The sequence below is a fragment of the Pseudomonadota bacterium genome (genome assembly GCA_039714795.1).
Taxonomy (GTDB): Bacteria; Pseudomonadota; Alphaproteobacteria; order JAGOMX01; family JAGOMX01; genus JBDLIP01.
Window position 1 is genome coordinate 1 of record JBDLIP010000002.1, and the last position, 47061, is coordinate 47061.

The 47061-nt window shown below is 43.5% G+C and carries 42 protein-coding genes and 1 tRNA gene; 20 read left to right on the forward strand and 23 right to left on the reverse strand.

The features are described from left to right. Positions 1-537 precede the first annotated feature (537 nt). The 7 genes from ABFQ95_00225 to ABFQ95_00255 all read right to left on the reverse strand — a co-directional run bounded on the left by ABFQ95_00225 (position 538) and on the right by ABFQ95_00255 (position 7450). Positions 538-894: a hypothetical protein gene (locus ABFQ95_00225; protein MEN8235967.1), complete on the reverse strand. Its 357-nt coding sequence runs from the start codon at positions 892-894 to the stop codon at positions 538-540. A 129-nt stretch (positions 895-1023) separates the two neighbouring features. Then, the gene (locus tag ABFQ95_00230) at positions 1024-1272 is read right to left on the reverse strand and encodes a hypothetical protein (GenBank protein ID MEN8235968.1); all 249 of its coding nucleotides are present in this window, start codon (positions 1270-1272) and stop codon (positions 1024-1026) included. 60 nt (positions 1273-1332) lie between these two features. Continuing rightward, positions 1333-2802, reverse strand: a complete 1470-nt coding sequence (gene nuoN, locus ABFQ95_00235) for an NADH-quinone oxidoreductase subunit NuoN (protein MEN8235969.1) — start codon at positions 2800-2802, stop codon at positions 1333-1335. Then, positions 2795-4315, reverse strand: coding sequence for an NADH-quinone oxidoreductase subunit M (locus ABFQ95_00240; GenBank protein ID MEN8235970.1), 1521 nt, complete (start codon positions 4313-4315; stop codon positions 2795-2797). The genes nuoN and ABFQ95_00240 overlap by 8 nt, the downstream gene beginning before the upstream one ends. Positions 4316-4326: 11 nt before the next feature. Beyond that, positions 4327-6237, reverse strand: a complete 1911-nt coding sequence (gene nuoL / locus ABFQ95_00245; GenBank protein ID MEN8235971.1) for an NADH-quinone oxidoreductase subunit L — start codon at positions 6235-6237, stop codon at positions 4327-4329. Between the two features lie 8 nt (positions 6238-6245). Then, a complete protein-coding gene (nuoK, locus tag ABFQ95_00250) occupies positions 6246-6557 on the reverse strand; it encodes an NADH-quinone oxidoreductase subunit NuoK (protein ID MEN8235972.1) in 312 nt (103 codons plus the stop codon). Further along, on the reverse strand, positions 6551-7450 hold the full coding sequence (locus tag ABFQ95_00255; GenBank protein ID MEN8235973.1) for an NADH-quinone oxidoreductase subunit J: 900 nt from the start codon (positions 7448-7450) through the stop codon (positions 6551-6553). The genes nuoK and ABFQ95_00255 overlap by 7 nt, the downstream gene beginning before the upstream one ends. Positions 7451-7963: 513 nt before the next feature. Here ABFQ95_00255 and ABFQ95_00260 point away from each other — a divergent pair. Next, positions 7964-8485 carry a hypothetical protein gene (locus tag ABFQ95_00260; GenBank protein ID MEN8235974.1) on the forward strand — a complete coding sequence of 174 codons (522 nt, stop codon included), beginning with the start codon at positions 7964-7966 and terminating at the stop codon, positions 8483-8485. Here ABFQ95_00260 and ABFQ95_00265 read toward each other — a convergent pair. From ABFQ95_00265 to ABFQ95_00290, 6 genes are all read right to left on the reverse strand, one after another. Continuing rightward, positions 8480-9148, reverse strand: a complete 669-nt coding sequence (locus tag ABFQ95_00265; GenBank protein ID MEN8235975.1) for a DnaA/Hda family protein — start codon at positions 9146-9148, stop codon at positions 8480-8482. The genes ABFQ95_00260 and ABFQ95_00265 overlap by 6 nt on opposite strands. Positions 9149-9159: 11 nt before the next feature. Further along, positions 9160-9765, reverse strand: coding sequence for a CDP-alcohol phosphatidyltransferase family protein (locus ABFQ95_00270; GenBank protein ID MEN8235976.1), 606 nt, complete (start codon positions 9763-9765; stop codon positions 9160-9162). Next, positions 9720-10853, reverse strand: a complete 1134-nt coding sequence (locus ABFQ95_00275; GenBank protein ID MEN8235977.1) for a DUF2066 domain-containing protein — start codon at positions 10851-10853, stop codon at positions 9720-9722. The genes ABFQ95_00270 and ABFQ95_00275 overlap by 46 nt, the downstream gene beginning before the upstream one ends. Positions 10854-10858: 5 nt before the next feature. Further along, positions 10859-11281: a nucleoside-diphosphate kinase gene (gene ndk / locus ABFQ95_00280; GenBank protein ID MEN8235978.1), complete on the reverse strand. Its 423-nt coding sequence runs from the start codon at positions 11279-11281 to the stop codon at positions 10859-10861. A gap of 27 nt (positions 11282-11308) precedes the next feature. Next, on the reverse strand, positions 11309-11761 hold the full coding sequence (locus ABFQ95_00285) for a DNA polymerase III subunit chi (GenBank protein MEN8235979.1): 453 nt from the start codon (positions 11759-11761) through the stop codon (positions 11309-11311). A gap of 115 nt (positions 11762-11876) precedes the next feature. Further along, positions 11877-13373: a leucyl aminopeptidase gene (locus ABFQ95_00290; GenBank protein MEN8235980.1), complete on the reverse strand. Its 1497-nt coding sequence runs from the start codon at positions 13371-13373 to the stop codon at positions 11877-11879. 281 nt (positions 13374-13654) lie between these two features. Here ABFQ95_00290 and ABFQ95_00295 point away from each other — a divergent pair, with 281 nt between their 5' ends. Beyond that, positions 13655-14452: a DUF1849 family protein gene (locus ABFQ95_00295; protein ID MEN8235981.1), complete on the forward strand. Its 798-nt coding sequence runs from the start codon at positions 13655-13657 to the stop codon at positions 14450-14452. Positions 14453-14518: 66 nt separating this feature from the next. Beyond that, a complete protein-coding gene (gene rpmG, locus ABFQ95_00300; GenBank protein MEN8235982.1) occupies positions 14519-14686 on the forward strand; it encodes a 50S ribosomal protein L33 in 168 nt (55 codons plus the stop codon). A 27-nt stretch (positions 14687-14713) separates the two neighbouring features. Here the strand turns inward: rpmG and ABFQ95_00305 are convergent, their stop codons facing one another. Beyond that, positions 14714-15790, reverse strand: coding sequence for a MoxR family ATPase (locus ABFQ95_00305; protein MEN8235983.1), 1077 nt, complete (start codon positions 15788-15790; stop codon positions 14714-14716). A gap of 282 nt (positions 15791-16072) precedes the next feature. Between ABFQ95_00305 and ABFQ95_00310 the strand changes: the two genes are divergently transcribed. After that, on the forward strand, positions 16073-16603 hold the full coding sequence (locus ABFQ95_00310; protein MEN8235984.1) for a hypothetical protein: 531 nt from the start codon (positions 16073-16075) through the stop codon (positions 16601-16603). 334 nt (positions 16604-16937) lie between these two features. Here the strand turns inward: ABFQ95_00310 and ABFQ95_00315 are convergent, their stop codons facing one another. Beyond that, on the reverse strand, positions 16938-18089 hold the full coding sequence (locus ABFQ95_00315; GenBank protein ID MEN8235985.1) for a diguanylate cyclase: 1152 nt from the start codon (positions 18087-18089) through the stop codon (positions 16938-16940). A 445-nt stretch (positions 18090-18534) separates the two neighbouring features. Between ABFQ95_00315 and ABFQ95_00320 the strand changes: the two genes are divergently transcribed. Genes ABFQ95_00320 through ABFQ95_00340 form a run of 5 tightly spaced genes read left to right on the forward strand, consistent with a single transcriptional unit; the run spans position 18535 to position 23588 of the window. Further along, the gene (locus tag ABFQ95_00320) at positions 18535-20250 is read left to right on the forward strand and encodes a GspE/PulE family protein (protein ID MEN8235986.1); all 1716 of its coding nucleotides are present in this window, start codon (positions 18535-18537) and stop codon (positions 20248-20250) included. Further along, positions 20237-21448, forward strand: coding sequence for a type II secretion system F family protein (locus tag ABFQ95_00325; GenBank protein MEN8235987.1), 1212 nt, complete (start codon positions 20237-20239; stop codon positions 21446-21448). Before ABFQ95_00320 ends, ABFQ95_00325 begins: the two co-directional genes overlap by 14 nt. Before the next feature lie 3 nt (positions 21449-21451). Beyond that, positions 21452-22708 carry a hypothetical protein gene (locus ABFQ95_00330; GenBank protein MEN8235988.1) on the forward strand — a complete coding sequence of 419 codons (1257 nt, stop codon included), beginning with the start codon at positions 21452-21454 and terminating at the stop codon, positions 22706-22708. After that, positions 22708-23157: a hypothetical protein gene (locus ABFQ95_00335; GenBank protein ID MEN8235989.1), complete on the forward strand. Its 450-nt coding sequence runs from the start codon at positions 22708-22710 to the stop codon at positions 23155-23157. Before ABFQ95_00330 ends, ABFQ95_00335 begins: the two co-directional genes overlap by 1 nt. A gap of 8 nt (positions 23158-23165) precedes the next feature. Continuing rightward, positions 23166-23588 (forward strand): hypothetical protein, encoded by a 423-nt coding sequence (locus ABFQ95_00340; protein MEN8235990.1) that lies wholly within the window; start codon positions 23166-23168, stop codon positions 23586-23588. A gap of 331 nt (positions 23589-23919) precedes the next feature. Here ABFQ95_00340 and ABFQ95_00345 read toward each other — a convergent pair whose 3' ends face one another. From ABFQ95_00345 to ABFQ95_00360, 4 genes are all read right to left on the reverse strand, one after another. Continuing rightward, positions 23920-25053 carry a folylpolyglutamate synthase/dihydrofolate synthase family protein gene (locus ABFQ95_00345; GenBank protein MEN8235991.1) on the reverse strand — a complete coding sequence of 378 codons (1134 nt, stop codon included), beginning with the start codon at positions 25051-25053 and terminating at the stop codon, positions 23920-23922. Between the two features lie 93 nt (positions 25054-25146). Continuing rightward, positions 25147-25992, reverse strand: a complete 846-nt coding sequence (gene accD / locus ABFQ95_00350; protein MEN8235992.1) for an acetyl-CoA carboxylase, carboxyltransferase subunit beta — start codon at positions 25990-25992, stop codon at positions 25147-25149. A 228-nt stretch (positions 25993-26220) separates the two neighbouring features. Beyond that, positions 26221-27432: a multidrug effflux MFS transporter gene (locus ABFQ95_00355; protein ID MEN8235993.1), complete on the reverse strand. Its 1212-nt coding sequence runs from the start codon at positions 27430-27432 to the stop codon at positions 26221-26223. A gap of 211 nt (positions 27433-27643) precedes the next feature. Next, positions 27644-28450, reverse strand: a complete 807-nt coding sequence (locus ABFQ95_00360) for an undecaprenyl-diphosphate phosphatase (GenBank protein MEN8235994.1) — start codon at positions 28448-28450, stop codon at positions 27644-27646. Positions 28451-28522: 72 nt separating this feature from the next. On the opposite strand from ABFQ95_00360, the gene ABFQ95_00365 reads away from it, so the two are divergent. Continuing rightward, on the forward strand, positions 28523-29194 hold the full coding sequence (locus tag ABFQ95_00365; protein MEN8235995.1) for a glutathione S-transferase family protein: 672 nt from the start codon (positions 28523-28525) through the stop codon (positions 29192-29194). A gap of 378 nt (positions 29195-29572) precedes the next feature. Here ABFQ95_00365 and hemA read toward each other — a convergent pair whose 3' ends face one another. Continuing rightward, positions 29573-30784: a 5-aminolevulinate synthase gene (gene hemA, locus ABFQ95_00370; protein ID MEN8235996.1), complete on the reverse strand. Its 1212-nt coding sequence runs from the start codon at positions 30782-30784 to the stop codon at positions 29573-29575. Between the two features lie 78 nt (positions 30785-30862). Between hemA and xseA the strand changes: the two genes are divergently transcribed. The 10 genes from xseA to creD all read left to right on the forward strand — a co-directional run bounded on the left by xseA (position 30863) and on the right by creD (position 45197). Beyond that, the gene (xseA, locus tag ABFQ95_00375) at positions 30863-32161 is read left to right on the forward strand and encodes an exodeoxyribonuclease VII large subunit (protein ID MEN8235997.1); all 1299 of its coding nucleotides are present in this window, start codon (positions 30863-30865) and stop codon (positions 32159-32161) included. Between the two features lie 174 nt (positions 32162-32335). Further along, positions 32336-33466 carry an MlaE family lipid ABC transporter permease subunit gene (locus ABFQ95_00380; protein ID MEN8235998.1) on the forward strand — a complete coding sequence of 377 codons (1131 nt, stop codon included), beginning with the start codon at positions 32336-32338 and terminating at the stop codon, positions 33464-33466. Between the two features lie 3 nt (positions 33467-33469). Further along, complete coding sequence (locus tag ABFQ95_00385; GenBank protein MEN8235999.1) at positions 33470-34225, forward strand: ATP-binding cassette domain-containing protein; 756 nt, start codon at positions 33470-33472, stop codon at positions 34223-34225. 6 nt (positions 34226-34231) lie between these two features. Beyond that, positions 34232-35068, forward strand: coding sequence for an MlaD family protein (locus ABFQ95_00390; protein ID MEN8236000.1), 837 nt, complete (start codon positions 34232-34234; stop codon positions 35066-35068). Between the two features lie 3 nt (positions 35069-35071). After that, a complete protein-coding gene (locus ABFQ95_00395) occupies positions 35072-35722 on the forward strand; it encodes an ABC-type transport auxiliary lipoprotein family protein (protein MEN8236001.1) in 651 nt (216 codons plus the stop codon). Between the two features lie 157 nt (positions 35723-35879). Beyond that, positions 35880-36767, forward strand: coding sequence for a DotU family type IV/VI secretion system protein (locus tag ABFQ95_00400; protein MEN8236002.1), 888 nt, complete (start codon positions 35880-35882; stop codon positions 36765-36767). Further along, positions 36764-40987, forward strand: coding sequence for a type VI secretion system protein (locus ABFQ95_00405; GenBank protein ID MEN8236003.1), 4224 nt, complete (start codon positions 36764-36766; stop codon positions 40985-40987). Before ABFQ95_00400 ends, ABFQ95_00405 begins: the two co-directional genes overlap by 4 nt. A 4-nt stretch (positions 40988-40991) precedes the next feature. After that, positions 40992-42107: a type VI secretion system protein TssA gene (tssA, locus tag ABFQ95_00410; GenBank protein ID MEN8236004.1), complete on the forward strand. Its 1116-nt coding sequence runs from the start codon at positions 40992-40994 to the stop codon at positions 42105-42107. Between the two features lie 309 nt (positions 42108-42416). Then, positions 42417-43625, forward strand: a complete 1209-nt coding sequence (locus ABFQ95_00415) for a D-alanyl-D-alanine carboxypeptidase (GenBank protein MEN8236005.1) — start codon at positions 42417-42419, stop codon at positions 43623-43625. 213 nt (positions 43626-43838) lie between these two features. Further along, positions 43839-45197 (forward strand): cell envelope integrity protein CreD, encoded by a 1359-nt coding sequence (creD, locus tag ABFQ95_00420; protein ID MEN8236006.1) that lies wholly within the window; start codon positions 43839-43841, stop codon positions 45195-45197. Between the two features lie 20 nt (positions 45198-45217). Here the strand turns inward: creD and pssA are convergent, their stop codons facing one another. From pssA to ABFQ95_00435, 3 genes are all read right to left on the reverse strand, one after another. Next, entirely contained in the window at positions 45218-46036 is an 819-nt protein-coding gene (gene pssA, locus ABFQ95_00425) for a CDP-diacylglycerol--serine O-phosphatidyltransferase (GenBank protein MEN8236007.1), read from the reverse strand. Between the two features lie 4 nt (positions 46037-46040). Beyond that, complete coding sequence (locus ABFQ95_00430; protein ID MEN8236008.1) at positions 46041-46745, reverse strand: phosphatidylserine decarboxylase; 705 nt, start codon at positions 46743-46745, stop codon at positions 46041-46043. Positions 46746-46836: 91 nt separating this feature from the next. Beyond that, positions 46837-46911, reverse strand: a tRNA-Gln gene (locus tag ABFQ95_00435). Positions 46912-47061: the final 150 nt, after the last annotated feature.

Consider the following 47061-nt stretch of genomic DNA (forward strand, 5'->3'; position numbering starts at 1 on the left):
ATTAAAAATGAGTGCATTCTGTCAGAAAATCTGATACCAAGAAGGTAGGACTTGATCGATGAGATTGGGCCTTTGTAGTATCTAAGAAACGAAGGTCATTTGTCCGATTCCCGCTGAACCAACACAGTTTCATCCCTCCGGTTTCTTGCATTATTTTAAAGGACAGTTGGGTATTTAAAAGGAGTTGCGCAAGCCAAGGTTCCCAAGTGAGAATTTGGGTAAAATCAAATTGTGTTACGACTGGGTTACCGTCTTCATTGAACTTTATTATCAAAGTTTCATTGTTTAGTTTTTCTAAATTCTTGTTGACTATATTTATTTGAAATGCGGTTATTTTACTACTGAGATTTTCGCTTTCTTCGGACTTAGCCTTGTTAGCAAACCTGAAAGTAACTCAGCATCACGCATACACGTGCCGCAGATATCAAAAACTAACTGCAATCGTGACTCAAAAACCCTTATTTTTCAAGGGGTGCAGCGCATTCTACCTTGAAAAACGCGGATAGCAAGCGTGTTTTTTCAAGCTGGACTAAACCTTTAAGATTGCTTTTTCATTTCAAGATCACGTAGATCTTCATATTTTTTGCGCAACTCTGCCATGGGATCTACGAGACTTTTAAAATCACTGATAACTGTATGTAATAAATCAAGCTTTTCTTTGGCGCACTGCTTCTTTGCATCAGCCACTGCATCTCGTAATTTTTTGGCGGCTATTTCTTCAGGTGTTGGTGGTTTAGTAGGTGGGGTAATTACTTGCTGTATTTTTTTAGTTATTATATCTGTTGCAGTAACTTCAGTACTAGCTTGAGGTTGGGCCACTTCTCTTGCAACAGCAGAATCGACCATAGCAATCCATAAATATGCACAGGTTAAAAACACAGCTGCTTTAAACATACCAATTGTCTCCCTTTGTGTCTTTCTATTTGTGTCTTTCTAAAGGTGCTTTTCTGCTGCCTTTACCTTATACAAGAAAGGTAAATGAATTGTTCACAACCTGCAAGTATGTTCTAAATGATCAAAAATTTAGGATAAATCATCAAGAGATTTCTCAACCTTACTGAGCATTTTTCTGAGGTCTTCGCGTACAGCTCTTAAAATTTTGCGTTTTTCAGCTTGACACTTGGTGTCACCTTTCTTGGTTTTGGTGCCAGTCCCACCTAAAAACCCTCGCAGAAATCTTTCTGCCTGTGATGGATCTTTTTGGGGATCAGCACTGAGGGGAGTAACCGCTGATATACTGAGTATAATCCCTAATATAAAATAGTTTGTCATGTTATTTTTCCTTTTGCGATGAGTTAATGCAAGAATAGCAAACAAGGATTAAAAATTTATCTACTCTTGCTCAAATAAAATAGTAGCAGCTTGCTCAGACTGAGACACTAGAGGCTCAGGAAACAGGAAATAAAATAAATTTAAGCCTGCACTTACAGCAATCACCAGGGCTGTTTCCCGGGCCAAGGGTCGATCATATGGGAGAGTTGCATCCCCGCCTACGGGCCCATCAAAATACATTACCTTTATAATCCGCAAGTAGTAAGTTGCTCCTATGACCGTTGTCAACACACCAAGGATTGCCAGTGGGTATAGTCCTGCATCAACAGCCGCCAGAAAAACCGTAAACTTTGCAAAAAAACCGGCAAGTGGGGGAATTCCTGCCAGAGAAAACATCAAAATTGCCAGCGCTAAAGCCATGTGTGGATTTAGCTTTGAAAGCCCTTTTAGATCATTGATATGCACCGGTGTTTCTCCATGACGGCGCAAATGCATGAGACATGAAAATGCCCCTAAGGCCATCAGCGCATACAATACGATATAGATGAGCACACTATGGACTCCCTCTAAGCTAGCACAAGAAACACCAATGAGGGCATAACCAACGTGAGCAATAGCACTGTAGGCTAGCAAACGTTTGAGGTTGGTTTGAAACAGAGCCGCAAAGACTCCCAACAGCATCGAAAGAATAGCCAAACCTTGAACCAGAGGTTGCCAGATATCTACGTAGTCAGCAAAGGGTCCAAACAAAAATCGGATCATAAAGACCATTGCTGCAACCTTTGGGGCTGTTGCAATGAAGAGTGTGACAGGTGTTGGTGCTCCTTCATAGACATCAGGTGTCCACATATGAAACGGCACGGCCGAAATCTTGAAGGCCATGCCTGCAAGAATCAGCACCAATGCCCATACAACTGAATAAGGAATCTGAGGCTCGCTTTCTAAAGCAGCTTTGATTCCATAAAATTCTGTTGTGCCAGTATAACCGTAGATAAAGCTTGCTCCATAAAGGATTAAAATAGTTGCTAAACCCCCTAGAATAAAATATTTCACTGCTGCTTCAATGGTAACCGATTTGTTGCGCAACATTGCCACCAGAATATAGACAGGAAGACTTTGTAGTTCGAGCCCCACAAAAAAGAGCAAAAGATCATTGGCGGCAATGAGCATAATCATTCCCAAGGCGGAAATCATAATAAGAATTGGATACTCAAAACGCCCCACTTTCTCTCGAATCAGATAGCGATAGGAAGAGAGCAAGCCCCCAAAAGTCAATAGCAAAACCACCGCTTGGGCAAAGCGAATATACCCGTCACTGATCAAAAGCGATCGGTTTTCAATTCCCATGGTGATGTTATCAGGCTCCAGGAAGGTCACTAGCAATGCACCCAACAAGGCACCGCCAGTTCCTCCAACCACAAGTGGGAGGCTTTTATCACCTTTGAATACACCAATCAGTAACAGAGCGCAGGTTGAAATCGCAAGGACCAACTCCGGCATAACTGTCATTAAAACATCTAGGTTATCCACTGATTTCTCCCTGTTCTGGCTTATCACCTTCTTCTGGTGGTTGATAAACAGTTACAATTTTTTTAACTGAAGAGGAGGTAAGGTTTAGTGCAGGCATCGGATAAATCCCCAAAGCAAGGGTTAACACCACAAGTGGTGCAAAAACTAAGCATTCTCGAATACTCAAGTCCTTTAAGGTCTGTAGAGATTCTTTTTCAAGGGGCCCTAACATCACACGGCGGTACAACCACAACATGTAGGTGACTGTTAATATCATTCCTGTTGCTGCACAGGCTGCCCACCACCACTCTATTTGAAAAACAGCCAAGATCACAAAAATCTCACCGATGAAGCCACTAGTACCTGGCAGAGCAAGAGCAGCTAGTGAAAAAATCATATAGCCTACAGCAAAAATAGGCATACGATTTACAACCCCGCCATAGTCTTCAATCAACCTTGAGTGTTTTCGGTCATACAAGACCCCAACGCACAAAAATAAGGCAGCAGAGACAAGGCCGTGACTAAACATCTGAAACAAAGCCCCTTGTAAGCCTATTTCTGAGAAACTAAAGACACCAAATGTTACAAAGCCCATATGGGCAACAGAGGAATAGGCAACCAATTTTTTCATATCTTTTTGCACCAATGCTACCAAGGAAGTGTAGATGATGGCTGTAATGCTCAGCACATAGACAAAATTTGCAAAATATTGACTGGCCTCAGGAAACATGGGAAGAGAAAAACGCACAAAGCCATAACCGCCCATTTTCAGTAAAATTCCAGCTAAAATCACAGAACCTGCGGTTGGTGCTTCTACATGTGCATCCGGTAACCAAGTATGTACGGGCCACATCGGTAACTTGACGGCAAAGGAAGCAAAGAAGGCGAGCCACAACCATTTTTGTAAATCAGAATCAAAGCAATACTGCATAGCTTCAGGAATTCCCATGGATCCAACTTTTAAGTATATTGCTAAAATTGCGACCAACATTAAAACTGATCCCAGCAGAGTAAACAAAAAGAACTTATAAGCTGCATAAACTCGGCGTTCACCTCCCCAAATGCCAATGATCAAAAACATCGGGATTAAAACGCCCTCAAAGAAAAAGTAGAACACAATAAAATCAAGCGAACAAAACATACCCAGTAGCATGGTTTCCAGAACCAGAAAAACTATCATATATTCCTTAACGCGGAATTGAATAGCTTGCCAGCTGGATAGCAAGGCAATCGGCATCAATATAGTTGTTAAAAGGATAAACAGCATCGAAATGCCATCGATCCCCACATGGTAAAAAATATTAAAGGAGGCGATCCACGACACTTTTTCCTGTAACTGAAATTCAGGGTTATTGAAGTCTACCTGCAATGCAACTACAACAGCAACAACTAAAGTTGCCAGACTCGCCAAAAGGGCTACTCCTCGAGCATTTGCAGCTTGTGCTTCACCTTGGCCGTGGATCATAAGAATAAACAGACAGCCGATCAAGGGCAGAAAAATCAGTAAAGAGACAAAAGGCAAGTCGTAGGTCATTATTCTCGCTTTTAAGTTAACATCAAAAAATACCAAATAACGAAGGTCGCAACTCCAAACATCATTCCAAAAGCATAATGGTATACATAACCTGTTTGAATTTGGCTGGTACGATTGGCCACTTGCAATGCGAGCTGGGATAGCCCATCAGGCCCAAATCCATCGATGATTTTACGATCACCCGTCTGCCAAAACGTTATACCTAAAAGTAATCCAGGTCGTACAAACAACAAGTCATATAATTCGTCGAAATACCATTTGTGTAGAAGAAACTGATAGCCCCAGCGGATCCGGGCTGCCAGCTGACGAGGAATTTCAGACCATAGACCATAGAATAGAATCGCGATACCAATTCCGCTAACAGCTAATGCTTCAGATAAAATATGAGCCCATTGCGGGCCAGTGTGGCCGTCTACAATGGGTACACTGCCGGCCCAAAAATCTTGTGCATGGGTGGTAAACCATCCCCAGGTGTTACACAGAGTACCTGAAAAAATGGCACCCAGCGCAAGTATAAACATTGCAATCGTCATACTGGTGGGCGCTTCGTGCAAATAGCCCATAACTTGCTCGCTAGCTCGTGGAGTGCCGTGAAAGGTCAACCATAGAAGGCGCCAAGAATAAAAAGCCGTGAGAAATACGGTTACAATGGCTAAACTAAATGCAATAAAGGTTAAATCTGTCGGGTGCGCCCAAGTTGCATCCAATATCAGGGATTTCGAGTAAAATCCAGCAAAGAACGGAATACCGGCAAGGGCCAAGTTGCCAATCCACATCATGGTATAGGTCAAGGGGATTCGTTTCCAAACTCCACCCATTTTCTGCATATCATGTTCATCAGAAAGCGCATGGATTACTGAGCCTGCTCCTAAAAACAACAAAGCCTTAAAGAAAGCATGCGTCGTTAAATGAAACATTGCGGCAGAATAAGCCGAAAGACCGATAGCAAAAAACATATACCCCAATTGACTGCATGTTGAATACGCAATTACCCGTTTGATATCATTTTGCGTTAAGGCAACAGTTCCTGCAAAAAAAGCTGTCATAGCGCCGACTATCATCACGATATCTCGAGTCACTGGAGCAAGCTCATAAAGGGGAGACATTCTCACCAGCAGAAAAACCCCCGCAGTCACCATCGTTGCTGCATGAATCAGAGCTGACACTGGCGTTGGGCCCTCCATGGCATCAGGCAGCCATGTGTGCAGTCCTAATTGTGCTGATTTTCCCATAGCACCAACAAATAGTAAAACTGCAATGAGCTCGAGTGTAGGAACAGAGTGTCCCCACACGATCAATGTTCCCTCATGTGCAGAGGGCAAAGCAGTGAGAACTTCAGGAATGCTTAAGGTGTTGAAGGTCATAAATAGTGCAGCAAGTCCTAAGACCAAGCCAAAATCACCCACGCGATTGACAAGGAAGGCTTTGATCGCTGCAGCATTTGCCGCAGGCTTTTTGTACCAATATCCAATCAAAAGATATGAAGTGAGCCCCACGCCCTCCCAGCCAAAGAAGAGTTGCACAAGATTTTCAGCTGTGACCAGCATCAACATCATAAAGGTAAACAGGCTTAAGTAGGCCATAAAGCGGGGAATTGACTGATCTTTGGCCATGTAGCCTACAGAATAGATGTGCACCACAAATGAAACTGTTGTAACGACCGCAAGCATCAAGCTGCTGAGGCTATCAAAAACCAAACTCCATTGCACACTTAATGTCCCCACTTCAAACCATGTAAATATGGGCAGAGTCACTGGATGATGTAACAAATTGACATCAAAAAAGATAGTCCAGGACGCAAGAGATGAAAAAGCTAACAACGTACATGTAATAAATTGGCTAAAACGGTCGCCCATTCTGGGACCTAAAATTCCTGACAGCAAAAAACCGAGCAGGGGGGCAAAGACAGCGAAATAATACATCCTTGAATCTATCCCTTCATCACACTTAGATCTTGTAGATCAACTGTTGCCCGATTTCTAAAGTACAGCATGACAATGGCAAGACCAATGGCGACTTCAGCAGCTGCCACAGTTAAAATAAAAAGCACAAAAACCTGGCCGACCAAATCTCCCAGATGAGATGAAAACGCCACAAAATTGATATTAATTGCCAGCAACATCAACTCAAAGGACATTAAAATGGTAATCACATTTTTGCGCGCCAAAATCACACCGGCCAAACCAATGGTAAACAAGCAAGCTGCAAGAGTTAGGTAGTGGCTTAAACCGATTGTTAACATGCTTTTCCAATCATCGAATCAATTCCTTGGCCAGATTCAACGGTTTTAATCTCTACAGCTTCTTTTGGGCTACGATAAATCTGTGTTCGCACATCCTGGCGCTTGACGTCCGGGCGCCGCCTGAGCGTCAAGACAATGGCTCCGATCATTGCCACCAAAAGGACAAGTCCTACGGTTTGAAAGACATAAACATAATCGGTGTAGATAAGCTGTCCTAGTGCATGGGTATTCGATAAAACGGTATCGGGAGGGGTGGGTGCCATTAAAACTTCTTCGGACCCTGCCCCGCGCAACCATACTCTGGTAACTACCAAGGCTTCCGCCAATAACAAGCTCAACACCAAAACTCCCATTGGCATTTTCCGACAAAAGGCATCAAAAATTTTTCTCCATGATCTATGGCACACTCGGGTGAAGAAAAGTTCAGTTAGTACTCCACCCAATACGAGCGAGCAAAAGACAATGACAGCTGTGATGGAGTCTGGACGGGAAAAGTCAAATTTTTGAGCGGTTAATTGTTGGGTCAAAAGAGTAATTAGTACCACAGTTGCAGCAATGAAGATGGCTGCAACAAGCACATAGGCTAAAAACCAGGAAAAGGAAAGAGCAAAGGCCCGCATTTTTGGAATCAGCGGTTTTCTTGTCGTTGGTTGTTTGATCTCCAGCATCATTACCACAAAAAGAAATAAAACGGCAATGGCTCCTACATAAACCACCACAAGCATCATGGCCAGAAATTCTGCCCGCATCAAAACAAAAAGGCCAGCAGCATTGAAAAAAGCTAGAATGAGAAAGAAAACAGAGTGTACGGGATTACGGGCGGTGATCACCATCACTGCCGAGCCCAAGATGACAGCTGAAAACAGATAAAAGGCAAGTGCGTCCATCAACACTCTTTCGTGTTTTGAAATTTGACTCAGTATAGCAACGTTTTTACTCGGTGCAAATGGGGAATTAAGAGATTCAGCCACTCCAGCTGTATGGTTGGAGCAATTCGCCACAGTTATACACTTCATGGACTCAATCAGACAAACATAAAATTAAGGTGTGACGAAGCACTAGTTACATTTCTCAAGAGTCGAGGATTTTATGGAATTTTGTCAGCAATGCCTTCCATCTTCTTTTCCAAACCTGCTATACTGAAGTGGAATTAAAACCTCTGTTTCCTGATACGCTCGAAGTGCTCATTTACCCAAGTAAACTGCGCGCTTCTCGCTATCATTAAACTAGAGGTTTTGAGTTCACGATATACCCGTGCTGAATCAAAATGTTGAATTTTATGGCAGTGAAAAGCGCGCAGTTTACTTGGGTAAATGAGCACTTTGAGTGCACCAGAAAATCAACAGTTTGATTCAGCTTCAGTATAGTATAGAATTAAAATAATAAAAGCAAAATAGGGAGCAGATATGGTAAAGCAGATATTAATTTTTCTGTGGTTTGCAATTGTGTCACTGGTAACTGCACCGATAATGGCTAACTCGACTAAACAAGAGAAGATTGAGAAAAAAGAAGAGAAAAAAGGTGGTCAAGCAGACCCAGAAAAAAATGAAGAGAAGGGTCAAACTGAAGTTGAGGAGAAAGCTGGAGAAAAACCAGAATCAACAGCAGAATTGACGTATCGCAGTCTGCATTTGCCGCAATTTGTTGAAATGCCCGAGGAACCTCCCGAGTCAAATCCGGCACAGTTGGGGAAATTGCGTGAAGAAAAAGAGCAACTTGAGATTCTGATTAAGGATGATTTACAAAATCTTCAGGCAATCAAGCAGGGATTTGAAGATCAGCAATCGGCTTTGCCTCAGCATGAATGGAAAGAAGCGCTTGTTACCAGCAAAGATAAAGAAACTGAGATTCAGCAAAGGATTTCACGAAATATGGAGGCCCTTGAGAAAGTAAAAAATGAGCTGACGTATCTAACGGGGATTTTATGAATCTTTCATTTCAGCCAAAACTTCCCGCACCAATGGGATCGTAATTTTGCGCTGTTTTGCCAGGGCAAGTTCATTCATTTTCTGCACCACATGTTTAACGCTTGCAAAAGAGCGGTCGATGCGGGGCAGGATATAATCCACCACGTTGGTTGAGATCATAATTTGCTGGTCGGCAAACAGTTTAATCATGATGGCTTTGAGCAGTGCATCATCGGGTTGGCAAATGGCAACTGCGGGTGTTGCGTTAAGACGTGAGCTAAGATCAGCAAGTGTGAGCTCCCACATTTTAGGATGAGTTTCAGTGTTGATCAGCAAAAATTGCTGCTGTTCTTTGGCAAGATTATATAGATGCAGCAGGGCTTTTTGATTTACCGGTTGGTTAATCTGATCTAGAGCAATTGAGCAGGGTTTTTCATGCCAGCGGCCTAAATCAAAATCGTCCCACTGTTGACCAGACAACAGTTGTGCTCCTGATTTTTCAGCCCAGATGTGAGCTAGATGGGTTTTACCGCAGCCTAAGGGGCCGTAGAGAGTCAGAGCGTGTGCAGGCCACTGCGGCCATTGGTTAATCCACTGCCAGGCTGCTTCATTGCTGCTTGATGCGACAAAGTCACCGGCATGGTAGGTAGGGGCCAGATGTAAATTTAGGGCTGATTGTACCACGGACATGACACCTATGATGTAGACGGCTGGGAATTGCTTGGCTCAGCCAAATGATTCAACCCGATGAAGACGTAGGCACCACCGGAGTAGATGGTTGTGAGTGCAACAGAGTACAGCATAGTTAGGTTGATCCAGGGGATCGTGATACCAAAAGCAGCATCTCCTAAAATCCACGCGACAAAAACAATTTGTAAAAAAGTATTGAGCTTGCTGCTCATGATGGGGCGTACAGGAAACGTTTTTCCAAGAACCGTTAACAGCAATACGCCACCCAAAATAAAAAGGTCCCGGAAAACAATAAGAATTACTAACCAGACCGGAATCATTGTCTTATAACCAAGGGTAAGATAGAGCCCTATCAACAGCACTTTGTCGGCTAAAGGATCTAAGTAGGCCCCAACGGTTGTCGATGCCTTGAGCGCGCGCGCCATAAATCCATCGACGATATCGGAGAGCCCTGCAATGGTTGCAGTGATGAATGCGGCCTGCATATAATTCATCAGGATTAGCCAGACTAATAATGGCACCGACAGCAGCCGCATAAGGCTCACTAAATTAGGCCAGCTTGAAATTACCAGGCGGAGGTGTTTGGATTTGTTCCCGTGGAGAGGATCCATCTGTTATCGGCTCCTTGACTAAGTTGCAATCCACGAGCACCCAATGCTGACTCCAACGCTGGGAGAGATCCTGAATATTTCATTTGGATATTAGCTGTTTTACTAGACATAGATTTTAGCTGCACTTTGTTGACTGGTGCTACATCTTGGAGCACTCGTTGGACATGCATCCATGTGTTTAAGTTGGCAAGAGGGATGGTGATGCTAAGGGGCTGTTGCTGGGTATCTTTTACAGGAGAAGCTTCTGTGGTTGTTTGGCCTTCCCCAACCATAGCACGGCTAGATCCAGATTGTCCCGTGTGATCTAGTGCTTTCAGCGCCGAGATGGTTTGTGCAACTGCCTGGGACCATGGAGTAGATTCTTTTAGCGAAATTGTTTGGCTCTGTAATGTGCCGTCCAGGGTCGTCAAAGTGATAGCGATGGTGATATTGCCATTTTTTTGTTGATGGGCAATGGCTAATAGAGCGCCACCAGCTCCATATCGGCGCGCCAGTTGGTGCAGGGCATTGATGTCTTGTGAGACCGCTTGCTCGGGGCTGACTTCTGAAATATCTGTCAAATCTCCCATCGGGATAATGATCGGGTGAGCTGTGCGAAAATGATTTTCCCGCAACCAGGATGTAAACCATGGATTATCTCGTTCCCAAAGTTTGCGTTGTGTCGCCGTTTCCAAGACAGGTATGACAACCAGAGAGTCTTTTCGTCCTCCTTGGACTTTCACATTCGTTTGCTGCATAAATTTTTTGACAGCGGCTTCATCAAAACGAAAATCGAGGGTGGCCACATAGCGGATAGCGGAATTCTTCTGCTTTTTGACTTCATAGTCTAATACCAAGTCCTCAAGTTTTTCTGGGGTAAGTCCTTCAAAATCAGGTGTTCCATCGTATCCTTGCAAGCGAGAAATAAGAATTTGAAAAGCCTTCATCCGACCATCTGCAAGAGCTTGCTCTTGTGCAGCCACAGCTGAGTCAGCTGTGGCATGGACTTGAATGTTACGCACAACGTATGTATCTACAAACGCATGCACAGGTGACAAAACGGTGAAGCTAAGCCCTAAAAGCAAAATTAGAAGGCTTCGTACCAGCATCAATATTATCCTACAAGCTCGGTTGTGCTAAAGAAAAAGGGAATCTCAAAGCCAGCAGTTTCAGGTGAGTCGGATCCGTGTACAGAATTACGCTCGATGGATTCACCAAAGTCTTTACGGATGGTCCCTTCATCTGCATTTTCAGGATTGGTTGCCCCCATGATGTCTCTATTTTTTTGAATGGCATCTTCACCTTCAAGGACTTGAACCACAACTGGTCCTGAAATCATGAAGGTGCACAGCTCATCAAAAAAGGGACGTTCTGAGTGTACAGCATAGAATTGTTCAGCTTGAATCCGGGTCATCCACAAGCGCCTTTGCGCGATAATTTTAAGACCCGACTTTTCAAAGCGCGCGTTAATAGCGCCTGTAAGGTTCCTTTTGGTTGCATCCGGTTTAATAATCGATAACGTACGTTCTGTAGCCATGCGTTGCTCCTTAGTGTTACAAATATTTTAAAGTGATTTGGCTTCCCACTTACCTGCGGGCGTCTGACACCAATAGCTTAATGTATGGCCTTTTTGGACATATTTTTCAATACGTGATTGCGCTTTTTGCAAAGCAATCTCGTTATTTCCATCAAATATATCTAAACAACGCTCGAAGGATTCAAGGTCGCTTGACTCCATACCATCGGTCAGCACAAGGATAGAGGCCTGATTAGGGTTTTCCCATTCAGATGTTAGCCAGATTTCTTGTTCTTCAGGAAATCCATCTTTTTTTGTGCCATGTGGCAGAAAAGTATTACTGGAATAGGTCCACAAGACATGGTTAAGTTCTTCCACGCGATCTGTCGATGCAGCAAGAACCACTGCACGTTTTCCGGTATCCACCACTCGCTCCATCAGTTTGGGGAGCGTTTTTTCTAAAGGTGTTGCGGTTAAATGATAAATACTTACGTCAGTCATAACACACTTTCTTAAGATTGCAGCTGAATCAAACTGTTGGTTTTCTGGTATACTCAAGGTGCTCATTTGTCTTCAAATATAAAATTGAACATTTTGATTCAGCACAAGTACAGCTTCAAGACTCGTAATTATCCTTGATCATACGATCCAACAAACGAACCCCAAAAGCAGTAGCACCTTTTTTCACGATAGGCAAATCTTTATCGGCCCAAGCAACTCCGGCAATATCCAAGTGTGCCCAAGGGGTGTCGTCTTCAACAAACCGTTGCAGGAATTGCGCAGCTGTAATACTCCCAGCTCCTCTCTTGCTCGTGATGTTTTGCACATCTGCTGACGGTGAGTCGAGAAGCCTATCGTAGTTTTTGTGTAAGGGGAACCGCCAAAGTTTCTCACCTACCTTGGCTCCAGCTTGTTCCAAACGCGTGGAGAGCTGATCATCATTAGAAAACAATCCGGCATACTCATCACCCAAACTGACCACAATTGCGCCAGTAAGAGTTGCAAGATCAACAATGAACTGAGGCTTGAACTCTTTTTGTGCATAGTACAGTGCATCAGCGAGCACCAAGCGTCCTTCAGCATCAGTATTGATGACCTCAATAGTTTGGCCTGACATTGAGGTGACAATGTCTCCGGGTCTTTGTGCTCCACCACCGGGCATATTTTCCACAAGTCCTACAACCCCCACAGCATTGACTTTGGCTTTGCGACTGGCTAGCGCTTGCATGAGGCCAACAACCACACCAGCACCGCCCATATCGTATTTCATTTCCTCCATCCCCGCAGATGGTTTGATGCTGATTCCACCTGTGTCAAAGGTGACACCCTTGCCAACAAAGGCCAACGGCGGCGTGGATTTATCTGTGCCATTCCACTGGATGACAGCAAGGTAGGATGGCTGGGTACTTCCCTGGCCAACGCCTAGCAGTGCGCCCATTCCAAGGGACTTCATTTTCTTTTCATTGAGGGTGTCAATTTTAAGCCCCGACGACTTTAAAGATTTAATGCGCTCAGCAAATGAGTCAGGATGGAGGACATTAGGGGGCTCAGATACCAATTCTCGGGTTAGGTAAATACCTGATAAAACATGCTTTTCGTATTCAAAAGCCCGTCTGGCAGCTTTTGGATTGGGCGTAATAAAAGTTATTTGTTGTAGCTTGGGTTTTTCATCTTCTTTTTTTTGGGTGTGATACTTATCAAAGCTCCACGAACGCAGGCAAGCACCCAATCCGACCAGTGTTGAGATTTTTTCTGAAGAAAATACAGGAAGGTCTAAATCACCAAGGCGAACTTCGGCAACCCGGTCTGGAGTTTGGGCGATCGATGCATAGATTCGCCCTCCCAAATCGGTGAGTTGGCATTCATCAATCTCGTCTTTTTCGCCCAATCCCACAGCAATAATCCGATCGAGATTTAGGCCATGAGGTGCGTTGAGGACAAGTATATCCTGTACATTTCCCTTAAAACGGCTTGCATCAAGAGCTTGCTGAAGACGTCCATGAATTTGCATATCTACATCTTTAGCGACTTTGGTCAAGGTATTGTTACTAAAAACGCCAACTACAAGGGCGTTTGTGTGCGACGCTGGTTGTGATGTAAACAGAATATCCATTAGCATTTCCTTTTTTAGTTACGCAAAATTTCCCCCATTGTTGCACGACTGCTAACTAATTCCAAGGAGTTATACCCGTGCCGAATCAAAATGTTGAATTTTATGGCAATTAAAAGCGTGCAATTTACATGGGTAAATGAGCACTTCGAGTTCCCTATGATCGTGTCAGGAAACAGAGGTTTTGATTTCACTTCGATATATGAACGGAATTTTAAGATTTCCTGTGGGATAATATACTCATTCAACCTACTTCAAATCCCTGAGCTTAAAAAGGAGCCCAAATGAAATCCGCAATGACTATTGCTATATTAGGGCTCATGCTGAACACACCAGCTCTTAGCCTAACGCCTCTTAGCCTAACGCCTCATCGGGCCTATTACCGTGTGAAGTTGTTTTCAGTCAAGCAAGACAGTGATATTGCCGATGCTCAAGGGTTAATGGTCCTTGAGATGGAAGATGTGTGTAACGGTTGGACTATCGAGCAAAATTCCATGACCCGGGTTCAATACAAATCGCGCCCTGCTGAGATTCTAAGGGCCAACTATGCAGCCTGGGAATCAAAAACTGGAGACAAGCTGAGATTTAATGCAACGCGAACTTATAACAATCGTTTCAAAGAAGGGGTGCAGGGGCAGGCTCATTTTTCTAACAGGAACGGTCGAATAAATTTTAACCAACCTGAGCGTAAGACCCTTCCCATTCAAGGGGGGACAATGCCGCCCGTTCAGCACATCCAAAGCTTACTTGCTGCTGCCCACGAAGGTGAGACAATGGTTTCAAAGCATGTTTTCGATGGTAGCTTTTATGGTAAGCCCGTCACCATCAATGCTGCTATCATTCCAAAGAAAAGCGTTTGTGGGGTAGCGTCCATCAAGGGAGTAGATAAAATGGCATGGCCACTCAGACTTGCTGTTTTTAGTAGTGATGGAGAAAGTAGCCTGCCCAGTTTTGAAATTCAGCAGATGATGACCGATCAGGGGATTATGTGTACTTACAGGGTTGATTTTGGTGAGTACATCCTGGAGGGAACCTTGGAGAAGGTTGAGTTTATGCCCGAAAGCGCGTGTCAAAATCCTTGACACTTTAGGCGTTTTGTTTTAACTTTTTGTACAAGAGCGAGATTCATTGATCAGAGATTTAAGGTTATGGCCAAAGCAAATTCGATTACAATCAAGTTAGTGAGTACAGAAGGTACTGGTTACTATTATGTAACCAAAAAAAATCCTCGCACCATGACTGAGAAAATGCAGTTGCGTAAATACGACCCCAAATTGCGCAAGCATGTGATGTTTAAAGAAGCTAAAATTAAGTAGGGGTTTTCATTACGATCACAAGTGCGTTCAAATATTGGCGAGCTCTGGAATAGCCTCTCTAAGATTTGACACAAACCATTCAGGCAAAGGTTTGTGACGTCCATCTGCAACCAGTAACCCACGTGCAATTTCTGGATCCACCTTTACTAGATCAAGAAATATCTTTTTGCCTTGGCGAATAATTTGTGAATGTGATTCCATAATACCCATTTCATTATCGGGTAATTCCTGTACTAAAAACTCACGGAACGTATGTGCCAAATAAATGAGCAAACCTCTGTCTTTATCCTTGTTTGGCCACTGGGCTTCACCCGCCATGATTGCAGCTATAGTGGGTTGATCGATGGCTTGCTCTAGTACTTCTACCTTAAACTGCCTGGCGTGTGGTAAAGACAAACAACCATAAGCAAGGGCTTCAACTTTAACCCTGTTTGCCTCACTCCCCATACGCTTTAACGCATTACTTAAAATGTGCCATGCACGGGGGGTCGAATAAGGTGTCTGGTCTTTTGTTGGTTCTTCCCATAACTGCTCCGGGTGCTCTCTAATATATTGGAGGATCAAAAAATGCAAATTGTTAGCTTCAGCCCATTCCATCCATTCATCAACTCGGGTTTCCATGTGCACATGGACAAGACGGTTAATCAAAGCTGAAGAGAGAGGGCGTGTAATAGAAACATCCTTGGGTCGGTTACCTGCACAAATAATGGCAGAACCCGCAGGTAGTGTATAATCAGCAATACGTCTATCGTGAATAATACTGTAGAACGATTTTTGTACATCGGGCGAGCAAACATTGAACTCATCCAAAAACAAGCAATAGGCGTTGTCTCTGGCGATAATTTTTGGCGGACAGAACTGCGAACGACCATCTGAAATTTGGGGAATACCCATCACATCTTCAGGCGCGAGTTGACTTCCCAAAAGTGAGACACATTCCAGTCCCATCTGCTCAGCAACACTTTCCACAATCGCTGATTTACCAATGCCTGGAGGTCCCCAAATAAAAACAGGGGAAGTTAACGTTACATCAAGAAGAAATTCTCTTAATTCTAGTGGTTTTAAAACAGGAAAGTCCTGATTTTCATAAAGTTCTTGAGCCATTGCGTATCCTCTTCGGAAAAATTCGTCCCTAAACAACAATGTACGCAAAGAGTGTGAAAAAAATATTAAATAAAAAAAGACACTCCCACGAATACATGAGAGTGGCAAGAATTTTCTGCTTAAGTTAGTGCCATTGAACTACAAATCGACTTTTGACCTGGAATCCGCACAAATATTAAGTTGTTAAACCTTTTTCAGGGTTGTTTTAAGAAAATATTCGGATCTCTAATTGTATAATTCATGAAAATCAAATATCGTAAACATATTATACAGGAGAAACTAATGAAAAATAAAAAAATTATTGTTATTGTAGCCACAATGGTTGCTTTAACTATATTTGGAAACGGATATGCAAAGTTTGAAAAAACTCCTTTCCCAAACATGCCACCAGAAATACAAAGCAATTTGTACTATTTCTTGAGTGTTGTAGAGTATAAAGTAGAGCAAGTCAACCCAACTCAAAAAAATGATGAGAAAAAAGCAAAGATCACTGTGAAATTAACTGGAAACCAAGCTAGTGTCATGACAGATCGCCCTTATCGAAAAACTGTGTCTACAACTGTTGAAAACTTCATTCATTACATTCAACGGCAAGAGAAAAAAGATCTCAATCTCACACTGATGATCCACGGGAAGGACGATACTTACACTCCCATGTCTTTTGAACAAAATGGTGTCACCTACAATGCTCAGGATAAAACCATGACCTTTCAAGCAACACTTGTAGATTCAACAGCAACACAACAATGGATCAAGCACCCGGAAATGACAACAATCCAGGGGCGGTATACAACCTTAATGGCAGAGGGATAAGCCGTATACCATATAACTGAAGTGAAATCGTAACCATTCAGCTCCTGCCGGCCGGCATCCAATTTTTTAAGGCCAGAACAAAGGAATAATTGGATACCGGATAGCTGGATTTTGCATGCCAGATTGGCAATGCGCCAATTCTAATTGTCGCCGAACATCCGCATCTGTGATAAAAATCATGAAAATAGGCTAATGTCTGAAATTTCTCGGCTCTAAAAGCCGCATAAAATAAGGATTTTGTTTTTTCATAAATTTGCCAAAAAGGAAACTTTTTACAGATGCGACAGAACCACGTTACTTGATCATTTTGGTGCGTTTGCCCTGAGTACTTTCCTCATTTCAAACTCATCACATCCGATTCTTGAAAAAATCGATATTGTGCCTTGCCGCTGCGTTTGGCCTTATACATCGCCAAATCTGCATAGCGCAAACAAGACATTGAATCTACAGCTAGGTCTGGGCAAATAATGATGCCAACACTAACCCCTATTGATAATGTCCTTCCATCATAGGTAAACCCTTGAGAGAAAATACGGATAATTCTTCGTGCCACTTCCTCAACATCCTTTTTCGAATCAAAACTGGGCAATAAAATGGCAAATTCATCGCCTCCAATTCGAGCGACTGTATCACCATCTCTGAGAACTTGCTGCAAATGCTGTGCAGTTACTTTTAACAGTACATCTCCAAAATCATGCCCCCACCGATCGTTCACCTGTTTAAATTCATCCAAATCCAAATACAGTACCGCAAATTGGCGTTTGTTACGTGGATATGTAGAGAAAATAGCTTCGAGCTTAGCCTCAAAGAGAGCTCTATTGACAAGGCCCGTTAGAGGATCGTGCCACGCCATGTACTCAAGATGTTGCTCCGCATTCTTATTGGACGTAACATCTTTATGTAAAGTCACGATCCCGCCATCAGCTGTGGCATTATTGATAACTTCAATCCAACGACCATCCCGAAAACGTTCAACGTAAGATTTAGACTTATTATATTGATGCAGCCTTAAATCTATCCAACGCGTCAATCCATTTGAATTCTCCATCAAGCTCTGTTCGTTCTTACGCCGAGTAGAATTTTGCACACACTTTTCGTAATTCGAATACAGGAATGAATTGAGAGTCAAACCTTGTCCATCGACATTTTCGTCTAGCTCATATAAAGCTCTAAATTTTGAATTAGAGAACAACAATTCATGATTAGAGTCAAAAAGTGCAAATCCGGGTTCAAGACCTTCAATGGCTAATTTAAAGTATCTACGTGTTTCGCTTAATGCAGACAAAAGCTCATGCTCATAAGCCACGTATCTTGTGCTCCTCATATAAAGTTGCAATCGTTTTTTAAGACATTCTTTGTGGAATGGTGGAGCAATATAATCCAAAACCAACTCCTGAAAAGAAGCAAGAGTTGCCGGATGAGTTTCTGAATCAATGACAAGAACAATCGGACTGATATGATCCTGGATTGTTTGAATTACTGACAACCCCTGCGATATCCTTCCTCTTATATCGAGAAACAAAAGATCTAAAGGATTTTCTTGAACCATATGCAGTAGAGCATCCACATTATTTGTAAAATCTACCGCACAATTTTGTGTCTGCAAACAGTTCAATAAATCTACGTTATTGTTTCCACCTAGCTCAAGTATTGCAGACCTACATGTGTCCAAATCTAAGATTGGGGGAAGGTTTACAGGGAGAATTGTAGACCGAAAGGATTGTTTTTCATCGCCATGACACTTCATTGAATTCACACAAATTCTGCTGTTTATCTATCAATATTTGCATAACCACTATGCAAGTATTGGTATTGTTTTTCCCAAAATTTTATATTAGAAAATAAAAATCAAAAAACAAAAGAGGAACACAAACAATGCAAAGATCTCATTCTAAGAATATTCTAAAGTATGGATCATTAAAGGACCTTTAATGAACACCTACCACACGCAAAACCTTACACCAGATTTTGATTTTATTCAGACCCTCGTTGATGAGTGTCTGATTTCAAAGGCACAACTTGCCATTGCAAAAAAGGAGCACCGTGCCACTGGCAACACGATTGAATCGTGCCTGTTAAAACTTGGCTTCATCACCGAGCATGCGCTTGCAACTTACATTGCTAAACACTCTGGGCATGAGAAAATCTCGCTAGAGAACATTGTCCTAGACCCTGACCTAGTTGCAAAGATCCCAAAGAATATTGCTCAACAGCACCAAGTAGTTCCTGTGGCCTTAAATGAAAACCGCCTAACCCTTGCAATGGCTGATGTTTACGACGTGGTTGCCATGGATGCGGTACGCAATCATTTCTACCAGAGCATCAAAATACACCCCCTCGTTGCCAACCAAGGCGAGATGAAGATAACTCTAAATGCATACTACAACCACGATATGAATCTTGAGCAGATCTTCCAGGAGCTTGAAAAACAAAGGGACGATTCTCTTTCTCGAGATACAAGCCTGAAAAACCCAATCACTCGTATGGTCAATATCATCCTGCTTGAGGCGGTTAGCAAAAATGCATCTGATATTCATTTTCAACCCTCCAAATCATTTGTCTGCCTTAAGTTTCGGATCGATGGTGTCTTAGAACAAAGAACCGTCTTTCATAGCGATTACTGGCCTAAAATCTGTGTCCGACTCAAAATCATGGCCAAGATGAACATCGCTGAGTCACGTAAGCCGCAAAATGGAAGATTTACGTATAACGCAGGACTTCGAGCAGTTGATTTTCGAGTTTCCGTTCATCCCACACTGCAAGGAGAAAATATTGTCCTGCGTGTTCTTGATAAAGAAAACTCACTGTTACCCCTCAACCAACTCGGATTTTCAACCGCAAATATGGATCGCCTGAAAAATCTAGCCAATCAACCCCAAGGACTCGTTATCTTGACAGGACCTACGGGCACGGGCAAGACAACCACATTATATTCTATCCTCGCGTACCTAAACACAGCTCGCCGCAACATTATGACACTGGAAGATCCTATCGAATATCAAATCCCCTCAATTCGCCAATCAGCTATTAACCAAATGGGTGGAACAACCTTTGCTCAAGGAGTCCGCTCACTCTTAAGGCAAGATCCGGATATCATTTTCGTTGGGGAAATACGCGATGAGGACACGGCAACCATGGCGCTGAGAGCAGTAATGACCGGCCACCAAGTCCTGACCACACTCCACACCCAAGACTCTTTTGGTGTTATCCCTCGTCTGGCTGATTTAGGAATTTCCCCGAAAAACTTGGCTGGCTATCTAACAGGTGTTGTCTCTCAGCGCCTGATACGATTGCTGTGCCAGACTTGCAAATCCCAACGTGCCATAACCAGATCTGAACAAAAAATATTAAAGCTTCATCTTGAGCAAAAGCTTTTTGCGGCCCAGGGGTGCGATGAGTGCAGGCACACTGGATTTAAAGGACGGACTGCAATTACAGAAGTCCTCCACTTTACAGAAGAGCTCAATGAGCTCCTCATTAACAATGCTCCTCTACCCAAATTGCGCAAAAAAGCCAAGCTGACTGGATTTAAAAACTTAAAACAACAGGGATTACAAAAAATCTTGGAAGGGAAAACAACCCTAAACGAATTAAAACGTGTCATCAGCATTATTGAACCAAGTGAGGCAGACAATGCCAAGGTTTAAATTCCGTTTTGTTACGACCTCTGGGGCCATTGATAATGCAATCCTTGAGGCAGCCTCTTATCAAGATCTCTTGGTATCACTACAACGTGAAAATGTACAACTAATTTATGCCAGGCGCCTTGTCTTGGATGTGTCTCCCTTCTGGCACAAATATTGGACTGACTTCAAACCCGAGCTTATTGATTTTTGTCAATTTGCCGCAGCTATGGATAGAGCTGGTGTTGCCTTGCTGGATATCCTAAGTGATGCGCGCCATGTGGTCCAAAACAAAAGACTTGCTCAAGTCCTGCTTGAAATTCGCGCTCGTATCCAGGAAGGAGCTGCGTTATCGCAAGCGCTTGCACTTTTCCCCTACATCTTTGACTCCCCCTTCATTCAAATGATTCGCATCAGCGAACAAACCGGGCAATTGCACCAGGCTTTTGAGCATCTTGTTGAACATCTTGAGTGGGAAGTCAGTATAAAATCCAATCTGCATGCAACCCTTCGGTACCCTCTGCTTGTCATGCTAACGCTCGGAGTCACTTTTGTAGCATTATCCAATTTTCTCCTGCCAGAGTTGCAAGCTTTTCTCATTGCTACCCAAATCCAAACAGCATGGCACACTCAGCTTCTTTTCTATATTTTTGAACACACCGCAGATTTATTGCTTGTACTCTTTGCACCCTTGATTCTCACAACAATTCTGTGCGCCTTCCTGAGATACACATCTCAGCAATTTAGCTTATTTTCCGACCGACTGGTCCTTCGTATCCCCTTCCTGGGCGCATATCTCACCCACATTGCCCTGGCCCGTTTCTTCCACTATTTTTTCAGTACATTTGCTGCTGGAATTGATGTTTTGCAATGCCTAGAAGTTGCAATACATTTTCTCTCGAATCACTTTTTAGCCCATGAATTGAGTAGAGTTCGCCTTGCAATCGAATCAGGTGGCTCACTTGCTGAATCATTTGCAAAAAGCTCCATCTGTTGTATCAGTACACAACGCTTACTCTATGCTGGAGAAACAACTGGTCAGTTGCAAGTATTTCTTGCCCGCATTCGAAACCTGCATGAAGCACAGTCCAAACGAAAGGTAAAATTTCTGATCTACAGTCTTGGACCCTGCTTACTGTTATTATCCGGTACTTTTCTGATGTGGATCGTCATGGCTATTTTTCAGCCCCTTTATACCTCATTCATTCTTCTGGAGCCTTAAAAAATGTTGCGTCCTAAATCAGGAATCATTCTCATTCTTCGTGAATACAATTGCACGATGCTACAATTTTCTCCCAATAATCCAGTTCACATTCGGCATGCAAATGAGCCTGAGTCTCTCTCAGATTATCTCAACCAACATCCCAATCTACCTCTCTATGTGCTGTTGGATCCTGTATATCAATCAATCGAACATTTTCCCTTGCCACCTCTAAAACCCTGGGATCGATACCTCTATTTACGTCAACTGCTTACAAATCGTCAAACAGCAAACCAGTTGTGTGGCAATTTACCTGTTTGCAAACCCTACACAACAGCAGGATTCGTCACGTGTGAGAGGACTCAAGCGCTTACAGCATGGCTAAAGTTGTTGGAAAAAACCTTGCACCCAATTATCGGTATCTCTTTCAAATGCATTGAAGCTCTCCATTGGCTCAAACGCGTTATACCCACGTGGAATCAAAATTGGCATATCTTAATCTGTCCAGAGTATAGTCAGGGCCTTACACAACTTGCGTTTTATCAAGGGCAACTATGGGTAGTACGTCAAACAAGCAACCACGACGCCCAAGAAGAACTACAAGCGACACTCAACTATATTCGAAAACTCAAGCATACTTCAGCGCAACGAATCTCAGTCCACATCATGGACCAGGCAACGGCTGCTACTTCACTTTCTAAAATCTTAGGCCCACAAACAACGTGCGACTATATAGATTGCCCAAAATACCTTGAAAGCGATATAGGTAATTTACCAGAGCAAAAATTCATACTAGATACAGCTATTAGCACCAGTCTGTGGCATGCTAGAGGTCCAAATACCCACGTAAAAGTTACTGAACTTGCAAGCAAAAAACGACTTTATACGCTACCACGATATATGCTGTCGATGGGATCCAGCCTGATGATATTATTTTTACTCGGCCTTGGTTGGATGCAACAAAGTCAAGAAATAGTAACACCAACAGCTTCCTCACATGTATCAATTTCTGCTACCTGCAGGAAGTTTAATCTGAGTCAAATTACGCCTATGCGACAACTCAAGGCAATTGCACCCGTTTTGAACTCCACGGGCTTGATAAAAATTCAGTGGGAAAATACCGCAGGTGGCAGCCACATTAAATTGCTGATGGATGTAAGCGATAAAAACACCCTGCGCAATTTGAAGAAAATCCAAAAACAGCTTGACCAAAAAGTACCAGAAGCGACGTTACAACTAAGACCAGTAAAAAATCTTAAGCTTATGGATACACAAATCTGATGTGGAGACAATATTGGTTAGCCTGCCTCATATGCTTTGGCGCCCTGCCCACAGCCGGTTACTACTTCTGCTTGATCGCATGGGGTAGTCAGCACAAAAAGGAAGTTCTAAACACATTGCCTGAGACTCCAAATTCCCAACTCATCGTTGAAACACTGAAATCAATGCTGAAAGATTTTGAACTCACAGAAAAATCTATCCATGTCGACACTATACCAAAATATCAATTGACAGTTTTTAAGATTGATATCTCTTTTACTGCAATCTATGACAATGATGTCTATAGATTTCTCCACCAACTTTTTGGGCGGTTTCCCGAAACAGTTACCGCTAAAACCCTCAAACTCAAACGCACTTCACTTGGAAAACAAATTGAAAAGGCACCATTGTCTGATCACGTTGCTGGTTATCTCCAGTTGTATTGGATACAGCCACCACTTGTTCAATGAAGTTTTCAATGAAGTTAACGCAGCAACTCGTTGTGCTTATCTTAGCCACTCTTTCCTCATTTCCCACTGAAGCAACTGTCTTCTTAGGAAAAGCCCTTGATTTTACTGATAAAGATGATTTTTCTCTCCTGTTTACCCCGGAAGAGCAATACCAAATCAAAAGTACAAACCGCAGGGCACACATTCGTGCAAAAACACCAATTCACCAAGCCAAACAGCTGCACCTCAATGCTGTTTTATATGTGGATGAAAACAACTGGACCATTTGGATCAATGGACATAAAATCACTCCCAATTCTCCAAATGTTCACCTGATCATTCACAAAGTATCATCCGAACACATCCTGTGTACTTGGAAGCATACAACACAAAATTACGAGGTAGAGTTACGAACAAACCAAATGTTTAAGGTTAATGCAGTACATCAGTGATGGTCAGATCTATCCCCATTCTTAATCCCACTTGAAACGTCGAAGAGCTAAAAATATTCGGTGTTTCTCGATCTCTGACATATCGTTGGATACGTGACGAGGCTGAAGTCTCTGGTGATATTACCGAAGTAGAATTTGATGAGATGTGGCGTTTTGTTGGTTCAAAAAAAAACAAAAAATGGATTATCAAAGCGGTAGATAGTGGCACAGGGCGAACTTTGGCCTGGGTTGTCGGGCAGCCTTGATGCTGCAACTTTCAGGCGACCCTACAACAAAGTGAAGCATTCAGAAAACTGCACTTTTTGGGATAGTTCAAACGCCATGCCGAGGCTTAAGCTGAATGATGGAACCCTTCCTGCAGCACCCGAAGGGCCTGTCCCACAAGCATCAATGAACCACAGATCAAAATAGTTTGTGTGTTTGACTTGGTGTTCTGCGCTTGTGTAAGTGCAGCTTGGAAATCACCAAACACATGAGCCTTCAGTCCGATTTTCTTTGCTATATCCCTTATTTTGTGCGGTGGCCACGTGGGTTGGAAAGTGTTTAAAGGCACACAGTAGATATACCGAATCACATCTTTGAGTGCCAACAAAAATTCTTTTGGATCTTTTGTTTGGGTCATTGCAAGAATCAGAGTAAGGTTATCAATACCCGAATTTTTAAAATGTTTTGTGATAGCTTTAGCAGCTCCTACATTATGGGCTCCATCGAGCCAGAGTTTATCTGTAATTTTTTGCAGACGGCCTGGCCATTGTGCATGTTTGAGGCCATGAGCTTGCATCTCAGGGGTAAGCGTCACCTGGGGGATATTTTCAAGAACATGGACGGCCAGTGCGGCATTTTCTCGTTGAAACTGGCCTTTAAGGCCAATGAGTGCGCCTTTATTCAATGGTGGGGCAACAGATAAAAGTCCTCCAGATTCTCGCTGCAGAATATTCATTATGTTCTTTCGTTGGGGATAGGTAAAAGCAGGTGTGTTATTTCGGAAAATACCTGCTTTTTCTTGGGCGATTTTGGTAAGCGTATCGCCCAATATGTGGGTATGGTCATAATCAACTTGTGTAATAACAGAAGCGACTGTATGTTTAATGATATTGGTAGGATCACACCGTCCTCCAAGGCCAACTTCAGCCAAGCAAAAATCCGCTGGGGTGTTTGCAAAAGCGACAAATGCAGCAGCTGTTATAACTTCAAAAAAGGTATAGGGCTGATCTGGATTTACTTTGAGAATCTCTGCAAGAATGTTGCATAACTCTTGGGTGTTGATGGGACCATCCGGCATAGCAATACGTTCGTTGATATCGATTAAATGCGGAGAGGTATAGCTGTGCACGCGGTAATTGCTGGCCTCAAGCATGGCTCTCATAAACGCAACGACTGATCCTTTTCCGTTGGTTCCAGCCACATGAATGACTGGTGGGACGTGGTTTTGAGGATTACCAAGCTGATTTAAAAGAGCTCTCATGCGGACGAGATCTTTGGACTGTTTTAAAGCAGCGCAATGCCGTTCAAGTATTTTTCCAACGAGAGACTGCAAATCTGAAGAATCGTTCACAACTTACGATTGGCGCAAAAGTTTTAAGAGCACACCAAGGGTGTTTTTAAGGTCCGCGCGAGCGACCACGCGGTCAACCATGCCATGTTCAAGCAAATACTCTGCCGTTTGAAAGTTGGGTGGTAGTTGGGTGCCGATGGTTTCTTTGATGACACGGGGACCTGCAAAGCCAATCATTGCTCCCGGTTCGGCAAGTGTTATATCTCCAAGCATAGCAAAGGAAGCAGCCACTCCACCACTGGTGGGGTCAGCAAGCACTGTGATATAGGGCAGCCCTTTTTCTTTGACCTGAGAGATAGCAATGGTTGTTCTGGCCATTTGCATCAAAGAAAGGATCCCTTCGTGCATACGAGCACCGCCTGATGCGGGGATGACCACTAGGGCAGCTTTGCTGGCTTGTGCTGCTTCAGCAGCAGTGACAATAGCTTCACCGACAGCCGTGCCCATAGAGCCTCCTATAAAAGCAAAGTTGAAAGCAGCAATGATGACCTTTTGACCACTTATTTTACCACGCCCTACTTGGATGGCATCTTTGGTATTTGTTTTGTTTTTGGCTTGCTTGAGTCTATCTGAATATTTCTTTTGATCCTTGAAATGTAAAGGATCAGTAATTACAGCTGGTAGTTTGAGGACTGTGTACTGGCTATCATCAAACAAGCTTTGTAAGCGGTCTTTGCTATCCATTCGAAAATGATGGTTACAAAGTTTACAAACTTGCAGATTATCATTGAGCTCTCTGTGGAACAGCATCTGCTCGCATCCAGAACAACGAGTCCAAAGATTGTCAGGGATGTCTGCTTTAACTAGGGCCCTTAACTTTGGGCGCACAATATTGGTCAGCCAACTCATATCCAAAACCTACTTAAAATACTGGTGAATACGTCACTCTACCAACATACCTATTGGTGATCAAGCGAACAGCTATACATCACAGGGCTGATGCATCAAAATTCAACCCCGACTGCCGTCAGCCCGTACGTTAGCTTTGAAACTCAACATTTTGATTCAGCACGGGTATATGGCTTTCACTGCACCTGTAGCCAGCATTTGCGGTCAACCCTGCAGATGCGGTTTTTTTTAACCAGTCAAAACCTCACTGCTCTTTTGCAGTGGGGAGCGGCGCTCGGTAAGATAATATAGTGTGACACAAATGGCAGTAATACTTGTTAGAAAAAGTGCTATCGGCCACAAAGTAGCATTATAGACCTGACTTCCCAAAGAAATACATCCTGCAATGATCAGTCCCCTCATAAAGCTAATGGCTGAGGATACCGTTCCGGCTTTGTGCCGGAAAAGCTCTATAGATTGTGCTGTCATGGTGTTAAATGTAAGTCCAAGACCAGCTGCATAGAGAGAAACAGTAATAATTATGGCTATGGTTTGCTCAGGAATCCAGAGTGTTGCGCTTAAAAATGAGAGGCTACCAATGCTGAAAAGGGTTACCCCCAAAAGAGTTGATTTATTCAGACCAAACCGCTGAATTAGGTGTGCAGAAAGGTAACTGGCCATGGTATTGCAAAGCATGATAATACCCTGGAACGTTCCATAAAGTGCAGTTGGAACTCCCAGTTCATTGATAAAATAGAAAGCGCCAGTTGCCATAAAGACCACGATGCCGCCGATCAGCAGCGATGGAATCGTTGCCATAACCATAAAACGCAGGTGCGACATCATTGACCAGTAAGAACCTAGTGTTTTGCAAATTGAAAAGGGAGCTGATTGCTGGAGAGTTTCAGGAAAACTCCGGTACAAAATCAGGCTTGAAAGAGCCGCCAAAGTTGTAAGAAATACAAAAGCTGCTTGCCAGGGCAAGTAGGCAGCAAATGCCCCACCAAAGAGAGGAGCTACAACCAACGAAAGGGTGATTGTTGTGGTAAGGTAGGAAAGATAAATAGCAGCTCGAGTGCCTTGATAGAGATCAGTAACGGTCGCAAAACTAACTGCAAAAGCAGCCGCTCCACCAATTCCCTGGAGAAAGCGACAGAAAATAAACGTCTCAATATTAATGGCAAAGATGGTGGCCAGACACCCAAGCATGTAAAGTATTTGTGAATACAGCAAAATTTTTCGGCGACCAATAGCATCGGAAAGGGGACCGATGATAGGTGTGGCAATACTTGTGCCAATCATGCCAGCACTAATACTAAATTGCATCATTTCTTGTGAGCTGCCAAAGGCTTCAGCCATCATGGGCATGCTGGGAATGTAGATATCAACCGAAAAGACACAAGCGACAATGGCCAACATCAACGGAAGCGGGCTAAATTTTATTGACGATTGGGTAGACATGACACAACATTTCCTTGAAAAAACAATAGCTATACTGAAGCTGAATCAAACTGTTGGTTTTCTGGTGCACTCAAAGTGCTCATTTACCCAAGTAAACTGCGCGCTTTTCACTGCCATAAAACTCAACATTTTGATTCAGCACGGGTATAACTAATACCTATTGAACAGATAGCAACTAAGCAACAGGATTGCTACTTTCATTGTCCATTTGTTATCCGGTGGTATATACCCAAGCCAATAGCCCAACACCCAATAAAACGCGGTAGACAACGAAAATACCGTAGCTGGCTCGTTTGACCCACATCATCATGAAACCAATACTGCCCAGGCTGATTACGAATGAAATCCCGGCAGCAATCATAGCCTCTTTGTACATGTGGTGATTGCCATTTTTTGCAAGTTTATAAAGAGTTTCGCAAGCAGCGGCAATAATAAGGGGTATTGACATTAGGCAAGCAAAATGTGCAGCCTCAACGCGGTTAAATCCTAACATGCGAGCAGCCATAATGGTTGATCCTGAACGGCTGGTACCAGGAATAAACGCTAATACTTGTATCAGGCCAATGATAAATGAGCGTGTGAAATTCATGTGTTTGAGGGAAAATTTAGTTGGGGCAAATCGATCAAACAGATAAAGAATGATCCCAAAACCAATACTAGCCCAGGCAATGACCGTAACATTTCGCAGAAATGAGTCGGTATAATAACTGATAATTGCGCCAACAACGACCGCTGGGATTGTGGCAACAACCAGCTTCATAAATAACTCACCGCCAGGTGTCACTTTGCCGCGCAGTAGATTGAGGCTGCCGGTGGTCATCGACCAACAATCGCGCCAAAAATAAACCATAACGGCTCCAAGGGTTCCGAAATGTACAGCCACATCCAGAACTAGTCCTTGATCTTGCCAGCCAAAAACTTTGGGAAAAAAGATCAGATGAGCAGAGCTGCTGATCGGTAGAAATTCAGTAATACCCTGGATTAGAGAGAGAATGATGATTTGGTAGAGAGGAACCACGAGATACCTTAGGCTTTGCCATTTGCTAATGAATTGCTTAGAGTACAGTAAATTGCACAACGAGAGAAGACCATGCGTACTCTTTTTCACCACCCGCTTTCGCCGACATGCCGCAAAGTGCGGATTTTGTTGGGAGAGAAAAAACTGGACTTTAATCTTGAGCTCGAGCGTATTTGGAAAAAGCGCCCCGAATTTCTAGAGCTCAACCCTTCAGGTGACATTCCTGTGTTACGAGATTTAAACAGCACAGTCATCTGTGAAAGCTATCCGATTTGTGAATACTTGGAAGAGGCCTACCCCAACCAACCTGCTTTTATTGGTGATAATTTGCTGGAAAAGGCAGAAATTCGCCGGCTAGTCGTGTGGTTTGACCACAAGTTCGAGCAAGAAGTAACCCGCAAAATTGTCTTTGAAAAAGTATTTAGAAGTCACTTTGACCTTGGCCATCCCGATGGACGTGTGATTCGCGAAGGAGCAACAGCAATTGACGATCATCTAACCTATATCGAATGGCTACTTGATCACCGAGTCTGGCTTGGCGGACAACATTTTTCCTTGGCGGACATCAGTGCAGCCTCTCACCTTTCAGCCATTGATTTTTTAGGAGATGTGCCCTGGGATCAGTATCTCGAGGCCAAAGATTGGTACGCCCGTATCAAATCTAGGCCCAGTTTCCGCCCACTGTTGCAAGATCAAGTACCTGGAATAATGCCACCTAGATACTATGAAGATTTGGATTTTTGAAAAAAACCAAATTCTTTATTAACAAAATCCATACCCATGGAGCCGTCTGCGGATCTGAAATCCGCAATTTTGGTGATGAGGCATTTTGACACAAATGCAGAGAAAGCTGGAAGTGCGTTCTGTGTCAAGGCAGCACGAGCTTGCGAGTGCCGCGCCTGGCTCTGCCAGGTTGACTTGATTCAGAACGCACTTCCAGCTAAAAATGCACCGCCAAAATGCAAAATTTAAATCCTTCCGTAATTCGCTACAATAATGAACGCCTTAATTTCATGGCTCTGATGGCGTAGTGCGTCCAGAGGAAGTTCGTTTTTAGAAATTTCACAGACCTCCAACAGGTACGACAGAAGGGGTTGTAATCCCAAATTGAACCACACCCAGCTATGCCGCCTTTTTCAAAAACAACTCGATCCAGATTTCTGAAAGAGCCCCGACCAAATGATCAATCATCTCAGGTGTGTGTAGTGGCGTAGGTGCCAGGCGGAGTCGCTCCGTGCCCTTTGGAACAGTTGGGTAGTTAATAGGTTGAACGTAGATCGCGTATTTCTCCATTAAAATATCACAGACCTGCTTACACAAAACCGCATCTCCAACAATGACGGGAACAAGGTGGCTGCCACCATCGTAGAAAGGGATCTGGGCCTGCTTTAATTTTACCTTGAGCAGTTGAACACGATCTTGGTGTTGTTTGCGCAGTAGATCACCTTCTTTAAGTATACGAATGCTTTCAATAACTCCTGCCACGATGACTGGTGGCATCGATGTTGTGAAAATAAATCCGGGAGAAAAGCTGCGAATAAAGTCGACCAAGGTGGCATTTGCTGCTATATACCCACCAATCAAACCAATGGCCTTCCCAAAGGTTCCCTGAATGATGGAAATGCGATCGCACAATTCTCTTTGTTGGGCAATGCCCCCGCCTTTATATCCATAAAGACCAACGCCGTGCACTTCATCTAGATAAGTCAAAGCTCCGTACTGCTCTGCAACATCGCATAATTCGGCAATTGGGGCAATGTCTCCATCCATGGAGTAGACGGACTCGAAAGCGGCGATTTTGGGCTGATTTTTATCGTACTTGGAGAGAAGATTTGCAAGATCGTTGGCGTCATTGTGTTTGAAAATGTGTTTCGTCACCCGAGCGCGTCTGATTCCCTCGATCATAGATGCATGATTTTTTTCGTCTGAAAACACAACGCAATCAGGAAGAGCTTTAGCTAGGGTGCTGAGTACAGCATCGTTGGCAACGTATCCAGACGTAAACATGAGTGCTGCTTCTTTGTCATGCAAATCTGCCAGCTCACGTTCTAGAGTAACGTGAAGAGGACTGGTACCAGAAATATTGCGGGTACCACCAGCTCCAGCTCCATATTTCGCCAGGGTTCCTTCCATTGCTTGGATGACTTTGGGATGCTGTCCCATGCCCAAATAATCGTTACTGCACCAAACAGTTGTCCCCTGCCGGCTTTGATGTCCATGGTTTGTTGCTTTTGGGAAAGCGCCTTGGCGCCGCGCAATTTGTGCAAAGACGCGATAGCTGCCCTCCTGCTTGAGATTTGCCAGCTTCGACGAAAAAAATGAGTTGTAATTCATGCTTGTGATGAGAACCTAGAACCGATACAAATGCGATAGTTGATATAATCTTGCCACTGTAGAGCATTGCACATGGACATGTCCAGACAACAAATATCTATTTCATCATCGAGTGAGTTAACGGTTTCACAAATTTCACAACAGCTTAAACGTCTGGTAGACCAGAATTTTTCGCATGTGCGTATTCGCGGTGAAATTTCAGGACTCAAACAGCATACCTCTGGACATGTCTACTTTACTCTCAAGGACTCAGGTGCTGTTCTTGATGCTGTGTGTTGGCGTGGAACATATGCGAAATTGACAAATCATCCGCAGGACGGCATGGAGGTGGTGTGTGTCGGACGTTTAACCACCTATGCTGGCCGCTCAAAATACCAAATCGTAGTTGAGGCCATGGAATTTGCTGGAGTGGGAGCATTGCTCAAGCTTTTGGAAGAGCGAAAACAAAAACTCCACGCAGAGGGGCTTTTTGCCCAAGAACGCAAACGACCCATCCCATTTTTACCGCAAAGCATTGGAGTGATCACGTCTCCCACGGGTGCTGTTTTGCGAGATATTCGCCATCGTCTGGAAGACCGATTTCCCCGTCCAGTTTTGCTTTGGCCGGTATTGGTGCAAGGCAATGGGGCGGCAGAGCAAATTGCTCAAGCAATTCAAGGGTTTAATTATCTGTCAACGGACGGGCCCACTTCGCGGCCTGATGTTTTGATTTTAGCGCGTGGTGGCGGCAGTGTTGAGGACCTTTGGGCCTTTAATGAAGAAATTGTTGTGCGTGCGATTGCCGCTAGCGAAATTCCCGTCATTTCTGGAGTCGGACACGAGACCGATACCACACTTGTTGATTATGTGGCAGATCGGCGTGCACCGACCCCTACAGCAGCTGCAGAAATGGCTGTGCCAGTTTATCAAGACCTTGTTTTGTCTTTAAGGCGATATACGCAAAGGCTTGAAACGGGGGTACGACGAACACTTGAGTATAACCTTCAGCGTGTGGACGACTGGGGTGGGCGCCTGATTCAAGCATCTAGAAAACGTCTTGAATTTCAACGTATGACTTTGGTGCATTTACAATCTCGTTTGCGTCCTTCTCGTGATGTCTTGGCAACAAGAGAGATGCGGCTGAACACTTTGCTAGCACGCCTTAATGCCGCAGCTGGCATCACTTTACAACAGAAAAAAACAAGGCTTGAGACGTTGGGGTTGTTGCTAGAGAGCTATTCATACACAGCGGTATTAAAACGCGGATTTGCTCTTGTAAAGGACGACAAAGGTCAGGTGGTAACGCGTGCTCAAAACCTAAAGTCGGAAATGCCTATCCAGGTTACTTTTCATGATGGAGACGTGAAGGCGAGGGTTGAGTATACCCACGAGAAATGAAAACCCCTAGTCTAATGATGGCGAAAAGCGCACCGTTTGCACTGATAAATGAGCACAGTAGGTGATTCGATAATTACTCTTCACATTACAAAACGTTTTATGCTCTAATTGCTGTAGAATCCACATTTTAAAATTTGATGGGTATGAAAACAACAAATAATACAGGTGACTATAATGTCGACTCAAGCATGGGTCACTTTTGAACGAAAGAAAAATGTATTGGAAGTTCGAGCTGGAGGTGATTGGCACACCACTGGAGTCGAAGAGTCATATCGTAAACTTGAGCAACACCAGTTGCAAGGAGAGGCGACTTATATCATTGACCTGTCAGGCATTAAATCCATTGATACAACGGGTAGCTGGATTCTTAAGGCTTTTATTCAAAGATTGGAGGCAAGTAACATTGCTGTCTCCTTAACTGGAGTCGGAGAAACAGTCCAAAGCATTTTGCAACAGCTCGACAAGCTTAAGTTTTCCATTCCCAAGCCTCCTTCCCAACCTAGCTTATACCTTAAATGGTTGATTGTTCTTGGTATTGCGGCAATTAAGGGGGGGATAAATGCCTTTAATATGCTCTCTTTTCTAGGACAGATTGTCATCACACTGGGGCGAACGATCTGTTCCCCACACCGGTTTCGCTTGATTTCATTTGTGGCAATGCTTGAGCAAGTTGGGTTGCGTGCTATGCCTATTGTAGGGCTCATCTCGTTCTTACTCGGCATCGTTATTATCTATCAAGGACAATATCAGCTGCGTCGTTTCGGAGCCGAGATTTTTGCAGTTGACCTCTTAGCCATCTCTATGCTGCGTGAGATTGGTATTTTAATTACCGCTATTGTTATCGCTGGTCGCTCTGGAAGTGCTTTTACAGCCCAGATCGGCACTATGAAGCTGAATCAAGAAATTGATGCTCTGCAAACATTTGGCGTCGATCCCATTGAAGCCCTTGTGGTTCCTCGATTGTTGGCCTTGATGATAGCTCTGCCGCTTCTAGCATTTTATGCAAACATAATGGGCTTGCTGGGTGGTGCTCTTATGGCCAACTTGGTTATTGAGATCTCTTATAGTCAGTTTTGGATTCAGCTCAAGCAAGCAATCAAATTGTGGACTTTTGGAGTTGGTATGATAAAAGCCCCCATGTTCGCCTTTATCATTGCCATGGTTGGTTGTTTTGAAGGCATGCAAGTGGCAGGAGGGGCCAAAAGTATTGGAACGAAAACAACAAAATCGGTTGTTGAAGGTATATTTCTAGTCATCGTTTTTAATGCAGTATTCTCCATCATCTTTACCTTGCTGGGAATATGAATAGTGGCACGAGAAATCATTCTAAGCATTAAGAATTTGGTTAATCGATTTGGTGCTCAAGTTGTTCACGACAATCTATGTCTTGATGTATACCGCGGGGAGATATTAGGCGTCGTTGGGGGATCTGGAACCGGAAAATCTGTTTTACTCAATACTATTCTTGGGCTACACCAGCCAAATCAGGGATCCATAACGATCTTTGATGTTGAGTGTTCGGGCCTTTACCGTCCACAGCGTATTGAATCAAGGTGGGGAGTGCTGTTTCAAAGTGGAGCTTTATTTAGTTCAATGACTGTCGGAGAAAATATTGCCGTTCCTATGCGGGAAATAGCACATATGTCGGAAGATTTGATTGAAGAAATGATTCCCGTCAAATTAACAATGGTTGGTCTTGATCCAGAAACGGCATTCAAATTGCCAGAAGAACTTTCTGGAGGCATGGTCAAACGTGCTGCTCTTGCGCGCGCTCTTGCCATTGATGCAGAATTATTGTTTCTCGATGAGCCCACTTCTGGGCTTGATCCAATTGGGGCAACCGCTTTTGACAAATTAATTAAAGCATTGCAACAAACTCTTAACCTAACAGTTGTTATGATTACACACGATCTGGACTCACTGCATGCCATCTGTGATCGAATAGCTATCCTGGTTGACAAAAAAATTATTGTCGACTCAACGGCAAAGATACAGACCAATCCACACCCTTGGATTCAAGAGTACTTCATGGGAGAACGTGGTCAGATCGTCTTTGGGAGATAAAATTAAGTGGAAACACGTGCAAACTACGCTCTTGTCGGATTTTTCGTTCTCACTTTGTTGATTGGAATTCTGGGCTTTACTGTCTGGATTTCACGAGTAGACTGGACGCAGGGAAGTATTTACGAAATTAACTTTGAAGGCTCCGTTGCCGGCCTTCGAGAAAATGAAACAGTGACCTATAATGGGGTTCCCATTGGCAGTGTCATGAGCATTGCAGTCAATCCAGAAAAAGTGAACCTGATCCGAGTGCTGGTTGAAATTGACCGACCAAGTTTGATCCGGGAAAACTCATTTGCTACCCTGCAAGGACGAGGTATCACTGGCCAAATCCAAATCAAGATTGATGGCAGTACTCCAGATAGTCCGATTCTTTTATCCTCTGAAAGTCAAAAGCCCCCTGAAATCCCCTCCCGAACCTCTGGGTTTCAACAAGTCATCGAAGAGGCTCCCCGAATCATGGAAAAACTTATCCGACTAGTTAACGATGTCACTCCAGTCTTCAATGAGAAAAACCGAGAGGCATTTGCCAGCACACTTGAAAATTTTGCAACCTTTTCCGAGATTCTCGCCAAAGAATCGCAAAACATGGCCGAACTCTTGACCCAAACAAAACAGTCCTTTAAACAGTTCGAAGAGGCAATGCAAGAAATGAAAAAGATGATTGCTGAAAATCGACCTGCGATCAAGCAATTTACCGAGGGTGGTCTGAAGGAATTTTCAAGCTTCATGCAAGAGTGGCGGGTTGCGGCCAAAAACCTTAACCGCGTGGTTGAAAAATTTGAGCGTAATCCTCTGCAATTTATTGTACACAGCGACCTTGGTGGTCAGGAATTAAGTGAGTAAATCGTGAGAAACAGAACCTTTGTTTATGCTCTATACCTAATGATCTTATCCCTGCTCAGTGGTTGCGTTCAGGTATTGCCAGATCCTGCACCGCCCGCGCAAATCTATAATCTCTCGGTAGATGTTACAACAAATAAAAAGTGGCCCAATCGCAACTGGCAACTAAGCGTTGCCCAACCGTCGACAAGCCTTATGCTCGATTCCCAAAGGATTGCCATTCGCTTTCAAGAAACGCCCGACTCACCAAAAACATGGGATTACGTAAAAGAAAGAAAATGGATTGAGCGGTTGCCTAGTATGCTGCAAGAGGATTTTATAGAGCAACTGACAAACACCCAAAAACTAAAAGGAGTTGTCAAAGATACAGTCGCGCTAAATGCAGACTACCTATTGCTAGCAACGCTGTATGAATTTCACATTGATAATCCTTTTGCAAGCCCTGCCTTTGTCTCTTTGCGCCTTCTTATGCAACTGCGCGACAATGAAACTCAAAAAATTGTGGCTTCAAAAGTATTTTGGCAAAAGCAAACTGTTCTTGAAAAGAATTTCCCAGCTTTTAAAAAGGCTTTTGATCAAGCCTATAGTCTTCTCGTTCAAGATTTTCTTGACTGGATTTTGACAGTGAATTTAAAGAGCAAAGCGCAGACTGGATGACGGCTGGTGCATATCACTCAGGTTTTCGAGAGTGCTAAAACCACGTTGATGATATTTCGCATTTAATATGTATTTATGTTAAAATCAACCTGCTAGTATGCTATGTGGGTTGATACAGTGGCGACAACCTACTTAAGTTCAACAAAAAGGATGTGTTTTGGAACCAACGCTTAAGAACCTGAAACTTGTTTATGGCACTGGAGACGATGTTTCTTTTATCATCCGGTATTTCGAAGATTTTTACCGAGAAATCATCCGTTTCAAAAATGAAGCCTTGGGTGATCAACTACCTCCAAGTAACTTAGACCAAGAAGAGGAAGGAAAAAGTGCACCAGAGACGAATGAGCCAGTAAAACCTGAAATAAAAACCGATCAGACTCCTGAATCTCCTATTCAACCCGCATCTCATGCTTCGCTTCCTGAAGAAATCCTTTTGAGTCTGAAAAATCTGCTAAAACGACAAGCTATTGATGCAGCGCGCTTTGGTGGCGAATTTGCAGCAAAATATTACCACGAAGCCGAGTTTATCATGGTCGCACTTGCTGATGAGGTTTTTTTGCATACCGATTGGAAAGGAAAGGGGTATTGGCAAAAAAATATCCTTGAATCTCAAATATATGACACACACAGCGCTGGCGAAACATTTTTTGATAAGCTTGAAGATTTTTTAAAAGTACGTGACCCAAGTCGCGCTGATATTGCTATGGTCTATCTGCTGGCTTTGGGGCTTGGATTTAAAGGAAAATACCGTGATAATGACGCCAAAAACCGGTTGGCTCATTATCGTCGTGAACTCTTTATCTTTATCTACCATCGTGATCCCACATTGTTTCAGCTGGCAACCCAACTCATTCCCAAATCATACCAACACACCGTTGAAACCGGTAAAGTTCTATACCTTTATGATTTTAAACCTCTCATGAAACTGTTTACTGGAATCGTCTTCTTGGTATTTTTGATTTCGTACGGTGTTTGGTATAGCACAACCCACGAAGTCAGTGTTTTGGTTGATCAAATCCTCAGCTCTGGACCCTCAACGATATGAAATTTTTTGAACAATATTACGTCTACCTACCATACATTATCCTAGCCATTCTCTTGCTGTCTGGGGGGTTACTTCTCCGGGCTATGTATTCTTATTCTTCGGCTATCTACCGATTGCGTACCTTGGGAAGAGCAATGGGGGGACCATTTAGTTTCTTTCAACGTGCACGCGCTGTTGAAAGTGTCGCCTCCAGTTTTAAGACTCCATTTTTTAGAAGAGTCTATAACCGATTTTTGAGTTTCTTATTGTTTCTTGGAATCACAAGTGATAACGACCCCTTGTCTCTTTCTTTTTCACAAGCAATAAAGATTCTCAAGCAACAGATGGGCAAACGCAACTACCAGTACAAATTGCCTTGGTTTTTAATGCTGGGTGCAGCGGAATCAGGCAAATCCACTATCTTGGAAAGTGCTGAATTGGACCTTCCCGTTGGTAGCCCCCGTTTTGCAACAAAGGATAAGCAACCAACTTGTAAATGGTGGTTTTTTGATCGAGGTATCGTCCTTGATCTAGTCGGAAATTACTTTTTGGAAAAAGGGGCTTTGCAAAATGATAAAAGTGGGTGGTCAAGGCTTGTCAGTCTGTTGCTATACCACCGGCCTCGCAGACCCATTGATGGCATTATTTTAACGATCCCTAGCACCGAATTACTTGGTTCAACGAAACTCCCGCACGACGAAGTGATTGCTCGTGCGAAACACATCCATACCAAACTTTGGCACATTCAAAAATCACTTGGCATGAAAATACCAGTGTACGTGCTTGTAACCAAAACAGATCTGGTTCCTGGTTTTAAAGGATTCACAGAAGAACTCCCCCGGGAAAGCTTATATCAAATGCTGGGCTGGTCGAGCCCTTATTCGCTTGAAAGCGGCTATGAACCATCCTGGGTCGATCAAGTTTTTGACACAGTTCGCAAATCTCTGCATGCAGCGCGCGCTGAAATCTTTGCCGCAGGCCGCGTTAAAAACAATCGAGACGATACACTTATTTTCAAAGTAGAACTTTTGAAACTAAAGGAAAATCTTTCAACCTTTTTGAATCAAATCTTCCAAGAAAGCGCATACCACGAATCTTTTTTCTTGCGAGGAATTTATTTTTGTGGTGACACCCGCTCGCATACAGCTGTAGGAGATTACAAGCGCGAAGAACGTTCTTGGACCACACCTGAGGCCATGGGTGCTGCTGCGCCCACACCCTTCAAACAACACGACAAATTTCATGTTTCCTTTTTAAGAGATCTGCTTGAAAAGAAAGTCTTCCTCGAATACGCTTTAGCGCGCCCAATCAAACGTGTCTTTAAATCTGCAAGTCGCCTGCTAAATCTGACAAAGGTTTTCATGGTGATTTTCTTGCTTGTCTGGGGTATTGGTTTATATCGGGCAAACAACCGACTGTCGGAAGGTAAAAGCGACTTGTTACCCCTCGTTAACGAAGTCGCCCAAACATTACACCACATGCGTCAACGTGATTTTGATGTCAATGCGGTTCACGATGCCAAATACCTCAATGACCAAACGTTGGTCATCCTCAATCAGATGACTGGCCTTGAAGTCGAAAATTCTTTTTCGCTGGCAATACCAACCTCCTGGTTTACAAGCTATGATGAAAGACTGAAAGCGGCATTTACAACCACTTGGGATTCAGTAGTCTTTGTTTCACTTTACACAGGGTTAACTCAAAAAGCGCGTTCACTGTTTGTTAATCTTGTACCAGAAATTGGTGCAGTTCAACCAAACTACTTTTTGCCCCCATTGAAAACGCCAGAATTTTTGGATTTGCTCGATTTTGTCAAGCAAACCGGACAATGGGAGTACAACGTCCTACGGTTTAATAACCTTGAAAGCAGTCTTGATATTGAGGACATCGGCCGTCTGGTTCGTTATTTATTTAACCAAGATTTACCAGCGCAGTTTTACACAAAGGCATCTTATTACCAGTCAGCTCTGGCCACCACTCAAGATCGTAACATTTCACTAAAAGATTACAATACATCGGCTCACAGAAAGCTTCGATTACTTTACAGTCAATTTATTGAACGCGTGTTTGATCCCGCACGTAATTTTGGAGGCTTTACCAAACTCAGCAAAATGCTTGAAAAGCTTGAGCATAGCACAGCTCAATCGCGAATCAATGAAGCTGAGCTTCGAAATACAGTGCAATTTCTAGCAAAGATTACCGGTTTCATTGGCGGTGAGCATTTTCAGTGGATTAAGGGCTATGAATTTGATCCAGGTCCCCTCTACAGTGATGTCCTTAATCGAATTGCCCAATCACGAATGCTGGGAACAGAGCTAGCCAATGAATTCCTGCAAGAAACACAAAAAGAATTCTCGCTTTACAAAAATGTTCTGGCAAGTCTAACTGCTCCCCTCATTGGTCCCGTCTTTACAGTTGAAAACAATAAAGTTCTTCCGAAACCATCGCCTACTTTTGATAGCCTTGTGGAACATTTTACCGCTTTTATGAAAGAACCATTTATGGCACCAATGGCGGCCCAAAGAGAGGTTACCATTGTTCCACCTGGACGCATGCTGTTTTGGGATACTCCAACACTTAAGGGTGCTGCAAAACTGGTCACTCAATTTGAGTCCTTCCTGGCAGATACGGCTCCAAAACTTTCCCAAGATGTCCGGCATATCATGGAGTATATTGGCCGCCGCAGTGTCTTGACCCGGCTATTGGATGCAATAGCGCGCGCTGAACGATTCAAGCCTATTCCACAAAGCCTTACTGGTTTTGACGAGCAGGAAGCACTGAGACTACAAATTCACAATCTTAAAACGGTCCATCCTCTCTTTGCGCAAATCTTGGGGGGGTACGTCATTCATGACGTGAGCTCGCAAGCCGCTTCCTTGCGTGAATTACTCATTGAAGAAACGTACAAGATGCTTGAGGGTGTGGACCGATTGCTCATTCGTGATGATCTTTATGGCATCAGCAATGCAACTTTTGAGTCGTGGAGGGGTGAAAGAATGCTTGGGCTCCAGGCATTTGGTGTTCATGATTTGGAAGATATGAAAAGCTATCTAAACGCTCAAAGAGAACGCATCTTCTTTCTCTCCAAAGAGCTGGCAGCTCCTGTACTTTCCTTCTTGGGCCTTCCCTTTCTAAATGGCGTTCCGCGTAATATGCCCCTTGTCAGTAAATGGACTCGTATTGTCTTACAACTGGATGCCTATGAGAAAAAAACACCTAACAACTCTTTGAGTATCCTTGAACATTTCCTATTATACGATATCAATCAGTTTAGTCTCGATTCCTGTTTTGCGGCCATCCGTGACACAGATGCATTCGCCAAGACAGGTGATTTTTTCATAAGGCGCCGCAATGAAATCAAGGCTTCTTTATTAAAACGATGCAAGTCAGTTGCTGAAAAGCAAGGTTCAACGAGTTATCAAAAGCTAGCAAGTTTCTTTAATCAAAAGCTCGCTGGCCGGTTTCCTTTTACAGAAAAAGCAGGAGATACAGAAGAAAAAGAAGCCTCAGAAGAGGATGTCAAGGTGTTCCTGACGATGTTTGAATCTATCAATCCTGTTGAGAAAGAAGCAATTAGCGAAAGATATCAGAGCAAGGGTAAAACCGATTCACCAGTTCAGTTTTTACGGCAGATTAGAATTGTGTCGCCCTACCTGAGGGCTGCCCTCAGCAAGGATGCTGAAAATCATGTGTCAGCATTGCTGTTTGATGTCGACTTTAGATCGGATCGCTCTCGGGAAACTGGCGGCAATAAGATCATCGACTGGTTTGTCCTGGTGAATGGACAAAAGGTGAGTTTGTTTGGCAAAAAGCATACAGGGTCGTGGGATCTCGGTGATAAAGTGCAAATATCCCTGAACTGGGCCGGGGATAGCAATACCATTCCCACCGCTGATTCGACTCAGAAAAATCTCAACGTTAAGGGTCACCAAGCAACTTTCTCTTATTCCGGAAATTGGAGCCTGCTGCATTTGCTCAGGAATCACATCACTGATTCTTCCAGACATGCAGGTCCCTCTCCGCTCGCTCTTGAGTTCAGTGTGCCCACAATTCCTGAAAAAGTAACGGGTGATAAAAGTCCGCAACCAGACTCAATGGCCAAGGTTTTCTTGAGCTTTGCCATTTTTGCCCCGCCTGCACCGACTGATGCGCAAAAAGAGGGAGGAGAATCTGAAAAGCAAACGTTGGCTTATCCGATTTTTCCGCATAAAGCACCCGTTGTAGAGGCGGCAAAGGGCTAAAATTATGGCTCGCCAGAAAACTAAATCCGCCACTTCACCTCAATATCAAGAAATAACTCAGCTGATCTGTCCGATTCCTGGTGGCAACCTAGTAGGTCCTTACATCCGCTACGGGTCTCTTTTCGATAGCATTGTCACGGCACGCACCCAAGAAGATGCAACCCTACCTCAAGGAATTTGGAAGAGAGAAATCAAACAAGCCAATTGGCCTGAAGTTGTAACTTTGTGCAAAGATTTCCTTGAGCATCATTCAAAAGACTTGCAAATAGCTGCTTGGCTTATGCAGGCTTGGTACCATACAAAAGCTCTCGAAGGTCTCACTCAAGGATTGAGCCTCTTCAACCAACTATGTACAAACTATTGGCAGCAGATCCATCCCCACAGGATGGATGCAGAAGAAAACCTGGAGGAACGTTGTAATCTGATCTATTGGCTTAATGAAAAGCTCCCCCCTGACCTACACCAACTGCAAATGACAAAGCCTGCAAACCCTAAGGTAGCCATTTTCACTTTTGCTGACACTCTTCGCTTTGCAAGCTCTCCTAAACCAGCAATGAATAAAGCAATCGCAACGGCATTTCAACAAAGCCAAGCTGAAACTCCTGCGAGTTTTTATAATACAATCATTTCGGACACGACCACTGCCTTAGATGAGCTCAAAAATCTCGAACACACTTTAGATACCCATATCGGCGGTAATCTTTTTTCCCTCAGTCAGCTACGCCAAACACTGGAAGCTATTCAACACTTTGCAAAAGAGCAATGCAAAAAGTACGCAGAGGCAAAAAAGATGGCAAAGCAGGTCGCAAAGAAGCAACCGCCAACTCCTTTGAAACAAAAAACAATTACCAAACCAGCCGCAAAAGCTCCTGAAAAAGCGGATCCCGCTCTTGCAAAAAACAGCAGCAATGATTGCCAGCAGATCTATAGGCAGCTTGAAGAGATCATAACAAATCTAAAGCAAATCCACCCACAAAGTCCAGCTGCCTACCTGATACAAAAAGCAATCACCTTGGATCAAAAATCTCTACAAGAATGGCTAGAAGATATCAACCAACATAACCTTGATATCCAATCTGTCCAAAAATGGCTTGGCATTTTGCCCCAAGAGAGAAAGTAGCGCACCTGAACCAATGACTTGTCAGCAGGCTCAGGCAAAGGCGAGACAGGCTCAGCAAGCTGCTACGGCAGCCCAGCGGCAGGTTTTTAACGATCTACAAAAACAATAAATGCAAAGATTTTTCAATTTAATGTTACACGTTTTGGCATGATGGCTGAGGCTTCTATCACGCATATTTTGCATTCTGATGCGCTAGCTCTATTGGTTCCACTTTCTCCTCTTGCATAGCATTTTTGGCAACGTTATGTTAATAAAATCTTGCTATGAATTTAAGTACGTTACTTTCAACACATATCATTACGGATCTTCATGCTGCACACAGGTCGAAAACGTCAAAAATTCTGGCAAATTCTCACCCTATTAATGCTGTTTGGCATTGCCAGCTTGGATGTTGCTTCAGCTGCCCGAAAATCCAGGACAAGAAGTAATCCAAAATATGCCTCAATAGTTATGGATGCTCGCTCAGGTAACATATTGCACGCAGCTCATGCCAACGAATTGCGCTATCCAGCTTCACTCACTAAAATGATGACACTTTATATGGTCTTTGAAGCCCTTGAGACGGGGAGATTAAAGATTAACCAAAGACTACGTGTATCCAAACGTGCTTCACAACAAAGCCCTACAAAACTTTACCTGAAGTCAGGCAGCACCATTACCGTCCGAGACGCTATTCTTGGTCTCGTTACAAGGTCAGCAAATGATGCTGCTGTGGTGGTTGCCGAAGCTATTGGCGGCACTGAATGGAGGTTTGCTAAACAAATGACCCAAAAAGCAAGAAAGCTTGGAATGAGTCGAACTGTTTTTGGAAATGCCTCTGGTCTGCCTAAAAATCAAAGGCGGACAACTGCTAAAGATATGGCAACTCTGGCACGGGCACTATATTACCACTATCCAAAGTACTTTCGGTATTTCAGTACTCGCAGCTTTCGCTTTCGGGGACGCCCTGTTCATAACCACAATCGCTTGTTGGGAAATGTCCCTGGTGTTGATGGTATCAAAACTGGATTTACGAATGCCGCAGGACGCAACCTGGTGGCTTCTTGTGTACGAGGTGGGCACCGAATCTTTGCCGTGGTCATGGGGGGGCGTTCTAACCGAACCCGCGACCAACACATGATTAATTTACTTAATCGAGCTTATGCTAAAGCACCCAGATACAAACGCCCCACGCCGATTCCCTACCACAGACCTGCACAAAACCAGGCGACTCCACTCCCACCGACCATTCCGGCAGCGCTGAAAATTCACAACGTCACGCCGAGCACTAAACCTCCCAATTACTGGGCCGTACAGGTTGGCGCCTTTCCAAGAGCAAAGACCGCCCACACAGTGGCAAACCGCGTCCGTACCGCCGTCCACTCCCTTAAAACGGCACGTGTTGCCATCAATTCTCAAGGGAATTCGAAGAAACTCTACCTAGCCCGTCTCGTAGGATTGAACAAAACTCAAGCAAAAGCCGCTTGCAAAGCTTTAAAGCTTAGGGGCCTTGATTGCCTAGCTCTTAGGTCACGATAAAACTTTTATGCTTAAGTTATACTCGCCCGGGCACAGATTGCGCTTTTGGACACCCTCTGTAGCCGTTATCCTGAACGTTGGTTTCACTGAACAGCTATGTAAGAACCGTAAAATTGCTTGACAATTTGTGAATGATTTTTTACCGTTACTCGCAGGTTGGTATGGCCTAGAAGTGTGTTTTATTCTTATTCATTTTGTTTAGGGTATTTTTTTATGATTAAAAACTTTAATTCTTCATTCAAGACAAATTTTAGGATTAATATCACGTTTAAGGCGGCGCTGATCTTTCTTTTGACTATATTTTTGCTGATCCCGTTGTTTCTGGTTCAATCGCAGATCGAGGATCGGTCAAGACGTTATAAGGATACTGTACGTGAGATAGCACATTCGTGGGCCAATGGACAAAATCTACGCGGCCCTGTTCTTGCTGTTCCATATGAAAAAAAGGTTTCAGGTAAAAAAAATAGAGTATACACGGTGCCTGGAACAACCTATTTTTTGCCTGATTCGTTAGAATTTGACATTAAGCTGGATCCGCAAGAGCGTTATCGAGGTATCTACAAAACCGTTGTCTATACGAGTCATATTTCGGCAAAGGGTAAATTTTCTTTGCAGAGAGATAAATTCCCAAACTTGTTTTGGAAGCAAGCTTTTCTGGTGATTGGGGTCAGTGATTTGCGAGGCCTTGTGCAGACTCCTAATGTAACCTGGAATGATTCTGCAATTTCTTGTTTGCCTGGCACCAAATCGAATTTGTTTGCCTCAGGACTACATGGGATGCTTCCCCTTTCTGATTTATCGAACAATAAGGTATCAATTCCTTTTTCGATGACCCTTGAGTTGAGGGGAAGTGATCAATTTGATTTATTGCCTCTGGGTGCTGATACTCGAGCAAAAATAGAATCTTCTTGGTGTCATCCAAGCTTTAATGGCAATTTCTTGCCGGTAAGTAGAACGATTTCTAATCAAGGATTTGAATCTACGTGGCAAATTCCTCATTTGGCCCGCGGATATCCTAAGTCTTTTGACAATTTTCAATTAGAAAACATCAAATCAGCAATACAGGAATCCAAATTCGGAATTCGCATGATTCAACCCATAAATCATTATATGCTGACTATGCGTGCAGTTAAATATGGTGTGTTATTTATTCTTTTCACTTTTATCACTTTCTTCTTGTTTGAATTGAATACACGTAATTCCCTACATATCCTGCAATACGCTTTGGTGGGTGTTAGTTTGGTTACTTTTTTCTTGATTTTAATTGCTTTGAGTGAACATTTAAGTTTTGTGCTTGCTTATGTTTCTGCAAGCGTTGCGGTAATCACGCAAATTGTGCTTTATACCTACCAAACATTGAGGTCATTTAAAAGTTCCATAGCACTGGGAGGGATTCTGATAAGTCTCTATAGCTATCTTTACATGACGCTCCAGATAGAAGATTATGCTTTGTTAGTTGGTGCGATCAGCTTGTTCTTTATTTTGAGTGCAATTATGTTTTTCACCAGAAATATCCAATGGTATCATTCGGATATTTCACAAAAAAATAACACAGATAAACTGGAAGGGTGAGCAATCACATAGGTTTATGTTCAGCGACAATTAGAATTACCGATCGTATCGCCACTAGAGCGATGAGTTCTATCTTTAAGCCTTTGATAAGCCCGATAACTAAAGGGAAATGTGCACACGTAACCCAAGCCAATCACAAACAAGGTATACCAAAACGCATTGATCAGTGCAGTAATTGTAAGGCCTACCAATAGCATTAATGGCAATAACAAATGCTGCGGGATACGAGAACCCTTGAGTGAGTAGGTAGGCAGGCGACTCACCAATAAGAGACCTGCAAAGATCAGCAAGCATCCGTGTACAATTGGCCACTGCACTAAAAAGACTTCCGTAGCGTTTTGCAGCATCAAACCCATGAGGGCTAAAAAAGCGCCGGCTGGAATGGGAACACCTGTGAAAAATCCTTGTGTCCAATCGGGCTGAGGGATGTCCAAGGCTGTGTTAAAACGGGCTAGCCTTAGCCCTGCACAAATCACGTAAAACAAAACCAATGCCCAACCAAAACCATTCCATTGCTGCAATGAACTAATATAGAGCAAAACTGAAGGGGCAACGCCAAAGTTAATCATATCCGAAAGAGAATCAAGTTCAGCACCAAACCGGCTAGAAGTACCAAGCAGGCGGGCTAAGCGTCCATCCATAGCATCCAAAATTGCAGCGATCAAAATTGCAATCACAGCCATTTCATACCGATCAAGCAAAGCAAAGCGAATGGCGCTCAAGCCCGTACACAAAGCAACTAGAGTCATGATATTGGGAAGCACCCGAGAGATGGGGAGCTCTTGCAGACGTTCTTTAGGAGAGGGTTTATTGCCTGGGGTTGGGGAATCTGTAGACATTGTACTATCGGATTTTACCCATGCGCGGACTTTCCTTTGATTGGAAATCAGCGATGACGGTTTCACCAGCAATCATTTTTTGTCCCACACAAACCAGGGGGGATTTTCCTGGAGGCAAATAAACATCAACGCGGCTTCCAAACCGAATAAGTCCATAAACTTGACCCGTTTTCACGTAATCAGTTTGATTGACATCACAACGAATGCGCCGGGCTATAAGTCCGGCAATTTGCACGCATACCACGGATGTTTTAGGAGCAACCTCAATGACAATGGTGTGTCGTTCATTATGTTCACTGGCTTTGTCGAGCGAGGCATTAAAAAACTTACCAGGGTGGTATCTTGATTGTTCAAGGGTTCCCTTAATTGGAATACGATTGACATGCACATCAAAAATGTTCAAAAAGATGCTTACTCGGGTCCAGTCTTGCCCTTTAAGGTCAAGTTCACGTGGGGGCGCTGTTTTCTCAATAATGCTTTGAACCGTGCCGTCTGCAGGGCTCACTACAAGCCCATCGCGCTTGGGAACTACTCGGGGAGGATTACGGAAAAAATAAATAACCCAAAGGCTGACCAAGAGCATAACACCCGCCAAAGGGGGCATACCAAATGCATAAAGAAGAAAGGTGATCACAGCAGAAATGAGGATAAACGGCCAACCATCGCGGTGTATTGGAACAAAAAGAGTCTCTGAGACGGTGCTGAACATTTTTAGAACTACCCTGGTTACGTTGACCGTTGATATACCCTACCAGTCTAAACGTGTGCAGTGCAAGCTTGAAGGGGAAAGCGTGAAAGACTGGCTGGGGTGGTAGGATTCGAACCTACGCATGCCGGTACCAAAAACCGGTGCCTTACCACTTGGCTACACCCCAATAACATTCTTTAAATAAACCACAAATGCTTGTTAGGCGCAAGAGTTGACCAGACAGGGCTGTTCAGTAAAAGCTTGCATTTTAGGTAAAATTTAGCTTTAGTATTGTCTAACCGTAACAAATGGAGGTTAAGATGTTACTAGAAATTCT

Bases quoted from the DNA above. Each gene is read 5' to 3' on its own strand.
- ABFQ95_00415 (MEN8236005.1), top strand. From the start codon at position 42,417: ATGCTGCACACAGGTCGAAAACGTCAAAAATTCTGGCAAATTCTCACC.
- creD (MEN8236006.1), top strand. From the start codon at position 43,839: ATGATTAAAAACTTTAATTCTTCATTCAAGACAAATTTTAGGATTAAT.
- ndk (MEN8235978.1), bottom strand. From the start codon at position 11,281: ATGGCTACAGAACGTACGTTATCGATTATTAAACCGGATGCAACCAAA.
- tssA (MEN8236004.1), top strand. From the start codon at position 40,992: ATGGCTCGCCAGAAAACTAAATCCGCCACTTCACCTCAATATCAAGAA.
- ABFQ95_00345 (MEN8235991.1), bottom strand. From the start codon at position 25,053: ATGAGAGCTCTTTTAAATCAGCTTGGTAATCCTCAAAACCACGTCCCA.
- ABFQ95_00330 (MEN8235988.1), top strand. From the start codon at position 21,452: ATGTTGCGTCCTAAATCAGGAATCATTCTCATTCTTCGTGAATACAAT.
- ABFQ95_00285 (MEN8235979.1), bottom strand. From the start codon at position 11,761: ATGACTGACGTAAGTATTTATCATTTAACCGCAACACCTTTAGAAAAA.
- pssA (MEN8236007.1), bottom strand. From the start codon at position 46,036: ATGTCTACAGATTCCCCAACCCCAGGCAATAAACCCTCTCCTAAAGAA.
- ABFQ95_00310 (MEN8235984.1), top strand. From the start codon at position 16,073: ATGAAAAATAAAAAAATTATTGTTATTGTAGCCACAATGGTTGCTTTA.
- nuoK (MEN8235972.1), bottom strand. From the start codon at position 6,557: ATGTTAACAATCGGTTTAAGCCACTACCTAACTCTTGCAGCTTGCTTG.
- ABFQ95_00275 (MEN8235977.1), bottom strand. From the start codon at position 10,853: ATGCTGGTACGAAGCCTTCTAATTTTGCTTTTAGGGCTTAGCTTCACC.
- rpmG (MEN8235982.1), top strand. From the start codon at position 14,519: ATGGCCAAAGCAAATTCGATTACAATCAAGTTAGTGAGTACAGAAGGT.
- ABFQ95_00225 (MEN8235967.1), bottom strand. From the start codon at position 894: ATGTTTAAAGCAGCTGTGTTTTTAACCTGTGCATATTTATGGATTGCT.
- ABFQ95_00380 (MEN8235998.1), top strand. From the start codon at position 32,336: ATGTCGACTCAAGCATGGGTCACTTTTGAACGAAAGAAAAATGTATTG.
- ABFQ95_00240 (MEN8235970.1), bottom strand. From the start codon at position 4,315: ATGACCTACGACTTGCCTTTTGTCTCTTTACTGATTTTTCTGCCCTTG.
- ABFQ95_00270 (MEN8235976.1), bottom strand. From the start codon at position 9,765: ATGGATCCTCTCCACGGGAACAAATCCAAACACCTCCGCCTGGTAATT.
- ABFQ95_00340 (MEN8235990.1), top strand. From the start codon at position 23,166: ATGAAGTTAACGCAGCAACTCGTTGTGCTTATCTTAGCCACTCTTTCC.
- ABFQ95_00365 (MEN8235995.1), top strand. From the start codon at position 28,523: ATGCGTACTCTTTTTCACCACCCGCTTTCGCCGACATGCCGCAAAGTG.
- ABFQ95_00260 (MEN8235974.1), top strand. From the start codon at position 7,964: ATGGTAAAGCAGATATTAATTTTTCTGTGGTTTGCAATTGTGTCACTG.
- xseA (MEN8235997.1), top strand. From the start codon at position 30,863: ATGTCCAGACAACAAATATCTATTTCATCATCGAGTGAGTTAACGGTT.
- ABFQ95_00405 (MEN8236003.1), top strand. From the start codon at position 36,764: ATGAAATTTTTTGAACAATATTACGTCTACCTACCATACATTATCCTA.
- nuoL (MEN8235971.1), bottom strand. From the start codon at position 6,237: ATGTATTATTTCGCTGTCTTTGCCCCCCTGCTCGGTTTTTTGCTGTCA.
- ABFQ95_00355 (MEN8235993.1), bottom strand. From the start codon at position 27,432: ATGTCTACCCAATCGTCAATAAAATTTAGCCCGCTTCCGTTGATGTTG.
- ABFQ95_00305 (MEN8235983.1), bottom strand. From the start codon at position 15,790: ATGGCTCAAGAACTTTATGAAAATCAGGACTTTCCTGTTTTAAAACCA.
- ABFQ95_00430 (MEN8236008.1), bottom strand. From the start codon at position 46,745: ATGTTCAGCACCGTCTCAGAGACTCTTTTTGTTCCAATACACCGCGAT.
- hemA (MEN8235996.1), bottom strand. From the start codon at position 30,784: ATGAATTACAACTCATTTTTTTCGTCGAAGCTGGCAAATCTCAAGCAG.
- ABFQ95_00325 (MEN8235987.1), top strand. From the start codon at position 20,237: ATGCCAAGGTTTAAATTCCGTTTTGTTACGACCTCTGGGGCCATTGAT.
- ABFQ95_00290 (MEN8235980.1), bottom strand. From the start codon at position 13,373: ATGGATATTCTGTTTACATCACAACCAGCGTCGCACACAAACGCCCTT.
- ABFQ95_00335 (MEN8235989.1), top strand. From the start codon at position 22,708: ATGTGGAGACAATATTGGTTAGCCTGCCTCATATGCTTTGGCGCCCTG.
- ABFQ95_00230 (MEN8235968.1), bottom strand. From the start codon at position 1,272: ATGACAAACTATTTTATATTAGGGATTATACTCAGTATATCAGCGGTT.
- accD (MEN8235992.1), bottom strand. From the start codon at position 25,992: ATGAGTTGGCTGACCAATATTGTGCGCCCAAAGTTAAGGGCCCTAGTT.
- ABFQ95_00320 (MEN8235986.1), top strand. From the start codon at position 18,535: ATGAACACCTACCACACGCAAAACCTTACACCAGATTTTGATTTTATT.
- ABFQ95_00295 (MEN8235981.1), top strand. From the start codon at position 13,655: ATGAAATCCGCAATGACTATTGCTATATTAGGGCTCATGCTGAACACA.